52 protein-coding genes, 1 tRNA gene and 1 pseudogene (1 of these 54 only partly in view) are annotated in these 56,565 nt (G+C 58.6%); 19 read left to right on the top strand and 35 right to left on the bottom strand.

Going from position 1 to position 56,565, the window contains the following annotated elements:
• The first annotated feature begins 114 nt into the window (after positions 1–114).
• Positions 115–522, top strand: a complete 408-nt coding sequence (locus tag CRN80_RS07075; RefSeq protein ID WP_056782615.1) for an RNA-binding S4 domain-containing protein — start codon at positions 115–117, stop codon at positions 520–522.
• A gap of 74 nt (positions 523–596) precedes the next feature.
• Here CRN80_RS07075 and CRN80_RS07070 read toward each other — a convergent pair whose 3' ends face one another.
• Positions 597–1,400 (bottom strand): phosphatase PAP2 family protein, encoded by an 804-nt coding sequence (locus CRN80_RS07070; protein WP_098949829.1) that lies wholly within the window; start codon positions 1,398–1,400, stop codon positions 597–599.
• 124 nt (positions 1,401–1,524) lie between these two features.
• Here CRN80_RS07070 and hslO point away from each other — a divergent pair, with 124 nt between their 5' ends.
• Positions 1,525–2,427 carry an Hsp33 family molecular chaperone HslO gene (hslO, locus tag CRN80_RS07065; protein ID WP_003187686.1) on the top strand — a complete coding sequence of 301 codons (903 nt, stop codon included), beginning with the start codon at positions 1,525–1,527 and terminating at the stop codon, positions 2,425–2,427.
• Between the two features lie 179 nt (positions 2,428–2,606).
• The gene (locus CRN80_RS07060) at positions 2,607–4,148 is read left to right on the top strand and encodes a phosphoenolpyruvate carboxykinase (RefSeq protein ID WP_005783824.1); all 1,542 of its coding nucleotides are present in this window, start codon (positions 2,607–2,609) and stop codon (positions 4,146–4,148) included.
• Positions 4,149–4,207: 59 nt separating this feature from the next.
• On the opposite strand, the gene CRN80_RS07055 is transcribed toward CRN80_RS07060, so the two are convergent.
• From CRN80_RS07055 to CRN80_RS07035, 5 genes are all read right to left on the bottom strand, one after another.
• Complete coding sequence (locus CRN80_RS07055; protein WP_256588713.1) at positions 4,208–5,071, bottom strand: DMT family transporter; 864 nt, start codon at positions 5,069–5,071, stop codon at positions 4,208–4,210.
• A gap of 190 nt (positions 5,072–5,261) precedes the next feature.
• Positions 5,262–5,618 carry a DUF1493 family protein gene (locus tag CRN80_RS32085; protein WP_098949828.1) on the bottom strand — a complete coding sequence of 119 codons (357 nt, stop codon included), beginning with the start codon at positions 5,616–5,618 and terminating at the stop codon, positions 5,262–5,264.
• Positions 5,619–6,368: 750 nt separating this feature from the next.
• The gene (locus tag CRN80_RS07045) at positions 6,369–6,692 is read right to left on the bottom strand and encodes a hypothetical protein (protein ID WP_098949827.1); all 324 of its coding nucleotides are present in this window, start codon (positions 6,690–6,692) and stop codon (positions 6,369–6,371) included.
• A 170-nt stretch (positions 6,693–6,862) separates the two neighbouring features.
• Complete coding sequence (locus tag CRN80_RS07040; protein ID WP_098949826.1) at positions 6,863–7,462, bottom strand: putative adenosine monophosphate-protein transferase Fic; 600 nt, start codon at positions 7,460–7,462, stop codon at positions 6,863–6,865.
• The gene (locus CRN80_RS07035; protein ID WP_003187692.1) at positions 7,462–7,632 is read right to left on the bottom strand and encodes a YhfG family protein; all 171 of its coding nucleotides are present in this window, start codon (positions 7,630–7,632) and stop codon (positions 7,462–7,464) included. The genes CRN80_RS07040 and CRN80_RS07035 overlap by 1 nt, the downstream gene beginning before the upstream one ends.
• A 175-nt stretch (positions 7,633–7,807) precedes the next feature.
• On the opposite strand from CRN80_RS07035, the gene CRN80_RS07030 reads away from it, so the two are divergent.
• The 3 genes from CRN80_RS07030 (at position 7,808) to CRN80_RS07020 (ending at position 11,590) form a co-directional block, all read left to right on the top strand.
• Positions 7,808–8,983 carry a tetratricopeptide repeat protein gene (locus CRN80_RS07030; protein WP_032894112.1) on the top strand — a complete coding sequence of 392 codons (1,176 nt, stop codon included), beginning with the start codon at positions 7,808–7,810 and terminating at the stop codon, positions 8,981–8,983.
• A gap of 225 nt (positions 8,984–9,208) precedes the next feature.
• Positions 9,209–11,146 (top strand): ATP-dependent DNA helicase RecQ, encoded by a 1,938-nt coding sequence (locus tag CRN80_RS07025; RefSeq protein WP_098949825.1) that lies wholly within the window; start codon positions 9,209–9,211, stop codon positions 11,144–11,146.
• A gap of 12 nt (positions 11,147–11,158) precedes the next feature.
• Positions 11,159–11,590, top strand: a complete 432-nt coding sequence (locus CRN80_RS07020) for a thioesterase family protein (RefSeq protein WP_032894109.1) — start codon at positions 11,159–11,161, stop codon at positions 11,588–11,590.
• Positions 11,591–11,737: 147 nt separating this feature from the next.
• Here the strand turns inward: CRN80_RS07020 and CRN80_RS07015 are convergent.
• The 3 genes and pseudogenes from CRN80_RS07015 to fdhD all read right to left on the bottom strand — a co-directional run bounded on the left by CRN80_RS07015 (position 11,738) and on the right by fdhD (position 15,695).
• Positions 11,738–12,230, bottom strand: a pseudogene (locus CRN80_RS07015) (glycine zipper domain-containing protein).
• Positions 12,231–12,510: 280 nt separating this feature from the next.
• Entirely contained in the window at positions 12,511–14,859 is a 2,349-nt protein-coding gene (locus tag CRN80_RS07010) for an FdhF/YdeP family oxidoreductase (RefSeq protein ID WP_098949824.1), read from the bottom strand.
• On the bottom strand, positions 14,856–15,695 hold the full coding sequence (gene fdhD, locus CRN80_RS07005; RefSeq protein ID WP_098949823.1) for a formate dehydrogenase accessory sulfurtransferase FdhD: 840 nt from the start codon (positions 15,693–15,695) through the stop codon (positions 14,856–14,858). Before fdhD ends, CRN80_RS07010 begins: the two co-directional genes overlap by 4 nt.
• Before the next feature lie 242 nt (positions 15,696–15,937).
• Between fdhD and lysM the strand changes: the two genes are divergently transcribed.
• Entirely contained in the window at positions 15,938–16,378 is a 441-nt protein-coding gene (gene lysM / locus CRN80_RS07000; protein WP_032894105.1) for a peptidoglycan-binding protein LysM, read from the top strand.
• Positions 16,379–16,505: 127 nt separating this feature from the next.
• Here the strand turns inward: lysM and yrfG are convergent, their stop codons facing one another.
• Positions 16,506–17,171, bottom strand: coding sequence for a GMP/IMP nucleotidase (gene yrfG, locus CRN80_RS06995; protein WP_032894102.1), 666 nt, complete (start codon positions 17,169–17,171; stop codon positions 16,506–16,508).
• An 87-nt stretch (positions 17,172–17,258) separates the two neighbouring features.
• Between yrfG and nudE the strand changes: the two genes are divergently transcribed.
• Both nudE and cysQ read left to right on the top strand, forming a co-directional pair.
• Positions 17,259–17,825, top strand: coding sequence for an ADP compounds hydrolase NudE (gene nudE / locus CRN80_RS06990; protein WP_032894100.1), 567 nt, complete (start codon positions 17,259–17,261; stop codon positions 17,823–17,825).
• On the top strand, positions 17,822–18,658 hold the full coding sequence (cysQ, locus tag CRN80_RS06985; RefSeq protein WP_098949822.1) for a 3'(2'),5'-bisphosphate nucleotidase CysQ: 837 nt from the start codon (positions 17,822–17,824) through the stop codon (positions 18,656–18,658). Before nudE ends, cysQ begins: the two co-directional genes overlap by 4 nt.
• Positions 18,659–18,763: 105 nt before the next feature.
• On the opposite strand, the gene CRN80_RS06980 is transcribed toward cysQ, so the two are convergent.
• Genes CRN80_RS06980 through rfbB form a run of 7 tightly spaced genes read right to left on the bottom strand, consistent with a single transcriptional unit; the run spans position 18,764 to position 25,845 of the window.
• Positions 18,764–19,219, bottom strand: coding sequence for a thioesterase domain-containing protein (locus tag CRN80_RS06980; protein ID WP_003187710.1), 456 nt, complete (start codon positions 19,217–19,219; stop codon positions 18,764–18,766).
• Between the two features lie 26 nt (positions 19,220–19,245).
• Positions 19,246–20,631 (bottom strand): sigma-54 dependent transcriptional regulator, encoded by a 1,386-nt coding sequence (locus CRN80_RS06975; protein ID WP_032894092.1) that lies wholly within the window; start codon positions 20,629–20,631, stop codon positions 19,246–19,248.
• Complete coding sequence (locus tag CRN80_RS06970) at positions 20,628–22,436, bottom strand: ATP-binding protein (RefSeq protein WP_098949821.1); 1,809 nt, start codon at positions 22,434–22,436, stop codon at positions 20,628–20,630. The genes CRN80_RS06975 and CRN80_RS06970 overlap by 4 nt, the downstream gene beginning before the upstream one ends.
• A gap of 34 nt (positions 22,437–22,470) precedes the next feature.
• Positions 22,471–23,340, bottom strand: a complete 870-nt coding sequence (gene rfbD / locus CRN80_RS06965; protein ID WP_169918275.1) for a dTDP-4-dehydrorhamnose reductase — start codon at positions 23,338–23,340, stop codon at positions 22,471–22,473.
• 8 nt (positions 23,341–23,348) lie between these two features.
• Entirely contained in the window at positions 23,349–23,894 is a 546-nt protein-coding gene (rfbC, locus tag CRN80_RS06960) for a dTDP-4-dehydrorhamnose 3,5-epimerase (protein WP_044270559.1), read from the bottom strand.
• Entirely contained in the window at positions 23,891–24,766 is an 876-nt protein-coding gene (gene rfbA / locus CRN80_RS06955; RefSeq protein WP_098949819.1) for a glucose-1-phosphate thymidylyltransferase RfbA, read from the bottom strand. The genes rfbC and rfbA overlap by 4 nt, the downstream gene beginning before the upstream one ends.
• Positions 24,763–25,845, bottom strand: coding sequence for a dTDP-glucose 4,6-dehydratase (gene rfbB, locus CRN80_RS06950; protein ID WP_069556673.1), 1,083 nt, complete (start codon positions 25,843–25,845; stop codon positions 24,763–24,765). The genes rfbA and rfbB overlap by 4 nt, the downstream gene beginning before the upstream one ends.
• A gap of 151 nt (positions 25,846–25,996) precedes the next feature.
• Here rfbB and CRN80_RS06945 point away from each other — a divergent pair, with 151 nt between their 5' ends.
• From CRN80_RS06945 to CRN80_RS06935, 3 genes are all read left to right on the top strand, one after another.
• Positions 25,997–28,906 (top strand): aminotransferase, encoded by a 2,910-nt coding sequence (locus tag CRN80_RS06945; RefSeq protein ID WP_098949818.1) that lies wholly within the window; start codon positions 25,997–25,999, stop codon positions 28,904–28,906.
• 121 nt (positions 28,907–29,027) lie between these two features.
• Positions 29,028–30,134, top strand: coding sequence for an agmatine deiminase (gene aguA, locus CRN80_RS06940; RefSeq protein ID WP_098949817.1), 1,107 nt, complete (start codon positions 29,028–29,030; stop codon positions 30,132–30,134).
• Positions 30,135–30,369: 235 nt separating this feature from the next.
• On the top strand, positions 30,370–30,585 hold the full coding sequence (locus CRN80_RS06935; RefSeq protein WP_044270565.1) for a hypothetical protein: 216 nt from the start codon (positions 30,370–30,372) through the stop codon (positions 30,583–30,585).
• Between the two features lie 130 nt (positions 30,586–30,715).
• Here CRN80_RS06935 and CRN80_RS06930 read toward each other — a convergent pair whose 3' ends face one another.
• Complete coding sequence (locus tag CRN80_RS06930; protein ID WP_098949816.1) at positions 30,716–32,791, bottom strand: TonB-dependent siderophore receptor; 2,076 nt, start codon at positions 32,789–32,791, stop codon at positions 30,716–30,718.
• A 409-nt stretch (positions 32,792–33,200) separates the two neighbouring features.
• On the opposite strand from CRN80_RS06930, the gene CRN80_RS06925 reads away from it, so the two are divergent.
• Complete coding sequence (locus tag CRN80_RS06925; protein WP_098949815.1) at positions 33,201–34,517, top strand: OprD family porin; 1,317 nt, start codon at positions 33,201–33,203, stop codon at positions 34,515–34,517.
• Positions 34,518–34,631: 114 nt separating this feature from the next.
• On the opposite strand, the gene CRN80_RS06920 is transcribed toward CRN80_RS06925, so the two are convergent.
• Positions 34,632–35,531, bottom strand: coding sequence for a LysR substrate-binding domain-containing protein (locus CRN80_RS06920; protein ID WP_003187729.1), 900 nt, complete (start codon positions 35,529–35,531; stop codon positions 34,632–34,634).
• Between the two features lie 159 nt (positions 35,532–35,690).
• Between CRN80_RS06920 and CRN80_RS06915 the strand changes: the two genes are divergently transcribed.
• Genes CRN80_RS06915 through CRN80_RS06900 form a run of 4 tightly spaced genes read left to right on the top strand, consistent with a single transcriptional unit; the run spans position 35,691 to position 40,672 of the window.
• On the top strand, positions 35,691–37,250 hold the full coding sequence (locus CRN80_RS06915; RefSeq protein ID WP_098949814.1) for an MFS transporter: 1,560 nt from the start codon (positions 35,691–35,693) through the stop codon (positions 37,248–37,250).
• On the top strand, positions 37,247–38,233 hold the full coding sequence (locus CRN80_RS06910; protein ID WP_098949813.1) for an LLM class oxidoreductase: 987 nt from the start codon (positions 37,247–37,249) through the stop codon (positions 38,231–38,233). The genes CRN80_RS06915 and CRN80_RS06910 overlap by 4 nt, the downstream gene beginning before the upstream one ends.
• Positions 38,226–39,464: an MFS transporter gene (locus CRN80_RS06905; protein WP_256588708.1), complete on the top strand. Its 1,239-nt coding sequence runs from the start codon at positions 38,226–38,228 to the stop codon at positions 39,462–39,464. Before CRN80_RS06910 ends, CRN80_RS06905 begins: the two co-directional genes overlap by 8 nt.
• A gap of 17 nt (positions 39,465–39,481) precedes the next feature.
• Positions 39,482–40,672 carry an LLM class flavin-dependent oxidoreductase gene (locus CRN80_RS06900; RefSeq protein WP_098949812.1) on the top strand — a complete coding sequence of 397 codons (1,191 nt, stop codon included), beginning with the start codon at positions 39,482–39,484 and terminating at the stop codon, positions 40,670–40,672.
• Positions 40,673–40,715: 43 nt separating this feature from the next.
• Here the strand turns inward: CRN80_RS06900 and CRN80_RS31185 are convergent, their stop codons facing one another.
• From CRN80_RS31185 to CRN80_RS06825, 15 genes are all read right to left on the bottom strand, one after another.
• Positions 40,716–41,585: a DUF6282 family protein gene (locus CRN80_RS31185; protein WP_032894069.1), complete on the bottom strand. Its 870-nt coding sequence runs from the start codon at positions 41,583–41,585 to the stop codon at positions 40,716–40,718.
• On the bottom strand, positions 41,582–42,355 hold the full coding sequence (locus tag CRN80_RS06890; RefSeq protein ID WP_032894067.1) for a hypothetical protein: 774 nt from the start codon (positions 42,353–42,355) through the stop codon (positions 41,582–41,584). The genes CRN80_RS31185 and CRN80_RS06890 overlap by 4 nt, the downstream gene beginning before the upstream one ends.
• A gap of 68 nt (positions 42,356–42,423) precedes the next feature.
• A complete protein-coding gene (locus tag CRN80_RS06885; protein ID WP_003187738.1) occupies positions 42,424–43,395 on the bottom strand; it encodes a nitronate monooxygenase family protein in 972 nt (323 codons plus the stop codon).
• A 73-nt stretch (positions 43,396–43,468) separates the two neighbouring features.
• A complete protein-coding gene (locus CRN80_RS06880) occupies positions 43,469–43,831 on the bottom strand; it encodes a hypothetical protein (RefSeq protein ID WP_003187739.1) in 363 nt (120 codons plus the stop codon).
• A 30-nt stretch (positions 43,832–43,861) separates the two neighbouring features.
• Entirely contained in the window at positions 43,862–44,425 is a 564-nt protein-coding gene (locus tag CRN80_RS06875) for a flavin reductase family protein (RefSeq protein WP_032894061.1), read from the bottom strand.
• On the bottom strand, positions 44,422–45,135 hold the full coding sequence (locus CRN80_RS06870) for an RraA family protein (RefSeq protein WP_003187741.1): 714 nt from the start codon (positions 45,133–45,135) through the stop codon (positions 44,422–44,424). Before CRN80_RS06870 ends, CRN80_RS06875 begins: the two co-directional genes overlap by 4 nt.
• Positions 45,119–46,309, bottom strand: a complete 1,191-nt coding sequence (locus CRN80_RS06865) for an isocitrate/isopropylmalate dehydrogenase family protein (RefSeq protein ID WP_098949811.1) — start codon at positions 46,307–46,309, stop codon at positions 45,119–45,121. The genes CRN80_RS06870 and CRN80_RS06865 overlap by 17 nt, the downstream gene beginning before the upstream one ends.
• Positions 46,306–47,331, bottom strand: a complete 1,026-nt coding sequence (locus tag CRN80_RS06860; protein ID WP_098949810.1) for a nucleoid-structuring protein H-NS — start codon at positions 47,329–47,331, stop codon at positions 46,306–46,308. The genes CRN80_RS06865 and CRN80_RS06860 overlap by 4 nt, the downstream gene beginning before the upstream one ends.
• A gap of 285 nt (positions 47,332–47,616) precedes the next feature.
• Positions 47,617–48,537, bottom strand: a complete 921-nt coding sequence (locus CRN80_RS06855) for a LysR family transcriptional regulator (protein ID WP_098949809.1) — start codon at positions 48,535–48,537, stop codon at positions 47,617–47,619.
• A gap of 364 nt (positions 48,538–48,901) precedes the next feature.
• Positions 48,902–48,977: transfer RNA gene (locus tag CRN80_RS06850), tRNA-Thr, on the bottom strand.
• 489 nt (positions 48,978–49,466) lie between these two features.
• A complete protein-coding gene (locus CRN80_RS06845) occupies positions 49,467–50,654 on the bottom strand; it encodes a methyltransferase (protein ID WP_098949808.1) in 1,188 nt (395 codons plus the stop codon).
• The gene (locus CRN80_RS06840; RefSeq protein WP_032897644.1) at positions 50,635–51,324 is read right to left on the bottom strand and encodes an ABC transporter permease; all 690 of its coding nucleotides are present in this window, start codon (positions 51,322–51,324) and stop codon (positions 50,635–50,637) included. The genes CRN80_RS06845 and CRN80_RS06840 overlap by 20 nt, the downstream gene beginning before the upstream one ends.
• 38 nt (positions 51,325–51,362) lie before the next feature.
• Positions 51,363–52,058 (bottom strand): ABC transporter permease, encoded by a 696-nt coding sequence (locus CRN80_RS06835; RefSeq protein WP_032894047.1) that lies wholly within the window; start codon positions 52,056–52,058, stop codon positions 51,363–51,365.
• Between the two features lie 75 nt (positions 52,059–52,133).
• The gene (locus CRN80_RS06830) at positions 52,134–52,886 is read right to left on the bottom strand and encodes an ABC transporter substrate-binding protein (protein WP_032894046.1); all 753 of its coding nucleotides are present in this window, start codon (positions 52,884–52,886) and stop codon (positions 52,134–52,136) included.
• Positions 52,887–52,899: 13 nt separating this feature from the next.
• Positions 52,900–53,673, bottom strand: coding sequence for an ABC transporter ATP-binding protein (locus tag CRN80_RS06825; protein WP_003187760.1), 774 nt, complete (start codon positions 53,671–53,673; stop codon positions 52,900–52,902).
• 555 nt (positions 53,674–54,228) lie between these two features.
• Here CRN80_RS06825 and gabP point away from each other — a divergent pair.
• Positions 54,229–55,620, top strand: a complete 1,392-nt coding sequence (gabP, locus tag CRN80_RS06820) for a GABA permease (RefSeq protein ID WP_032894045.1) — start codon at positions 54,229–54,231, stop codon at positions 55,618–55,620.
• A gap of 173 nt (positions 55,621–55,793) precedes the next feature.
• Here the strand turns inward: gabP and CRN80_RS06815 are convergent, their stop codons facing one another.
• Entirely contained in the window at positions 55,794–56,207 is a 414-nt protein-coding gene (locus CRN80_RS06815) for a hypothetical protein (protein ID WP_032894044.1), read from the bottom strand.
• 158 nt (positions 56,208–56,365) lie between these two features.
• On the opposite strand from CRN80_RS06815, the gene CRN80_RS06810 reads away from it, so the two are divergent.
• Positions 56,366–56,565 carry the beginning of an arsenic resistance protein gene (locus tag CRN80_RS06810; RefSeq protein ID WP_098949807.1) on the top strand. It continues 766 nt past the right edge of the window, so 200 of the gene's 966 nt are visible here — the first part of the coding sequence; the start codon lies at positions 56,366–56,368; the stop codon falls past the right edge of the window.

The following is a 56,565-nucleotide window of genomic DNA, read 5'->3' as shown; positions in this document are numbered from 1 at the left end:
CGTATCCTCGCGAAAACAGGGTGCTACCTGGCGTATCTTAGGTGAGCCTGGGGGTTTATGCGTCGAAGGGTTTCAACGGTAAAGTTGCGACATTTTTCAGAGCGAGGAATTCAAGTGGCTCAAAAGCAGGAAGAGCAAGAGAAGGTCCGGTTGGACAAGTGGTTGTGGGCAGCCCGGTTCTACAAGACCCGCGCCCTGGCCAAGGCGGCTATAGAGAGCGGCAAGGTGCATCATCGCGGCGAGCGCTGCAAGCCGGGCAAGGAACCGCGCGTCGGTGACGAGTTTCAGATTCGTACAGGGTTTGATGAAAAAACCATCGTGGTACAGGCGCTTTCCATTGTGCGCCGCGGCGCGCCCGAAGCGCAGGCGCTGTATGCGGAAACCGAAGCCAGCATTGCCAAGCGTGAGAACGCTGCGGCCATGCGCAAGGCGGGCGCTTCAGGCTTGACCACCGATGGCAAGCCAAGCAAGAAGCAGCGCCGCGATCTGTTCAAGTTTCGCGGCAGCGGCAATGACGACTGATTACACGAGTCGCCCATGCAAACTCGATCAAATGTGGGAGCAAGCAAGCCCGCTCCCACTTTTAGCCCTTGGGGTTACGCAGTTGTGCGCATGACACTCAACCGCCCAATAACGGGCAACTTGCTCAGTAGCCCGAAAAGCGGCGCCGTCATGCGCAACAAAGTGCCCGATACCTTCGCCGCAAACGGCGTGTAATACCCCCACCCCAACGCCAACAGCGCCAGCAGCACGCCGCCGATGTAATCATCCTGGCCCCAGTGCGCGCCGGCCACCAGCCTCGGCATCATGAACAGCAGCGCCAGGCCCCAGATCACCAGCACCTGGCCGATGCGCCGGGCGAACACGCTCATGAACATCGCCCAGATCAACAGCACCGAAGCATGGTCGCCGGGGAAGCTCTGGCTCGAGCGGTCCTTCAGCTCCCAGGTTTTCTCCAGCCCTGGGAAAAAGTCGCTCATTTGAATCGCGCCGCTGATGACCATCGACGGGCTACTGTGCTGCCAGCCCATGTGCGCCGCGAGTTTGGAGAACAGCATGCGGATAAACAGCAACAGCAGCAGGATGCCGAGGAAGCCAAAAAACGCCTGGCGCACCTGCACGGCCTTGAACACCCAGTCGCCGCGAATCAGCAGCGCCAGCAAAATCACGCCGACCACTGCATCAAACGGTCGCAGGCTCGCCACGGCCCATACATGCAACCAGGTCGAGTTCGTGGCCAATGGGCCATTGAGCAGGTGAAACAGCCACTCGTCGAAAATCACACAGAGCATCTGGCCCGTGGGCCACAGCCAAAAACACAGCAGCCCGATAGCGAGTAGATTGCAAAGAGCCCATCGCCGGAGGTTCCAGTTGGCTTGGAACAAACCCGGATTGTTCATAAACTGTCCCTCATCGCTCTATTGCGCTCCTTGAATTCAGGAGCAGGCGCACCAAGATGGTGCTAAAGCGTTTAATTTTATAAACCTTGTAATCATTTTGTCATCACTTCAGATACCCAGACCTATGACTGATCTACCGGATACCGACTTCACCCAACGCTTCATCTTCGATGAGAGCGATGCCCGCGGCGAGATGGTTTCGTTGGAGCTCAGCTATGCCGAAGTCCTTGCTAAACACGCCTATCCGGAGCCGGTCGCGCAATTGCTCGGCGAGTTGATGGCCGCCGCGGCGCTGCTGGTGGGCACCATGAAGTTCGACGGTTTGCTGATCTTGCAGGCTCGTTCCGAAGGGCCGGTGCCCATGTTGATGATCGAGTGCTCCAGCGAGCGCGAGATCCGTGGCCTGGCTCGCTATGACGCTGAGCAGATTGCTGCAGACGCTACCCTGGCCGACCTGATGCCCAACGGCGTCCTGGCACTGACTGTCGACCCGACCGAAGGCCAGCGCTACCAGGGTATTGTCGACCTCGATGGCCAAACCCTGTCGGAATGCTTCACCAACTACTTCGTCATGTCCCAGCAAGTGGGCACCAAGTTCTGGCTTAACGCCGACGGCAAGCGCGCTCGCGGTTTGCTGGTGCAACAACTGCCGGCCGATCGCATCAAGGATGAGGATGACCGTGCCGAAAGCTGGCGGCATATCATCGCCCTGGCCGACACCTTGAAGGCCGAAGAACTGCTGGGCCTGGACAACGAAACCATCCTGCACCGCCTCTACCATGAAGAAGCCGTGCGCCTGTTCGACGCACAAGGCCTGCGCTTCAATTGCAGCTGCTCGCGCGAGCGTTCCGGCAACGCGCTGGTCAGTCTGGGCCTGGAAGATGCGCAAAACCTGGTGGTGGAACATGGCGGCCATATCGAGATCGACTGCCAGTTCTGCAACCAGCGCTACCTGTTCGATGCGGCTGATGTAGCGCAATTGTTCGCTGGCGCAGGCAGCGACACCCCTTCCGACACCCGCCACTAAAACGTTTAAGCACAGGTAAATCACCTGACAAACGCCGGATTAGAGGTGTTCTGACGGGAGGGCCCTACTCTTTTTGGGCTTTTCTGGCATAATCCGGCCCACTTTTTTCGCGGTAGTAGTGCGCAACTTTCTACTACAAAACGTTTGGAGCACTCGGCCATAGGCCGACGGGGAACCTCATGACGCAAGCCAATAACGCCGTATACACCGATCTGAGTGTTGACGATCTGGTCAAAGAAGCCCTGCAGCGCGGTGAAGGCGTGCTTGCCGATACTGGCGCGCTGGTCGTAGAAACCGGTCACCGCACCGGTCGTTCGCCGGTTGACCGTTTCATCGTTGAAGAGCCTTCCACCCAGGACGCCATTGCCTGGGGCCCGATCAACCGCAAGTTCCCGGCCGACAAGTTCGATGCCCTGTGGGCTCGCGTCGAGGCCTTCAACAACGCGCAAGAGCATTTCGTTTCCCATGTTCACGTAGGGGCTGCAGAAGACCACTACCTGGCCGTGAAAATGACCACCCAGACTGCCTGGCAGAACCTGTTCGGTCGTTGCCTGTTCATCAACCCGGCCCAGTACAACCCGGCCGGTCGTGAAGAGTGGCAAGTGCTCAACGTGGCCAACTTCGAGTGCGTGCCAGAGCGTGACGGCACCAACTCCGACGGTTGCGTGATCCTCAACTTCGCCCAGAAAAAAGTACTGATTGCCGGCATGCGTTACGCCGGTGAAATGAAAAAAGCCATGTTCTCGGTGCAGAACTTCCTGCTGCCGGCTGCCGACGTGCTGCCAATGCACTGCGCCGCCAACATCGGCGAAGCAGGCGACGTGACCCTGTTCTTCGGCCTGTCCGGCACTGGCAAGACCACCCTGTCGGCCGACGAAAGCCGTTACCTGATCGGTGACGACGAGCACGGCTGGGGCGAAGGCGTGGTGTTCAACATCGAAGGCGGTTGCTACGCCAAGTGCATCGACCTGTCCGAGAAGAACGAGCCGGTTATCTGGAAAGCCATCAAGCATGGCGCAGTGCTGGAAAACGTCGTGATCGACGAGGCCAAGCACGCCGACTACGCCGACGTCAGCCTGACCCAGAACAGCCGTGCCGCCTACCCGCTGGAGCACGTTGCCAAGCGTTCCGAGAAGAACCTGGGCGGCGAGCCAAACGCGGTGATCTTCCTGACCTGCGACCTGACCGGCGTACTGCCGCCTGTGTCGATCCTCAGCGAAGAACAAGCGGCCTACCACTTCCTGTCCGGCTACACCGCTCTGGTGGGTTCGACCGAAATGGGTTCGGGCAGCGGCATCAAGTCGACGTTCTCCACCTGCTTCGGCGCGCCGTTCTTCCCACGCCCGGCCGGTGAGTACGCAGAGCTTCTGATCAAGCGCATCCGTGGTTTCGGCTCCAAGGTCTACCTGGTCAACACTGGCTGGACCGGCGGCGGCTACGGCGTTGGTAAACGCTTCAACATCCCGACCACTCGCGGCGTGATTGCAGCGATCCAGAGCGGCGCGTTGATCGGTGCGCAAACCGAACACCTGGACACCATCAACCTCGACGTGCCATTGGCCGTACCGGGCGTTGAAACCGGCCTGTTGAACCCACGCAACACCTGGGCTGACAAGGCTGCCTACGACGAAGCCGCGAAGGCGCTGGCTGGCCTGTTCATCGAAAACTTCAAGAAGTTTGAAGTCAGCGATGCGATCAAGGCGGCGGGTCCTAAGTTGTAAGATTCGCTGGTTGTAAAAAAGCCGCCTCTTAAGTAGGCGGCTTTTTTATGCGCGAACGATTAGTCGGCGATGTGCAGTACCACTGCACCGACCAGCACCAGCACGACGCCTGCCACCTGCACCGCTGACAATCGTTCCTTGAAAAACACGAACCCCAGAATCGCCGCAATGCCTCCCGACAGCGTACTGATCACGGTCACCACCGACACCGAGCCGGCCATCGCGCCCCACGAAAATGCCGAGAACCCGCCGAGATTCATCAAGCTCGCCCCGGTCAACGTCGCGCAGTTTTTCAGCGGCGGGATCTTCAGGCCATCCTTGATCTTCAGCACCATCACCACCAGCACGCACAGGCCCACCAGGTAGCCGAGCCACAACATGCTGATCGGCCCCAACGCCGGCAGTGTGTAGCGGCCTTGCAGCCAGAAACTGGTGCCATACAAGGCTGCGGCGAACATGGCGTAGGCAATCGACAGGCGCGGGTTGTTGTGGGGCGTACCGTTGTCCTTGTGAATGCTGGACAGCACAACGCCGATCACGCACAAAGCGATGCAACCCAGTTGTACCAGGCTGATGTGCTCACCGCTGGCCCAGGAGAGCAGGGTGGTCACCACTCCATAGGACGTCACCAGCGGCGCGACGATGGCCGCTTTGCCCAAGGCAAAGGCTTTGGACAGCGCAAGGGCGCCGGACACCGTCAGCAGGGCGGCGGCGATACCCAAAAGCCAGACGCTGAAAGGCGCATCAAGGGATTTGAAAAGGAAGGCCGGGAAAATGACCAGCAGGAGGGTCATGATCAAAAAGCCGAGGGCTTGGCCGAAATACACCGCGCGTTTAACGCCAACGGCGCGGGCGTTGAGGCCCACCAGAAAGTCCGTGCCACCCCATAGCAGGGCGGCCAGCAGGCCCATTGTTACGTCCATTGACAGTCCTTGTTATTTACACGGCTCGCCAGATTAGCGCAGATCCAATGTGGGAGGGGCTTGCCCTAATACTGTAGGAGCGAGCTTGCTCGCGAAAAACGTCAACGATAACGCGTGCTTCCTGAATAAACGCGGCGCCTGTGAGTTTTTCGCGAGCAAGCTCGCTCCTACAGAAAAATCTTCATTGGAGTCAGCTCAGGTTTTCCAGCGTTTGCGTGTCCCAGCTATGGTTCTTGATCGCCAGGTAGAGCATGCCGATGGTCAACGGAATCTTGTCGCCACGGCCCTTGGCGCGACGCTTCAGGAACACGTCGAACACCGGCGGCTGGAAGTAACGATAGGCATCGTAGTCACCCAGGTCGACCCCGAAATCCTGTTCCAGCGCCTCCATAAATTGCTTGGCCTCAACGCCATCGCACCCGAGGTCGAAGTTCAGTGAGGTATGCAGGCCAATGGTCTTGTGTTTTGGCAAGTCGATTTCTTCATGTAGCAATTGCATAAGTTGCTGCATGACAGGGTCTTCGGGGAAGTTGGGAGAAAGGTTCATGGTGGTTGCAATCATCAAAGGGTGAGTGTTTTTTACCCTGCGATAGATATTCGAGGTGCTCAGCAACCCGATGCCTGTCACAAAGGCGACTATCGGCAGACTTTCAAGCTGTGCCCCTATGATCCAGGACGTGGCATACAACAGAAGTGTTGGACCGGTTATCAATAGGCAGAGCCCGAGCCATTTTCTGAGTAGGGGCAACCTTATTGTTCTATCAATGACAGCGGCCAGTATTAAGAAGAGCAGCAAATTGATCCACTGAATGTATTCATTCATAGCACCAGCCACCCTGGCAATCCCGGTTTGCCAGTACCAAGGCGAATCATCGTGAAGGTGATGCCATAGCGGCCGATGTGTTGAGTCCTTTCTATGTTCACAAATTATGCCGAGAGCGTTGGGAGAGGGGGCTAGTGTCGTCCAGGCAAAGGGCTTTTCTGTAGAGGGGCGAGACACTGTTTGAAGCAGTTTGGGAAACGGACGACGCGCCGTTTTTTGGTTTCTTACAATGCCTTCCTGCATTTTATGACTTGATACCGATTCTGCCGGCTGAACCGAGCAAATGTGGAAACCGGCTTTTTGTAGGAGCGAGCTTGCTCGCGAAAAACGTCAACGGTAACGCGTGCTTCCTGGATAAACGCGGTGCTTGGTAGTTTTTCGCGAGCAAGCTCGCTCCTACGGGTATTAGGGTTTGCCCGCGATGGCGGTATAGCCTGATACGCCGCCATCGCAGGCAAGCCAGCTCCCACAGGTTTAGCTGTGTAGCGGATTGCTGTGTGGTGGCTGGTCGGTCGCTGGTTGCAGTTGTACGTGTTGCGTAGCTTCCAGCAAATCACAGCCGTCCTGAACGAGCAGGTACAGCGCATTGATGATGTGGGATATGTCTTTGAGGTCGGCGTGTTCGAAGGTCAGGCAGGAGAAGGTTTCCAGTAAGTCGCTGGCGGCGCGGATGCGCTGGTGGGCGGCGGATTGGATGTCTTCGGCTTTGGCTTCGGTGTCTATGAGAAGAGGGTGGGTGTCGGTGAAGTTAGTGCGTAACTGACGATAGCGATTGGTGGGAAGGTTCGGCTTTGTCATCACAGTGTTCCAATACAGATTCAAAGAAATACGCCAGAAGAGCTGGCACGTTGTCTCTGCTGTTTTTCGGGTGACCAAGCCCGGTCGCTGAATTGGCAGCGACGAGCCCAACCTTAGAAGTGAGTTTGTTCTCGGGCAATAAACAGATGGTTTAATCGTTCGCGGTTCGATCAGACACTGAGAGGCTTGCTGATACAACGCTCAAAAATCGCTTCCAATCCCCGATAGTCACACGCCACTGCATCAATATTCGCGGGTATCCAGGCCGCATGTTTTACCAGCCACCAATTCACCGAAAACCCCGCATTCACGATGATCTGTTCAAACAGGATCCGCTGCGCCCGGCCATTTCCCTCGCGGAAGGGATGAATGACATTCAGGTCGCCATAAGCTTCAGCGATTTGACGCACAAGGTCAGCCTGAGTCGCACCAACATACCAATTGGCGTCTTGCATATGCCGGACGATTTTCGCCGCCTCTGGTGGAATACGCTCTGGGGTGCAAAACAGCGTGTCGCCTTTCTGGATGTTGACGCTGCGCAGTTCGCCGGCCCAGTCATAAATGTCACCGAACAGGATGCGGTGAATGTGTTGCAGACGATCAAGGTCGTAGGGCGGCGGAAAGAGTGGAAGGTTGCCTACGGCGATTTCGGATAATTCCCGCTCGGCCTGGTGCAGGCGTGCTTCATCGAGCAAATCGAGGCGGTTGCGCAGGATGCTGCTACCGGGATAGCAGTACGGGTCCTGGCCCACCCCGTATTTGTCGAGCATCAGCGTGAGGTGTTGCGGTACTTGGCAAGAACGGCTTCGCGTGTCGGCAGGGGTTTGTCGACGTCGGTCGGTTGGGTATCGAACCCTTCCAGGCGCAGGCTGGCCAGGTAATTGGAACGGCGGATCTTGTGATAGTGATCCTGTTTTTGCTCAAACGTCAGTTCGCTCATCGCTGCGTCCTCTTGGAAAGCAAGGCTTGATTGTAGCGCAATGCGTAGCTCGGTAGGCGGGATAAAAACCCCGTCACAATCTGTATAAAAAATCTGCCAGCGAGCTCATTTCAGCGTATGTTTCACCGCAAAATCTTGTAGGGCGATTCCGCCCACTACTTAAAGGGAGTTAAGCATGGGTTTGCTTCGTGTCGCCTCGGCGATGTCTTTGTGTGCGGTGGCGTTTTCTGTCCAGGCCGAGCAGTTGCCGATTGAGGTGCTGAGCGCGGTGGTCAAGGACCAGAAAATTGGCGATGCCGAGGTGCTGTTGCAACGTAACGGCGCACAGAACGTGGTGGGCCGTACCAACGCGCAAGGCCAGGTCACGCTGACCAGTGAGGCGGCTGACGATGCCAGCAACCTGCTGATCATCAAGAAGCCTGGCTATTCCAACCTGGTGGTGAAGTGCCCGTGCAAAGGCATGACTTATGCCATCAGCCCGGTGATGGAAAACCTCGACGGCCTGCGTGTGGTGTTGACCTGGGGCAAGGCTCCGCGTGACCTCGATTCCCATATGATCTTCCCCGGCAATAACATCTTCTTTAACAATAAAAAGGGCACCGACGCCGAACTGGACGTGGATGACACCGACAGCTATGGCCCGGAAACCATCACCCTGCAGAAAAAGCACTACGGCGAAAGCTACGTCTATGCCGTGCACGACTATTCCAACAGCGGCTCTCCCACCTCCAGCGAGTTGTCCAACAGTGAGGCCAAGGTGTTCGTGTACATGGGGCAATCCCTGGTACGCACCTACTATGTGCCGCAGAACCGCACCGGCAACCTGTGGACCGTGTTCCGCATGACCGGCAGTGGCGACTTCCAGGACATCAACGCCTTCACCGGCGTGAGAGTGGGCGCCGAAGATGTGCTCAACGAGGTCAAGCCGTTGCTCGATGACAGCGTGGCCGTCACCGCCGTGACGGTGAGCTCGTCGGTACAGGCCGATGCGAAAAAGCTGAACCTCAAGGGCGAAGCGGCCTACCAGGCCGGTAACCTGGACCAGGCCATCGACTTCTTCCGTCAAGCCATCGAGCTGGATAACGGCTTCGGCAAGGCTTACGGCAACCTGGGCCTGGCGTATCAGAAAGCCGGCAATACTGCGGAGTCGATCTGGGCCAACCGCAAGGCTATCGCCCTGGCCACCGGTACCAATGCCGCGACCGTGCGTGCCGGTGCTTACTACAACATTGCACGCATCTATGAAGCCGCCGGCCAGTTCCCGGATGCGTTGCGTCATTACCAGTTGGCCAAAGAGCAAAAGGCCAACCCGGTGTATGACACGGCGATTGAGCGGGTGCAGAACCGCTGATTCAGCTGTAGCTCGGTTGTGAAATGTGGGGGAGGGCTCGCCAGCCCCACATTTTTAATCTGCTGCTTCCTGTTACGTTCTCAGAAAACTCCCACTTCGGCCCTGAGCCATCCCTCCCCCTGTGTATCATCCTGTCTCTTTTTTCCTTGCGACCTTTCTCGATTCGCTGAACTTACTGGGCTACGTTTTTAAGCCACGTTCAGCGGTCAATGGAGTGACAGCCTTATGCACGACACCCTCCAGCAGGTCTTTGGTTACCCACACTTTCGCTTGGGCCAGGAAGAGACGGTCAGCGCCGTGCTGGCTGGGCGTTCTGCCGCCGCCATTTTCCCTACGGGGTCGGGCAAATCATTGTGTTACCAGCTGTCGGCCGTGTTGCTGCCGCACCTGACGCTGGTGGTGTCGCCGTTGCTGGCATTGATGCAGGACCAGTTGGGTTTCCTGCAGCGCCATGGCATTTCGGCGGGCAGTATCGATTCGGCCCAGAGCCGTGATGAGGCCAATGATGTCATGGCCCGTGCGCGATCGGGCGAGCTCAAGATCCTGATGATTTCCGTGGAGCGTTTGAAGAACGAGCGTTTCCGTAATTTCCTGAACAGCGTGCAGATCTCGTTGCTGGTGGTGGACGAGGCGCACTGTATTTCCGAATGGGGCCACAACTTCCGTCCGGATTATTTGAAGCTGCCGGACTACCAGCGCCAGTTCAACATCCCGCAGGCGCTGTTGCTGACGGCCACGGCTACACCCAAGGTGATCGCCGACATGCAGGCCAAGTTCGCCATTGCTGCCGAGGATGTGGTGACCACGGGCTTCTATCGCTCCAACCTCAACCTGCTGGTGGAACCGGTCAGCGGCCACGACAAACGCCGCAGGCTGGTGGAGTGGATGAAAGCGCGGGCCAACCAGCCGAGTATCGTCTACGTCACCTTGCAGAAAACCGCCGAGCAGATTGCCGAGCATCTGAACCGCCACGGTATTCAGGCCGAGGCTTATCACGCGGGGCTGCCCCACGAAAAGCGCGAAGGCATCCAGCAGCGTTTCATGGGCGGGCGCTCCAATTGCATTGTCGCAACCATCGCGTTTGGCATGGGCATCGACAAGAGTGACATCCGCAATGTCGTGCACTTCGACTTGCCCAAGTCCATCGAGAACTACAGCCAGGAGATCGGCCGCGCCGGGCGTGACGGGCAGCCGTCGGATTGCCTGGTGTTGGCCAACCGCGACAGCCTCAATGTGCTGGAAAACTTCGTGTACGGTGACACGCCGGAGCAGGAAGGCATTCGTCGTGTACTCGAGGAGTTGCAGGCGGCGCGTAGCGAAGGCCAGTGGGAGTTCCTGCTCAGGTCGCTGTCGGACCACAGCAATATTCGCGAGCTGCCGCTCAAGACGCTCCTGGTGCAGTTGGAGCTCAAGGGCGTGATCGCGCCGCGCTATGCGTTTTATGCGGAATACCGTTTCAAATACCTGATCGAGCCCGAGGCCTTGCTGGCGCGCTTTTCTGGCGAACGGCAGCAGTTTGTCGCGGCGATCATCCAGGTATGCAAGCGCGCTAAAACTTGGGCGACGGTGGATTTCGATGCGCTTTATCAACAGCACAATGCCGAACGTAGCCGGGTGGTGAAGGCGCTGGATTATTTTCAGGAGCAGGGCCTGATCGAACTCGAAAGCAAGCAGATGACTGAGGTCTACAGTTTGTTCGACACCGATTTCGACCCGCAGCTGTTGAGCGCCGAGTTATACACAGGCTTCAAGCAGCATGAGGTGACGGAGGTCGCGCGGATACACGCCATGCTCGACCTGTTCGCCACCGAGCACTGCCTGGGGCAACGCCTGGCGCGCTACTTTGGTGATGAAAATGCGCCCCAGCGTTGCGGGCATTGTTCGGTGTGCCACGGCCAGGTTGCTCATCTGCCGGCGCCGCCGAGCCTGCCGCCGCTTGTGGATAAAAACTTCATGGGGCTGTGCGGTGATTTTATCCACAGGCATCATGAGCACACGGGGGACTTGCCGAATGCGGAGCGTCTGACGCGTTTTCTTGGCGGTATCAGCGTACCGTTGTTTACCAAGTTGAAGGCGCGAGGCATTCCGGGTTTTGCTGCGCTGGAAGATTACCCCTACGCCGAGGTGCGCGACTGGGCCCATGCTCAATTGGATCAACTTTGACGAGACTTGCCGATGCCTGACTCAACGCCTGTGCGCGACGATTACCGCCACTTCCAGCCGATCACCACGCGTTGGCACGACAACGATGCCTACGGCCATGTGAATAACGTCACCTACTACAGCTTCTTCGACACAGCCGTTAATACCTACCTGATCGAACAGGGCGGGCTGGATATTCATGACGGTGAGGTGGTGGGGTTTGTGGTGAGTTCGGCCTGCGATTACTTCGCCTCGATTGCTTTCCCTGAGCGCATTGAAATCGGCCTGCGGGTAGGCAAGCTGGGCAATAGCTCGGTGCAGTATGAGCTGGCGGTATTCAAGGCGGGCGAGCAGGAGGCGTGTGCCGCGGGGCGCTTTGTCCATGTGTTTGTGGACCGAGCGTCGAACCAGCCAGTGCCGATTCCGGGGATGTTGCGCGAGGCGATGCAGCGCTTGGTGGTTTGAGGGCACCTGCAAGCAACCCATGCCAAATGTGGGAGCCGGGCTTGCCCGCGATGGCGCAGTATCAGGCAATACCTCTAAACCTGATTCACTGCGATCGCGGGCAAGCCCGGCTCCCACACTGGATGTGTTCGTCAGAGCACGTATTGATCAGTCGCGATAACGATGCTTGTTCTTGCGATGCCCATAGGCATGGCCGCGGCCTGGGTGGCCATCGCGGTAGTAGCGACGATCGTCACGGTCGCGATCGCGGTAATGGCGGCTGTCGCGATCACTTTCGTTACCCATGTAGTTGCCCAGCGCGCCGCCGGCGCCACCGCCGGCTGCTGAGCCGACCAATGCACCGGTACTGCCGCCGACGCTGCGACCCAAGACGTTGCCGCCGGCTGCGCCCAGTGCGCCACCAATGGCTGCTTCGCCACGGCTACGCTTGTCTGCGCCGACCGCGCTACCGCCAGCGCCGCCCAGGGCCGCCCAGGGCCGCGCCGATGGTCGAACCGGTGTTGCCGCCCAGCTGCTGGCCGACAACGGAACCTAGAACCCCACCCAATGCGCCGCCTACACCGGCTTCGGTGGTGCCGCCTGCCATGGCTGCGCCACTGACTAGGCCAAGGGACAACAAGAGAATCGAGGAGAACTTCATTCAGGGAAACCTCAAGGGATGACGGCGCGATCCTGAGGTTGTATCGAGCCGCTGACAATCGAAATCCGACCGGCGGCAGAGGTTGTATACAATTTGCTAAGTTACTGTTTTGTATAGGGAACTTAAGTCGTTTTTGCAGGTCTTTAGTTACTTCGGAAGGGCCGCTTTTATGCAAAAGCGGCCTTTTTTTGTGGCTGCAGAATGTGCGGTGCTTGTGCTGGCCTCTTCGCGGGCTTGCTCGCGAAAGCGGTAGTTCAAGCAACACATATCTCGGATCAAGTCAGGCCGAGCGCGCCATGATCAACCCACTGTCACTCGCCGCTTCCAAGCGAATCGCAACAAACTTAGACGTTGGCGTATGGCTCCCGTCGCCAGTGCTTTCCAGCGGCACCAGTGGGTTCACCTCCGGATAGTAAGCCGCCGCCTGCCCCGCCGGAATATCAAATGCCAGCAGCGTAAAGCCCTTCACGCGGCGCTCACGACCGTCCTCCCACAGCGACACGATATCTGCCTTCTGCCCCGGCTTGAAGCCCAGGCGGATGATGTCGGCTTCGTTGACGAACAGCACATCCCGCTGGCCTTTGACCCCGCGATAACGGTCGTCCAGGCCATAGATGGTGGTGTTGTACTGATCATGGGAGCGCATCGACTGCATGATCAGGTCCGGCACCCGGCCCGTGGCGTGGGTGCGTTCGTGGATCAGGTCTTTGGGCAAGATGTTCGGACGGAAGTTTGCGCGGCCCGACGGTGTGTTCCAGCGGCGTGCACCGGCGGAGTTGCCCAGGTAAAAGCCACCTGGATGTTTGATCTTCTCGTTGAAGTCCTTGAAGCCTGGGATGGTGTCGGCGATCAGGTCGCGGATGCGCCCGTAGTCAGCCACCAGCCAGTTCCAATCCACGGGCGTGCTGCCCAGGGTGGCGGCAGCAATGCCTGCCAGGATCGCCGGCTCGGACTTCATCAGTTTCGACAGCGGTTGCAGTTGGCCGTTGGAGCCGTGGACCATGCTGAACGAGTCTTCCACCGTCACCGCTTGCGGGCCGTCGGCCTGGATGTCGATGTCGGTGCGGCCCAGGCACGGCAGGATCAACGCATCTTTACCGTGCATCAGGTGGCTGCGGTTGAGCTTGGTGCTGATCTGCACGGTCAGGTCGCAATTGCGCAGCGCTTCAAAGGTGCGCGTGCTGTCTGGCGTGGCTTGGGCAAAGTTGCCGCCCAGGCCGATAAAGACTTTGGAGCGGCCTTCAAGCATGGCATGAATCGCTTCCACCACGTTATGGCCATTGTCGCGCGGCACCTGGAACTGGAAACGACGCTCCAGTGCGTCGAGAAACGCCACCGGTGGGCGTTCGTTGATGCCCATGGTGCGGTCGCCCTGCACGTTACTGTGGCCACGCACCGGGCACAGCCCGGCGCCTGGGCGGCCAATATTGCCGCGTAGCAGCATCAGGTTGGCGATTTCCTGGATGGTCGGCACCGAGTGGCGGTGCTGGGTAATCCCCATTGCCCAGCACATGATCACATTCTTGCCTTTGGCGTACATGCGCGCCGCTTGCTCGATCTCCACCAGGGTCAGGCCGGACTGTTCGACGATCTCCTCCCACGAGGTGTCGTCGATCTGGCCCAGGTATTCCAGGACGTTGGCAGTGTGTTCATTGAGGAAGTCGTGGTCGAACACTGCTTCCTTGCCTTCGGCCAGGGCTTGGCGTTCCCACAGCAGCAGGAATTTGGCCATGCCGCGCAAGATAGCCATATCGCCACCCAGCGCCGGGCGGAAGTAGGCGGTGTTGGTAGGCTTGTCACCGTTGGTGAGCATTTCCAGCGGATGCTGCGGGTGCTGGAAGCGCTCCAGGCCACGCTCTTTGAGTGGGTTGATACACACCACCTGGGCGCCGCGCTTCACTGCTTCGCGCAGCGGTTCAAGCATGCGCGGGTGGTTGGTGCCGGGGTTCTGGCCCCAGACGAAAATGGCATCGGCATGCTCGAAGTCATCAAAGGTCACGGTGCCTTTGCCCACGCCCACGCTCTGCGCCAGGGCTACGCCGCTGGCTTCGTGGCACATGTTCGAGCAGTCCGGGAAGTTGTTGGTGCCATAGGCGCGTACAAACAGCTGGTACAGGTAGGCGGCTTCGTTGCTGGCACGGCCCGAGGTGTAGAACTCGGCCATATTCGGGCTGGGCAATGCGTTGAGGTGCTTGCCGACCAGGTCGAAGGCGGCTTCCCAACTGATGGGCGCGTAGCGATCGGTCTGGGCGTCATAGCGCATCGGCTCGGTCAGGCGGCCCTGGTATTCCAGCCAATAGTCGCTTTGCTCCAGCAACGCTGTGACGCTGTGCTTGGCGAAGAAGGCCGCATCGACGCGGCGCTTGGTGGCTTCCCAGTTGACTGCCTTGGCGCCGTTTTCGCAGAACTTGACCATGCCGCTTTCCGGCGAGTCGCCCCAGGCGCAGCCCGGGCAGTCGAAGCCGCCGTTCTGGTTGGTCTTGAGCATCATGCGCAGGTTTTTCAGGGCGTTGTCGCTGGTCAGCCAGGCTTGCGCCACGCTGATCAGGGCGCCCCAGCCACCGGCTGGGCCTTTGTAGGGCTTATAGCGTGGGGTTGGGGTCTGGTCGGCTTGGTGGTGAAGGCTCATGGCTGGTGCTCCATCGCAGGGCTATAGACCCGTGGCGCGCTTTTTTGCGGCAGGTGGATGAGGTTGAGGTTGTGCCGGCGCGCCCATTGCAGGGCCAGGCCGGTGGGCGACGACAGGCTGACCAGGGTCTGGATGCCGGCGCGCAAAACTTTCTGAATCAATTCGAGGCTGCAGCGGCTGGTAACAATCGCCAGGCCGCCGTCGGTCGGAATCTTTTGGCGGATCAATGCGCCAATCAATTTATCCAGAGCGTTATGCCGACCGATGTCTTCACGACCCATCAGCAATTCGCCCTGGCTGTTCATAAATACCGCGGCATGCACGGCGCCGCTGTGTTGGCCCAAGGGTTGGAAAGCGCTGATACGTTGGCGCAAGCCATCGAGCCACTGCGCCGGCGGCAAGGGCGCGCCGGGCAGTACCTGGAGGTCGGGCAATGCTTGCTCTACCGCTTCCACGCCACACAGGCCACAGCCGCTGGTGCCCGCCAATTGGCGGCGTTGCTGCTTGAGGTTCCAGAACGCACGGCTGGAAACCTGTACCTGGGCGTATTGGGCTGCGGCTGAACCGCTGATTTTCAGGTCATAAATGTCGTTAACGTCGGTGATAATGCCGCTGCCGAGGCTGAAGCCTACAATGAAGTCTTCCAAATCTGTAGGCGTCACCAGCATCACCGCCTGGCTGATATCGTTATAGGCAATCGCCAACGCCACTTCTTCGGCCAGCGCAGTGCTGGCCACTTCTGTGTGTTCAAGATTGCAATAGTGATAGCTCTGGCTGGCGACGGGCGCGGTCGATTCGAGAGCGGGCGCCGCGCAGTGAGGGCGCTTGGCGTTCATGGGGCAGTACCACCGGCGGATTGATCAGTGTTTAGACTAGGCGCGACAAAGGGTCACGTCTAATCGCCAGTATTGATCTATTGATAGAGGGCGTCGATCAAGGTTCACCGGCGTTTTCGTCGGGCTTATTCCAGGCAGGGGCGATTGAGATACTTTTGAGTCTTTAGCCAGTCTGGAACCCAAGTCGGCAGGACTGGTCTAGTCTTGGGCATCTGGAAATTAAATCCCAAGGAGAGCGCACCATGAGTATTTTTAGCTTTATCAAAGAAGCCGGCGAAAAGATTGTCGACCTGTTGACGCCGGGTAATGCGAACGCCAGTGAGCAGTTGAAGGAGCATGTGAGCAAGGTGGGCCTGGGTAATCCAAACGTGCAAACCACGGTGGATGGCGACAAGGTCACAGTGACCGGTGAAGTGGCCACGCAGGAAGAGAAAGAAAAGATCCTTTTGGCGCTGGGCAACATTGCTGGCGTGGCCAGTGTGGATGACCAGATCACAGTATCCGGTCCAGTGGTTGTGGCTTCGCGCTTTGTTGTAGTGAAAAGCGGCGACACCCTGAGCGCAATCTCTAAAACGGTTTATGGCGACGCGAATAAGTACAACAAGATCTTCGAGGCTAACAAGCCACTGTTGTCGCACCCGGACAAGATCTACCCAGGCCAGACACTGCGCATTCCTGAGTAATACGCAGGATAAAATGAGCAAGCTCGCCCTTTTGTAGGAGCGAGCTTGCTCGCGAAAAACTCACAGGCACCGCGTTTATCCAGGAAGCACGCGTTATCGTTGACGTTTTTCGCGAGCAAGCTCGCTTCTACATAAGCCCGGCAATGAGTTCTCGATAATCCCCGACGGCTGCAAATTCTGCAGTGTCCTTTGGTCCTTTCTTGCTATCAGGCTCTTTCACGGCCAGTAAATGCCCTACACCGAAATCCCGGGCGCTGCGCAGGATCGGCAAGGTGTCATCTATAAACAGGCTACGGGCCGGGTCAAACTGGATATCCGCTTGCAAGGCTTGCCAGAATTGCGGGTTTTCCTTGGGAAAACCGTAGTCGTGAGAGCTGATCAAGCGCTCGAAATACGGCGCCAGTTCAATGCGTTCCAACTTCAATGACAGCGAATCACGATGAGCGTTGGTGATCATGATCACGCGCTTGCCGGCCTGTTTGATCGCCGCCAGGAACGTATCGGCATCCGGGCGCAGGGCAATCAGGTGGGCGGTTTCCAGCTTGAGTTCGCGCACCGGGATCTTGAGTTCAGTGCTCCAGAAATCCAGGCAATACCATTGCAACTGTCCCGCGTTACGCTCAAACAGCGGTTGCAGCTCCATCTCGGCCATGGCCTGGCTCACACCGTGCAGTTCGGCGTAGCGCTGGGGCAGATGTTCCATCCAGAAGTGGTTGTCGTAATGCAGGTCGAGCAGGGTGCCGTCCATGTCCAGCAGGACGGTGTCGATGGCGTGCCAGGGCAGAGAGGGCATGGTGGGGTCTCATGTAAGTAAAGATATCCGACACAGACAATCGGAAAAGCCACGGTATAGTAACCCGATCACGCCAAGGAGCCGTTTATGCGCCAGAAACCCACTGTCCTCGCCCGCGAAATAGTCGCCAGTAGCCGTTTGTTCCGCGTGGAGGAAGTGCAATTGCGCTTTTCCAATGGCGTTGAGCGCACCTACGAGCGTCTTGTCGGGCGTGGCACGGGCTACGGCGCCGTGATGATTGTAGCGATGATCGATGAAGATCATGCATTGCTGGTGGAAGAGTACTGCGGCGGCACTGACGAATATGAATTGTCATTACCCAAAGGCTTGATCGAGCCCGGCGAAGACGTACTGGCGGCGGCAGACCGCGAACTCAAGGAAGAGGCCGGCTATGGCGCACGGCAGTTGGAGCACATCACCGAGCTGTCATTGTCGCCTGGTTATATGAGCCAGAAAATCCAGGTGGTGCTGGCTACCGATCTCTATGAAGAGCGCCTTGAAGGTGATGAGCCCGAGCCGATGCGGGTAGACCGGGTCAACCTGCGTGAGCTGTCGGCGTTGGCGCAAAACGAGCAATTCAGCGAAGGTCGCGCCCTGGCGGCGCTGTATCTGGTCAGAGACCTGTTGACCCAGCGTGGAGCGTTCAACGCATGAGCGAACTGTTTTTAGGCCACCCGTTTATCGCCCCGGTCATTGAGCTGGCTCGGCAGGCGGGTGAAGCCATCCTGCCGTACTGGCGTGCCGACGTAGCTGTGACCTCCAAATCGGATGATTCGCCCGTGACAGCGGCCGACTTGGCTGCCCACCATCTGATTCTCGCAGGCCTGACCGCGCTGGACCCGAGCATTCCAGTGCTGTCTGAAGAGGATGCCGATATCGATCAGAGTGTGCGTGCCGGTTGGCAGCGCTGGTGGTTGGTGGACCCTTTGGATGGCACCAAGGAATTCATTTCTGGCAGTGAAGAATTCACCGTCAATATTGCCTTGATCGAACAGGGCCGCGTGGTGTTCGGCGTGGTGTCGATACCGACCACTGGCCGTTGCTACTTCGGCGGCGCGGGCCTGGGGGCTTGGCGGTCGGACGTCAATGCAGCGCCCAAGCAGATTCAAGTACGCCAGGCCCCGGCCTCGGGTGAGGCCTTTACGGTGGTGGCCAGCCGTCGTCATACCAGCCCTGAGCAGGAGCGCCTGCTCAATGGCCTCAGTGAAGGCTTGGGCGAGTTGAAACTGGCGAATATCGGCAGCTCGTTGAAGTTTTGCTTATTAGCCGAGGGCAGTGCCGATTGTTATCCGCGCCTGGCACCGACCTCGCAGTGGGATACTGCAGCGGCCCAGGGTGTATTGGAAGGGGCGGGGGGGGAAGTGCTGGAGTTGAATGGTAAGCCGTTCAGCTACCCGGCGCGGGAATCGCTGTTAAATCCGTTCTTCCTGGCGTTGCCGGCCAAAGCCGCCTGGCGTGAGCGGCTGCTGACCCTGGCCAGATCATGACCCCTTTGTAGGAGCGAGCTTGCTCGCGAAAAACCTGAGAGCGCTGCGTTATCGTTGGCGTTTTTCGCGAGCAAGCTCGCTCCTACAGTGCGTTGACAGCGGTCGTTAGCGATGCAGCACGTACTGGCCGGTAAAGACGACAGCGTGCTCTTCGCTGCCCTCATTTACTATCCACGTCTCCAGCGCCAATCGCGCCCGCCCATAGCGCTGGTAGGTCGCCACAAAGCGTTTCCACACCTTCTCCTGCGGCGCCGCGCAAATGGCTGTCGCGTCTTGCGTCACCGGCAGTGGGTAGCTGATCTGCCCTTCCTGAATCACGATATGCCCGTCTTCAATCCCGGCTTCACGCAGCTTCAGGTGCAGCCAACCCCAACCCGCCAGCACCGCGCCGCAGTAGAGGCTGCCGCCAAACATGGTGCTCTTGTGGTTGATATTGGCCTGCAAGGGCAGGTGCAGTTGCAGTTGGTCGTGTTGCCAGTCGAGCACCCTGAGGCCCATTTCCCGGGTGAGTGGGATGTCATGGTGAAGGATGGATTCCAGGTAACGGCTGTCGCGGCTCATGGCGGCCTCTTTGTGGGTTGACGATGTCATTCGTCGTCTGAGCTCTGGCTGGCACTGTCGGCGAAGTTCAGGCCGTGTTTTCGCAGTTTGTCATGCAAGGTTTTGCGCGGCACGCCCAAGGCTTCGGCGAGGCTGCGCACGGAGCTGTGGGGGCGGGTCAGTTCGGCGGCGATCAGGCTTTTTTCGAACTGTTCGACTTGCTCGCTCAGGCCTCCTGGCGTGGAGGTCAGCACGCCGGCGGCGGGATGGTCCTGGGTGTTGTCCAGGGCCAGCTCCAGGCCGAGGGCGAAACGCTCCGCGGCGTTTTGCAGTTCCCGCACATTGCCCGGCCAACTGTGGCGCAGCAACAGCGCGCGCTGGCCCGGTTGCAGTTCGTGCAAGGGCAGGCCGTGGCGGCTGCTGGCCTCGTCGGCGAAGTGCTGGAACAGCATCAGCGCATCTTCACCCCGTTCTCGTAGCGGGGGGATGCGCAGCGGCGCCACATTGAGGCGGTAATACAAGTCGGCACGGAAGCGGCCCTGGTCGGCGGCCTGGCGCAGGTCTTCCTTGGTGGCGGCGATAATGCGGATATCCAGCGGGATCAGCTGATTGCCACCCAGGCGTTCCACTACGCGCTCCTGTAAAAGGCGCAGCAACTTGACCTGTACATCCAGGCTCATGCTTTCAATTTCATCCAGAAACAGCGTGCCGCCATTGGCAAACTCGAACTTGCCGATGCGGCGCTTTTGCGCGCCGGTAAACGCGCCGGGTTCATGGCCGAACAGTTCGCTTTCCACCACCGACTCCGCCAGGGCCCCGGCGTTGATCGCGACAAACGGGCCGCTGCGTCGGCTTGAAAGGTCGTGCAGGGCGCGGGCGACGACTTCCTTGCCCGCCCCGGTTTCGCCGAGGATCAACACATCGGCCTTGGTCGCGGCCAGCGCACCGATTTGTTCGCGCAGGCGCAACATCTGTGGCGAGTGCCCTACCAGGCGCGTACTCAGTTGCTGGCGGTCGCTGAGGGCCAGGCGCAGGCTGCGGTTGTCCAGTACCAGCCGACGCAGGGCCAGGGCACGGCGCACGCTGTCGAGCAGCGCGTCACTGGCAAAGGGTTTTTCCAGAAAGTCATAGGCGCCGGCACGCATGGCCTGCACCGCCAGCGGTACATCGCCGTGGCCGGTGATCAGCAGCACCGGCAGGTCGGGGTCCTGGCCGTGCAATTCGGCCAACAGTTCCAGGCCGTCCATGCCGGGCATGCGGATGTCGCTGACCACCACGCCTGGCCAGTCGCGGGACAGGCGTGCGGTGAGCCCGGTGGCTTCGCCCAGGGGCAGGACTTTCAGGCCGGCCAGGTCCAGGGTCTGGCACAGGGCCTGACGCAGGTGTGGATCGTCGTCGATCAATACCACCTGAATCGAGTTGTCGATACTCATACACTGCGGTCCTCGGACGGTTGCAGACTGACGCCCGGCGAGCCGGCACGCAATTTCAAGGTTAACAGCGCGCCGCCCTCCTTGTGGTTGGCGAACAACAGTTCGCCGCCAAAGGCGCGCATCAGGGTGTCGCAGATCGCCAGCCCTAGCCCCAGGCCTTGGGTGCGCGTCTTGGTGGTGTAGAACGGCTCACTGGCGCGGCCCAGGGCTTCCATGCAAAAGCCCGGGCCGTTGTCGCGAATATACAAGTTGACGCCTTGGGGCGTGGTTTCGGCACTCAGCCAGAGTCTGCGTGGCGGGCCTTTTTCGGTGAGGGCGTCCAGCGCATTGGCCAGTAAGTTACCCAGCACCTGGCGTAGGCGGGTTTCACCGGCCTGCACCCACAGCGTCGCCTCTGGCAGGTCGCGGATCAACTCCACCTCCATCGAACGCCGACGCTTGGCCAGCAATGCCAGGGCGTCGTCGAGCGCCGGTTGCAAAGCCACGCTCTCCGGCGCGTGCCGGTCACGGCGGGCGAATGCGCGCAGGTGGGCGATGATCGAGGCCATGCGCCCGGTCAATTCGCTGATCAGCTTGAGGTTGCCACGGGCATCGTTGGTGCGCTCATGGTCGAGCAGGATCTCAGCGTTTTCGGCATAGCTGCGAATCGCCGCCAGTGGCTGATTGAGTTCATGGCTGATACTCGCCGACATGGTGCCCAGCGCCGAGAGTTTACCGGCCTGGACCAAGTCGTCCTGGGCGCGCACCAGTTCTTGCTGGGCGTGCTCGCGCTCCAGTACTTCCTGTTTCAGGCGCCGGTTCAGGCCCTCCAGGTCGCTGGTACGCTCGGCCACGCGCATCTCCAACTCGCGGCGGGCCTTGGCTTCGAAGGCGATGCGTTCCAGGTAATGCCGGCGGCGCTGCATCAGCAACCCCAGCAACAGCATCAGCACCAACAATGTGGCGCCGCCTACCGCGACGACCGTGCGCACCGGACGGTTGATCAGCGAGCGCGGCGCGAGGATTTCCACGTTCCAGCCGGTCTCGGCGATGGCCGTGGATTGGCGCAGCCAGGCGCTGCTACTGAGGCTCAGCGGCTGCGGGTCGCGGGTGGGGTAGGGCTGGATGGCAACGATGGCCTCGCGCTCTTTGGCGGTTAGTGGCCGAGTGGCGCGGAATCGCCATTGCGGGCGTGAGGTGAGGATCACCACGCCGTTATGGTCGGTGACCAACAGTTGTTCCGGGGTATTGCCCCACAGGCTTTCGGTGTGGTCCAGATCGACCTTCACCACCAGCACGCCGATGATGGTGTCGCCGTCACGTACCGCGGCAGCGAAGAAGTAGCCGCGCTTGGCCGAGGTGGTACCCAGGCCGAAGAAACGCCCTAGGCGCCCGGCCATGGCCTCGCTGAAATACGGACGGAAGGAGAAGTTGCGCCCGACAAAGCTGTCTTGTTTGTCCCAGTTGGACGCGGCGAGGGTCTTGCCGGTGGTGTCCATCAAATACATCACCTCTACCCCGGCCTGGGCGGCGACGTCCTTGAGCAACTGGTTGGCACTGACCAGGTGGGTGCTGACGTGGGGCGCGTCCAATGCGGTGCGCAGGGCCGGCAAGTCACCGAGGATTTGCGGCAGTATTTCGTAGCGATGCAGGGTGCCCAACAAGTTGGCGACGTAGAGGTCGAGGGTCTGGCGGTTTTGCCCGGCCAGCTCGCTGCGGTAATAGCGCTCGGCCAAATGCTCCAGCGGCCACAACAGCGGCGCCAGGCACAAAGCCAGCAGGGCGAGGCTGCGCCAGCGGGGTCTTCGCGGAAGGGGTGGGGTCATGGACGTCGCGCCTGTGGGTACAGGCGCATTATGCCTAGTGCTGCTGTGCAAGACACTCGTGCAATGCGTCTTGCCACTGTGGCTGGCTGACGTGCCATTGTTGTTGCAGGCGCGTGCAGTCCAGGCGCGAGTTCAGCGGGCGCTTGGCGGGGGTCGGGTAAGCGCTGGAAGGGATCGGCTCCAGCTCGGCACAGGCCTTGCCCTCGGCGCGCAGTTGCTCGCCAATGGCTTCGGCAAAACCGAACCAGGAGGTTTCACCCTGGGCAGTGAGGTGGTAAACACCCCAATCCCCAGCCTTACCGGCCTGCCACTGCTCGATCAGCACGCGAGTGCTGTTGGCGATGGTACCGGCCCAGGTCGGCGCACCGATCTGGTCGGCCACGATGCGCATCTGTGGTTTTTCCTGCAGCAGGCGTTGCATGGTCAGCAGGAAATTCTTGCCATGGCTCGAATAGACCCAGCTGGTGCGCAAGATCAGGTACTGGCCACCTACAGCCGCAATCGCCTGCTCACCCGCCAGCTTGCTCTGACCGTAGACTCCCAATGGGTTGGGCGTGTCGTCTTCGGTGTAGGCAGCAGGTTTGCTGCCGTCGAACACGTAGTCGGTCGAGTAATGGATCAGCGGGATACCCAGCGCCTTGGCTTCCTCGGCGAGGATGCCGGGAGCGATGGCATTGATGGCAAACGCAGCGTCCGGTTCGCTCTCGGCCATATCGACGGCGGTGTGGGCCGCCGCGTTGATGATCAGGCCAGGGCGATGGGCGCGCACTTGCTGGCGGATGAGGTCTGCGTCTGCCAGGTCAAGTTGCTTGCTGCCCAGGACGATAAGTTCGCCCAGGCCCTGGAGCCGCTGCTGCAGCTCCTGGGAGACTTGGCCGTGTTGGCCGGTGATGAGGATTTTCAGAGGCGCCATCACAGGAATAGATCCGCGTCTTTCAGGGTTTTACCGCTCTGGTCCTTGGCGGACAGCGTCGGGGTGCCATTGAGCTGCCAGTCGATGTTGAGATCCGGGTCATCCCAACGGATACAACGCTCCGCAGACGGCGTGTAGTAATCCGTGGTCTTGTAAAGGAATTCGGCGTAGTCGCTCAGCACGACGAATCCATGGGCAAAGCCTGGTGGAATCCATAACTGGCGGTTATTTTCTGCCGATAGGCGTACGCTGGCCCACTTGCCAAAATGCGGCGAGCTGCGGCGGATATCCACCGCCACGTCCAATACTTCGCCGGCAGTCACACGCACGAGTTTTCCCTGAGCGTGTTCTACCTGGTAGTGAAGACCTCTCAGCACGCCTTTTTGCGAGCGCGAGTGATTATCCTGCACAAACTGCAGTTGTAACCCGCTGGCTTTTTCAAACGCGCGGGCATTGAAGCTCTCATAAAAAAAACCGCGCTCATCGCCAAAAACCTTCGGCTCGATGATCAATACACCGGGCAGCTCAGTGGCAATCACGTTCATTTAGTGTTTCCAGCGAGCATATACAGGTACTGACCATAGCCGGTCTTGCCAAAGTACTTGGCACGCTCCAGCAGATAATCACGATTGATCCAGCCATTTTCGTAGGCTATCTCTTCCAGGCAGGCCACTTTCAAGCCCTGGCGGTGCTCGATGGTCTGAACGTAAGTCGAGGCTTCCAACAGGCTGTCGTGGGTGCCAGTGTCGAGCCAGGCGAAACCACGGCCGAAGCGTTCAACGTGAAGATCGCCACGCTGAAGGTAGGCATTGTTGATGTCGGTGATCTCCAGCTCGCCGCGTGGCGAAGGCTTGACCGCTTTGGCGATCTTGATCACGTCGTTGTCGTAGAAGTACAGGCCGGTCACCGCGTAGTGGGACTTGGGTTTAGCCGGTTTTTCTTCGATGGACAGGGCGCGGCCTTCGCTATCGAAGTCAATCACACCGAAACGCTCAGGGTCTTTGACCCAGTAGCCGAACACCGTGGCGCCCGAAGGACGTTCGGCGGCGGTGCGCAGTTGATCGCCAAAATGCTGGCCGTGGAAGATGTTGTCCCCCAGGATCAAGCACACAGGGTCATCGCCAATGAACTCTTCGCCGATGATAAATGCCTGGGCCAGGCCGTCCGGCGAAGGCTGCTCCGCGTAGGTGAAGCGCACGCCGAACTGGCTGCCATCGCCCAGCAGGTTCTGGTATTGCGGCAAGTCCACTGGCGTGGAGATCACCAGAATGTCCTTGATCCCCGCCAGCATCAGTACCGAGATCGGGTAGTAGATCATCGGCTTGTCATACACCGGCAACAACTGTTTGGACACGCCCAGGGTAATGGGGTGCAAACGCGTGCCGGAACCGCCGGCCAATACAATTCCCTTCATCATGCGATCAAATCCTTCACGTCAGTATTGCCCAGTCGTTCACCTTGATAACTGCCGTCCTGGACCCTGCGGCACCATTCCAGGTTATCGAGGTACCACTGCACGGTTTTGCGCAGGCCGGTCTCGAAGGTTTCTTCCGGGACCCAGCCCAGTTCGCGTTCGATTTTGCTGGCGTCGATGGCGTAGCGTTGGTCATGGCCTGGGCGATCCTTGACGAAGGTGATCAGGTCAGTGAATTTCTCCACGCCGGCTGGGCGTTGTGGCGCCAATTCTTCCAACAGGGCGCAGATGCCACGTACCACGTCGATGTTCTTCTGCTCGTTGTGGCCGCCGATGTTGTAGGTTTCGCCCACAACCCCAGTCGTGACCACTGTGAGCAGCGCACGGGCGTGATCCTCAACGAACAGCCAGTCACGCACCTGCAGACCATCGCCATATACCGGCAGTGGCTTGCCCGCCAGGGCGTTGAGAATCACCAGCGGGATCAATTTTTCGGGGAAGTGGAACGGCCCGTAGTTGTTCGAGCAGTTGGTCAGCAGCACAGGCAGGCCATAGGTGCGCTGCCAGGCGCGTACCAGATGGTCGGACGCGGCCTTGCTCGCGGAATACGGCGAGCTCGGTGCGTAAGGCGTGGTCTCGGTGAAGAGGTCGTCCACGCCGTGCAGGTCGCCATACACCTCGTCAGTGGAGATGTGGTGGAAACGGAATGCGCTTTTTGCCGGCTCTGCCAGCTTCTGCCAATAGGCGCGCGTGGCTTCCAGCAGGCTGTAGGTGCCCACGATGTTGGTCTGGATAAAATCCGACGGACCGTCAATGGAACGGTCCACATGGGACTCGGCCGCCAAATGCATGATCGCATCGGGTTCGAAGCGTGCGAGCACGGCGCTGACGGTGGCCTGGTCGATGATATCGGCCTGGACAAACTCATAGCGGCTGTTGGACGCGATGCTGGCCAGCGACTCGAGGTTGCCGGCGTAAGTCAGCTTGTCCAGGTTGAGCACTTCATGCTCAGTGTGTTGAATCAAGTGCCGGATCAGGGCCGAGCCAATAAATCCGGCACCGCCGGTGATGAGAATACGCATGTCGAGGGCCTTTTCCTTAGACGGACACTGGGCGAAAGTAGCATAGCTTGAGTTGTGAATCGGGCCGGCGCAAGTGCCGTGAGCAGAAGGGGTTGATTAACGCCACAGAACAATGGCGATATAGACGCCTGAAAAATCAAAGGTCGTCACAATGTCGTTAGCCACGTTGACCCACCGTGCCAGCTTGCCTTGCCCACAAGTCACCCCCGAGCAGGCAGCACACCTGCTCGATCGACACTATGGATTGGCGGGCAAATTACGCTCATTGGGCAGTCAACAAGACCTCAACTACAGAATTGACAGCACGCGGGGCCGTTTCGTTCTGAAGATCTGCCGGGGTGACTACGCCGCGGTTGAACTCCAGGCCCAGCATACGGCCCTCAACAACCTGGGTACGCATGCCGGCTTGCGCGTGCCCAAGGTCATCCAGACCGTGAAAGGCGAGGAGTTGCTGACGGTCAACGTCGACGGCCAAACCCTGCACCTGCGGCTATTGGACTACATCGACGGCCAGCCCCTGACGCATTTGCCCCACCTGAGCCGCACCGTGATCGAAGGCTTTGGTGAGCTGTGCGGGCAAATGAGTCACGCGCTGGCAGGTTTCGAGCACCCTGGCCTGGAGCGCACCCTGCAATGGGACCCGCGCCACGCACAGGCGTTGATCACCCACCTGCTGGCAACCTTGCCCGACCTGCCGCAGCGTGCCGCATTGGAGCAGGTGGCCAGGCAGGTCGATGCGCATGTCCAGCCGTTGGCGGCACGCCTGCCGTGGCAAGCGGTGCACATGGACATCACCGATGACAACGTGGTGTGGCAGCGTGATACCCAGCGGCACTGGCGTATTCAAGGCGTGATCGATTTTGGTGATCTGGCGCGCACCTGGCGAATTACCGACCTGTCGGTGACCTGCGCGTCGCTGTTGCACCATGCCGACGGTGATCCGTTTGCCCTGTTGCCGGCGATCCAGGCCTGTCACGCGGTCACGCCGTTGCAGCGCGAAGAGTTAGAAGTGCTGTGGCCGTTGATCGTCGGCCGCGCGGCGGTGTTGGTGCTCAGCAGTGAGCAGCAGCAACGCCTGGACCCGGATAACGCTTATCTGAAGAAAAACGCCGAACACGAGTGGGAAATTTTCGATATCGCCACGTCGGTGTCCTTTGAACTCATGCAAGCGGCGATTCTCAGCAGCGTCGGCGAGACACTACCGCCCGTCGCCACCCAAGACTTCGCGCCTTTATTGCCAGGCCTGGTGGGGCGCGAGTTCGCCCTGATCGACCTGGGCGTACTCAGCCCGCATTTCGAGGCTGGCAATTGGGAGACTCCCGGCATAGATCGGCGCTTGCTGGATGACGCGGCGACGGTGCATGGGCTGGCGGCCAGCCGTTACGGGCAATACCGCTTGTCGCGCACCCGCCCCGACAGTGCGGTAGAGCCCGAGACCTTCCCCCTGCATGTCGAACTGCATCTGCCCCACGGCACCGTGCTAGAAGCACCCTTTGCGGGAACCCTGCACGAAGGCACCGACGGCTTACTGTGTTTGCATAGCAGTGGGCTGAGCCTGCGCCTGTGGGGCGTGCGCACATCACTCAAGCCCGGCGCAACGCTGGTCAAAGGGCAGGTGCTGGGCGAGGTTCATGCGCCGTTGACCGTGCAGTTGTGCCGCGCCGACCTTGAGCCACCGCTGTTCTGCACACCTTCCCGGGCGTTGGCGTGGCAGGCGTTGTGCCCGTCGCCCGCGGCGCTGTTGGGCCTGGCCTGTGATGCGGAGCCGGAACTGGACCCAGAGGCCCTGCTGGCCCGGAGGGATGCCAGCTTTGCCCGCTCCCAGAAGCACTACTACGCCGACCCGCCGCGTATCGAGCGTGGCTGGCGTAACCATCTGATCGATATGCAGGGCCGATCCTACCTGGACATGCTCAATAACGTGGCGGTGTTGGGCCATGGCCACCCGCGCATGGCAGAAGTGGCAGCGCGGCAGTGGTCGCTGCTCAACACCAACTCGCGGTTTCACTATGCGGCAATTGCCGAGTTCTCCGAGCGCTTGCTGGCGTTGGCGCCGGAGGGCATGGACCGGGTGTTCCTGGTCAACAGCGGCACCGAGGCCAATGACCTGGCGATTCGCCTGGCCTGGGCCTACAGCGGCGGGCGCGACATGCTCAGCGTGCTGGAGGCCTATCACGGCTGGTCGGTGGCGGCGGATGCCGTGTCCACGTCGATTGCCGATAACCCCCAGGCCTTGAGCAGCCGCCCGGATTGGGTGCACCCGGTGACCGCGCCCAATACTTACCGTGGTGAGTTCCGTGGGCCGGACAGCGCGCCGGACTATGTACGAAGCGTGGAGCATAACCTGGCGAAAATCGCCGCGAGCCGGCGTCAATTGGCCGGGTTCATCTGCGAGCCGGTGTACGGCAATGCCGGCGGCATCTCCCTGCCAGCGGGTTACCTAAAACAGGTGTATGGCTTGGTCCGTGCCCAGGGTGGCGTGTGCATCGCCGACGAGGTGCAGGTGGGTTACGGCCGCATGGGGCATTTCTTCTGGGGGTTTGAACAGCAGGGAGTGGTGCCCGACATCATCACGATGGCCAAAGGCATGGGCAACGGCCAGCCGTTGGGCGCAGTGATCACCCGCCGAGAAATTGCCGAGGCGCTGGAGGCCGAGGGTTACTTCTTCTCGTCATCGGGAGGCAGCCCGGTCAGCTGCCGGATCGGGATGGCAGTGCTGGACGTGATGGCGGAGGAAAAGCTCTGGGAAAACGCCCAAGTGGTAGGCGGGCATTTCAAGGCACGACTGGAGGAATTGATCGACCGCCATCCACTCGTCGGTGCTGTACACGGTTCGGGATTCTATCTGGGCCTTGAACTGGTGCGTGATCGCCATACCCTCGAACCTGCGACGGCGGAAACCGCCTTGTTGTGTGATCGCCTGCGTGAGTTGGGGATTTTCATGCAGCCTACCGGGGATTACCTGAATATCCTCAAGATCAAGCCGCCGATGGTCACTTCCCGGCGCAGCGTGGATTTCTTTGTGGACATGCTGTCGAAAGTACTGGATGAGCAACTGTGATTTATCGATGGTTATCGGCTATTTTTTGCAATAGAAAGAATCTATCCTTTTTTTAGGCTGTTAAAGCCGATTTTTATCCATTATAAAGTTGCCCTTCACCCCATTCGGAGCCCTGATCGCCATGACCACCTTGCACAGTACACCTCGCGCCGATGGCTTTCACATGCCTGCCGAATGGGCGCCCCAGACCCAGACCTGGATGATCTGGCCCGAGCGCCCAGACAACTGGCGCCTGGGCGGCAAGCCTGCGCAGGCGGCCCATGTGGCGGTGGCCAAGGCCATCGCGCGTTTTGAGCCGGTGACTGTCGCGGTTTCCGCCGGCCAGTATGAAAACGCCCGTGCCCGCCTGGATGTACCCAATATCCGCCTGGTGGAAATGTCCAATGACGACGCCTGGGTTCGCGACACCGGCCCCACTTTCGTGATCAACGGCAGTGGTGAAGTACGGGGTGTGAACTGGGACTTCAACGCCTGGGGTGGTTTTGACGGCGGCTTGTATTCGCCGTGGAACCGCGATTCCCAGGTGGGAGGCAAGATCCTCGAGATGGAGCGCGCACCGCGTTACCGCACTGAAGGCTTTGTGCTTGAAGGCGGTTCGATTCATGTCGACGGCGAAGGCACCCTGATCACCACCGAAGAGTGCCTGTTGAACCGCAACCGCAACCCGCACCTTGATCGTGCGGCCATTGAGGCGGTGCTCAGCGATAACCTGGCGGTGGATAAGATCATCTGGTTGCCGGACGGCCTGTTCAACGACGAAACCGACGGCCATGTGGATAACTTCTGCTGCTACGTGCGCCCGGGCGAAGTGCTGTTGGCCTGGACCGATGACCCGCAAGACCCGAACTACCCACGCTGCCACGCAGCCATGGACGTGCTGCAAAGCAGCACCGATGCCCAGGGCCGCTCGTTCATCGTGCATAAAATGCCGATCCCGGGTCCGCTGTATGCCACCGAAGAGGAATGCGCCGGCGTAGACCTGGTTGACGGCAGCCAGGAGCGTAATCCGACCGTGCGGTTGGCCGGTTCCTACGTCAACTTCCTGATCGTCAACGGCGGCATCATCGCGCCGAGCTTCGATGACCCGTTGGACGACCAGGCCAAGCAAATCCTGCAGAACCTCTTCCCACAACATGAAGTGGTGATGGTGCCGGGCCGCGAACTGTTACTGGGTGGGGGCAATATCCATTGCCTGACCCAACAGCAGCCAGCCCCGCAGCGAAAGTGAGTGCAGTTGTAACAGCGCCTTGATGGCGTACGAGCACTGCGCCATTGCAGTGCTCCCCGCAAGCCCGCGACCCAGCCCGGTCGCGGGCTTTTTCATGCCTGTATGCCAATGAACACGGCACATTGGCATAGCTCTTGTATCGCTGTGGTTACAGTGGCCCAAGGGGGATGACCGCGCAGTTCTGTCACAAACCTTGAGTAAGTTAGCCGCTCACGCAGTAGGAGAGAGCGCTGAAATGAATGCCGATGTCCACCTGATGAACACGCGTACGTTCCACCCTTTGCGGGTCGACGGTGATGCGATCCATGCGTTGGCCCTCTGGTTGAAGGCAAACGGCTCGCGACAGGTCAGGCAAGCGCCTGACTTGCGTAGCGTGATGAGTGAGCGCTACCCGGTGGGGTTGTTCACGGAGGATGAGGTGCAGGCGTTGTGCGAGTTGATGAGCAACTGACAGAACGCCGAAATCTAAAGGTGGCAGGCTTGCCTACGATAGCGGCGTATCAGCCGACAGAGGGGATGCTGGCCCACCGCAATCGCAGGCAAGCCAGCTCCCACACAAACCGTATTTCACATGAGCTATGTCAGAAGCTGTAGGTACCGGTGACCACCAGACTTCGCGGCTCACCCGGTTGAATCTGCGCCGCACTGGTCGCTGAGGCGTAGTAGTTTTTGTCGGCGATATTGTTCAGTGCTGCCCGCACGTCCCATTCTTTCTGACGGAACCCGGCCAGCGCGTCCCAGCGGCCATAACCCGGCAGCACCACGGTGTTGAGGTTGTCGGCATAACGATCACCCACCAGGGTCAAACCGGTTTCCGCGTACCAGCCCATCTCTGGTTTCCAGGTGATGAACAGGCTGGCGTTGCGCTTGGCCACGTCGCTGATTCGTTTGCCTTCAAAGCCATTGTTGTCTTTCTCGACCTTGGCGTCCTGCACGCCCACGCCGCCGCGCACATACCAGTTATCGACGATCTTGCCGGTGGCGGTCAGCTCCACGCCGCGTGAGCGTTGTTCGCCGGTGAGCAAGGTAATGGTGCGGTCCAGCGGGTCGCTGGTGCGGCGGTTGTAGAGTTCCAGCTCGTACACGGCCAGGGTGGTGCTCAGGCGCTCGTCGAACCAGTCACTCTTCACGCCGATTTCCTTTTGCTTGGTCAGCTCCGGGCTCAGGTCGTTGGCGTTGCCGGTGGCGTTCGGCGTGATGCCGATCAGGCCGCCGCCGGCTGGCGAGAAGGTCTTGCTCCACGAGGCATAGAACGAGTGGTGCTCCAAGGGCGTCCACACCAGGCCGACGCGTGGGCTGGTGCTGTGGCTTTTCACGTTCTGTTGGATGTCGAGCAGCTTGTTGGTGGTGTCCACTTCGAAACGGTCGTAGCGCAGCCCGCCCAGCAGTTGCCACTGGTCGTTCAGGCGCAGTTGGTCCTGCACGTACAGGGCGCGGCTTTCGACTTCGGTGTGGTTGTTACTCGACAGTCGCATGCTCCCGGTGTGGCTCAGGCGGCGATTGGGCTGGTTGAGGTCCAGGCTCGGCACTGTCCTGCCATCCCGAGCGGAGTACAGCTTCGGATCGCGGCGCTGGCTGCCCAGCTCAATGCCGGTGAGCAGGCGATGTTCCAGGCCAAAGGTGTCGAAACCGCCTTCCAGCTCGAGGTTGTTGAACACGTTGCGGGTGGTCAGGTCCTGCTGCCAGTGTTGGCGGGTGACGGTGTTGGTTTTCGGGTCATAGCCGGTCTGGTAGGTATTGTCGAAATCACTGTCGAGCTTGAACACGCCGAGGGTGTGGCGCAGTTGCCAGTCGGCGTTGAGCTCGTAGGCGAGTTTGGAACGCAGGGACTGGGATTTATCGTCGATGTAATCGCCGTGCTCAAAGTAAGTGGTGCTGCGGCTCACATCCGCCGGGCGCCCGTTGACGCCCGGAATGCCACGGTCTGGGGTGCGGTTGTAGCGGCTGTATTCGTATTGCACCAGCCAGTTCAGCTCTGGAGTGAGCTGCCAGCTCATCGATGGCGCGAACAACTGGCGGTTGCCGCTGACGCCATCGCGAAAGCTGTTGTTGTCCTGGTTGCCCATGTTCAGGCGCAGGCTGATGTTGTCGGTGGGGTCGGTGCTCAGGTCGGCATACAGGCTGCGCAAATCGTTGCTGCCGCCTTGGGCTTCGATACTGGACTTTTGCCCTGGGGTGGGCATTTTGCTCACCCGGTTGACGATCCCGCCCTGGCCGCCTCGCCCATAAAGCACGGCGGCCGGCCCCTTGAGCACTTCGATACGCTCGATGTTATGCAGGTCGCGCACGTACTGGCTGTCGTCGCGAATACCGTCCAGATAGAAGTCATTGCTGGCGTCGAAGCCGCGTATGCGCAGGCTGTCAAAGCGTGTATCCGCGCCGCTGCTGACGTTGGGGATACCGCTCAAGGCCTGGCCCAGGTCGTTGGTGCCATAGGAACGCAGGCTTTCGGTTTTGACTGAGTCGATCGCCTGGGGCACATAGCGAACAGCCGTCGCGGTGCGTGTGGCGGTGCTGGTCTCCTTGACCCGTGGGTCGTCTTCGTCTGCTTCCACACTGATCGAGGTTTCGGGCAAGACCGTGGCCGCACTGGCAAAACCGGCAGACAGCAGAACAGAGAGCCCAAGGGAGAGGGGCGTCAGGCGAGGGGCAGGCATGGGAGTGTATCCAAATGATGTGGCAGGAAAATTGTGCGCGAATGGTAATGCTTTGCATTTGCGCGTGTTATCTATTCCCTAACGCACGCCCTGTCGGATTTGTTACTTAATGTGTTTCGAGGGGGATTCAAGGCGCTTTTCAGGCTTTCATTCCCGCGCTTCACCTAGCCGCTTAGACGAATATCGCCTAAATACAGACGATTCACGAAATTGACACATAGTTCAACGCCCGCATAGGATTGCGCCCAACGCCTGTGGCTAACCACCATGACTAATCCAATAAAAAAAGGCCCGCGGCAATTCAGTCGTCCGCGGGCCTTCTTTTTTGCCGGCAAAGTCGACACCAGAAAAAGCAATAGGAGCCTGGTGTCACAGCGCGTACTCAACCCGTAATAAGGAATATAAGAAAATGTTGAAGCAACGGATGAGTCTGATCGCTCTGGGGATTTTGAGCGCATCGACAGCAATGGCAAACGACCAGGAGCAATCCAAGGGTTTCGTTGAAGACAGCCACCTGAACATCGCAGCACGTAACGCCTACATCAGCCGTGACTACAAAAACGGCAAGCAGGACAAAGCTGAATGGGGCCAAGGCTTCATCGGCAAGTTCGAGTCCGGCTTCACCCAAGGCACTGTAGGTGTGGGTGTGGATGTGATTGGCCAATACGCTATCCGCCTGGACGGTGGTAAAGGTCGCGCTGGCGCCGGCGGTATCGACTTCTTCAAGCAGGGCAACGGCACTCTTGATGACAACGGCAAGCCAAACCCAGGCTCGGCACCACACGACCTGGCCAAAGGCGGCGCTGCCGTGAAGTTCCGCGTTTCCAACACTGTACTCAAGTACGGTGATCAGTTCCCGGCTGTGCCTGTGCTGCAGTACGACAACTCTCGCCTGTTGTCGGAAACCTACACCGGTACTTCGATCGTTTCTAAAGAGATCGCCGGTCTGCAACTGGACGCGGGTCATTTCACCAAAGAAGCGCGCAAGAGCATGGAAGGTACCGACAGCGGCCGCCTGAAAAGCATCGACTATATCGGTGGTAGCTACAAATTCACCGAAAGCCTGTCGGCTGCCCTGTACGCCTCCGACATGCAGGACGTGTTGAAGAAGCAATACGTCAACGTCAACTACGTGCTGGCCTTGCCGCAGCAGCAGTCGCTGACATTTGACTTCAATGGCTACAAGACCAAGCTGGATCGCAGCTTCGCCTTGGAAAGCCAAAAAGACGCTGACGCGCGCGACAACAAAATCTGGAGCCTGGGCGCCACGTGGGCTGTTGGCCCGCACAGCTTCACCATCGCTCACCAGCGCAGCACCGGTGACACTGGCTACCTGTACGGCGGCTACCGCAACGCCGGCGGTATCGGCGACGGCGGCAATACCATCTTGCTGGCCAACTCCTACTGGTCCGACTTCAACGGCAAGGACGAGCGCTCCTGGCAAGCAGGTTATGGCATCGACTTCGCCACCTTCGGCGTACCGGGCCTGACCTACAACATTGCCTACGTGCGCGGCACCAACATCGACGACGGTACCAACCGTGGCGATGGTACCGAGCGTGAAATCTGGAACCAGTTCAAGTACGTGGTACAGAGCGGCCCAGCCAAAGACCTGAGCCTGCGTGCTCGTGCCTCGTGGTTGCGCGTTTCCAACAACGCCAGCGAGTACAACGTAGGCGGTAACGAAATCCGTCTGTTCGCCGACTACCCGATCAACGTTTTCTAATTGATCGAATGTCGTGCCTGATGCCAGGCAATAAAAAACCCCGACTGGTTCGGGGTTTTTTATTGCGCGCCGGCTAAGCGGGTGACTTGGAGGTGCACATACGCCACCCGCTTATTATTCGTTCAAGGCGCTGTTAAATAGCTGACTGTGCATAAAGTCTATGAAGACTCGCAGCCTCAGTGAAAGGTGTTTGCTGGAAGGCCATACAAGCCGAAAGACTCCGGTATGAACCGTATAGTCCGTCAGCACTTGCACCAATTCGCCGTTCTTGATGGATTGGGTCGTCATGAAATCAGGCAGGCAGGCAACGCCCAAACCTGAACGAGCCACATCGACAATCACTTCAGTCGTGTTGCACACCATTGTTTGAGGCAGCTCGAAATCCGGCTCTCCAGCCGCAACGCGTAAAGGCCAAGGTTCCACTTTTCCCGTCGAAGGAAACTTGTGCAGCAGACATGAATGCATGGCCAGATCCGCTGGGCGTTTGGGTACTCCATACGCTGCGAGATAGGCAGCAGACGCCACAATCTGCAACTGGAAGCCTCCCAGCCGTTTAGAGATCAGCCGCGAGTCAGTGGGCTCGCCTGTGCGTAACACGGCGTCAAAACCTTCCTCGATAACGTCGACCATGCGATCAGAAAAGTCGATGTCGAGTTCTATTTCCGGGTAGGTGCGCATGAACTGAATGATTGCTGGCATGACGAGGCCGCTGACGAGCGGCAGGCTGATTCGCAATTTGCCCCTCGGTTTTTCACGTGCGTTGCTCAGCTCCATTTCTGCAGCTTCAAGCTCTGAAAGTATTCGTCGACAGCGTTCAAGAAACAGTGAGCCTTCCAGCGTCAGGGCGATGCTTCGCGTGTTGCGCTGGAAAAGACGTACCCCGAGCCTGTCCTCCAGCCGACCAATACTTTTACCGACGCCCGACGAAGAGATGCCCAATCGTTTCCCTGCCTGGGTAAAGCTTCGAGTCTCAGCCACCAATACAAATAATGAAATGCTGCCAAGCGACTCCAACGGATGGCCCTCACTGCGGACACCAGAGTCCGATATGTTCGGATTATAGGCCTGTTTTTGTTTGGAGACGCAAGCCCTAACCTTTGGATGGGCCGATCACCGCAGACAACTGTGCGCGAAGGACCGACACCTGCGCATATCAATGAAGGAACCATTCAGATGAACTCAACACACAGCGCTCAGACGGCTCCCCCGTTATTGAAGTGGCTGCAGCTTTTCGCAGCTTGCCTCACAGGCGTACTCATTCCGCTTTGCTTTACCGGGCCAGCCGTAGTGCTCTCTTCCATCAGTGCTGCCATGGGTGGATCTGCTGTAGAGCTCAGTTGGGTGGTCAACGCTTATATCCTTACTTATGGCAGCGCCATGATGGCGGCGGGGAGCCTGACGGATATCTATGGACGCAAGCGGGTATGGCTGATTGGCCTGGTCATCTTCGTGTTGTCTACCATCGCTATTCCCTTTTCTTCGACTGTTTTGCAGATCGACATCCTGCGCCTTGTGCAGGGGTTGGGCGGAGCAGCGGCGTTCGCTGGCGCCATGTCGTCATTGGCCCAGGTGTTCCACGGCGCGGAGCGCACCAAAGTATTCAGTCTGCTCGGTACGACGTTCGGCATTGGGCTAGCCTTCGGCCCGCTGGCCGCGGGAGTATTAGTCGACTCGGCTGGTTGGAAGTGGACGTTCCATGCTACTGCATTGATAGGCATCGCGGGCTTCGTGCTCGTGTGCGTGAGTGCGACGGACTCTAAAGATCCGGCTAACAACGGTATGGATTGGCCGGGAGCTCTGAGCTTTACGGCCGCATTGACGTTGTTTACCTATGGCGTCCTTCTCGCGCCAGAGGATGGTTGGGCCAGTCCCATCGTGTTGGGCTGTGTCGCTGGCGCGATCGTTCTGTTCATGATCTTCGTGGCCATTGAGCGTCGTGTCAGTAGCCCGATGCTCGACCTTTCATTGTTCAAACAAGCCAAATTCGTAGGCGTGCAGATTCTTGCAGCCAGCCCGGCGTTCTTTTTTGTCGTGCTTATTATCATGCTGCCGGCGCGATTTATCGGGGTCGATGGACTCAGTGCCCTGCAAACCGGAAAAATGATGATTGCGTTGGCTGCACCGTTGTTGTTTGTACCGTTTCTAGCGGCCCAGCTCGCGCGTCACTACACCTCAGGGATGCTCTCGGCAGTCGGGCTGGTGTTGGTGGCTGCCGGGCTATTCTGGCTGGGTGTTGTGCTCGATAGTGGTGCCAGCAATGCAGTGATGCCCATGGCGCTGATCGGTATCGGCATTGGCCTGCCTTGGGGGTTGATGGATGGGATGGCCGTCAGCGTGGTGGAGAAAGAACGTGCGGGAATGGCGACTGGCATTTTCAACGCTGTTCGTGTGTCCGCCGACGGAATAGCGATCGCCATCGCCGGTGCGTTGCTGGCGACGTTCATTCAATGGGGGCTGTTCGACGCCGCTACCCATTTTGCTGTGGATCAGATTATGGGAGCCTCCAGCCGGGCAGCGCTCGGCGATCTGCACAGCGCAGGTAATCAGCTGCCAGGGCAGTCGGAGCTGTTGCGCCTCGAGTATGCGAAAGGGTTTCGGCACCTGCTGTTCATCCTTGGGGCTGGTAGCGTACTGACGGCCATTGCTGTGTACGCAACACTGGGTCGAGTCAGCGCGCATGATCATCAACCGGCGGAAGCAGTCCGCCCGGTGATCGTGGGTGACGGCGAATGATTGGCCAGATGCAAACGAGCGACGATTCCAATCGAACTCACCCTGCGTTTTCACGTGTGTTTGCGCCTGGCCATCTTACGTTTGGGCTGATCGCGCCGCTGGAAGGGTATCCCGATCGCATGGCACCGACCATGCGAGATCATGTCGATCTGGCGCGCCAAGCCGACATCGCGGGTTTCTCCGCGATATGGCTGCGCGACGTGCCCTTGCTGGACCCTGAGTTCGGGGACGCGGGGCAGATGTTCGATCCGCTGGTGTACGCCGCTCACTTAGGCGTGGTTACTCAACGTATCTGCATCGGCACTGCCGGCGTGGTGTTGACGTTGCGCGATCCCTTGATGGTTGCCAAGCAAGCCGCGACCCTTGATGTGTTACTGCAGGGACGCTTTCTCCTTGGGCTCTCAACGGGTGATCGGCCCAGCGAATACCCAGCGTTCAGCCGGGCGTTCGACAATCGTGCGGAGCGTTTCAGGGAGGGTTGCGAAGTCCTGCGTATAGCGACCCAACAGGCGTTTCCCACGTACGAGTTTTGCCACTATGGCAGGCTCGACGGCACCCTGGATTTGCTTCCAAAACCCTGGTCTACGGCAATGCCGATGCTTGCCGTTGGCCGTTGCGGTCAAGACATGAAGTGGTTGGCGTCGAATATGGATGGATGGCTCTGGCACCAGAGTGACTTTGGCAGCCTGCCCAATTTGATTGAGCAGTGGCGGTCTTGTTCTGCGCCAGGAACGTTCAAGCCATATGGTTATGCGACATTCTTCAATCTGGAAGAAAATCCCGACGCTCCGTTGAAGGTGGGGCGAGGCATAAGCACCGGACGCAATGCGCTTATTGATTTGTGGGAGCGACAACAAGCGCAAGGTGTTTCACATGTCGCCTTGAACCTGAAGCCGTTACGTCGCCCTGCCAAAGATGTCTTACAGGAGCTAGCAGAATATGTGCTGCCGCATTTTCCAGCCCAGGGAGCAAACCTTGTCTGAACAAAACGCGCCGTCAGCTCAGGACTTGTTGAATCAAGGCATGGTTGTCCCACGCAGTCCGCTACGTATGTGGCTGGCGGGTTGGATGGTGGTGTCGGTGTTTATTCTGTCCAATACCGCGACCCCGCTCTATGTCGTGTGGCAGGGGCAACTCGGGTTTGCATCTTCGACCCTCACGTTAATATTCGCGGCCTATATCCTGGGGCTATTGCTCAGTTTGCTGGTTGCCGGGCAAGTCTCTGACCGCTACGGTCGCAGGGTGGTACTCCTGCCAGGCCTGGTCTGCGCGATGTCGGCTGCATGGTTATTCAAGTCCGCCGAATCGGTGGAGAGTTTGCTGTTCGCAAGGCTGCTTACAGGTATTGCCGTAGGGATCATTGTCTCGGCGGGGATGGCAAGTGTGGTGGATCAAGGAGGTCTACCGCGGCGAAGGTTATCTTCGTTAGTGGCCTCGATGTCAATGGTGCTGGGAGCAGGTCTCGGGCCCTTGCTGGCTGGCAGCTTTGCCACGTTTGCAAGTCAGCCGATCGAAAAGGTGTTTACCTTGGAGCTTGGGATACTTGCACTCGCTTTCCTGATCGCCTGGACGATGCCAGACGAAGCCAATAAGGCCCGGCCAAGAGGCCATGCAAAATGGAGGTTCCCTTCGGTCGAGCGACATCATCGCCTTCACATACTGTTAGGGATCGCGCTGTTCGGTCCTGGTATTACAGCGACCTCATTTGTCTTGTCGTTAGGGCCATCGCTATTGGCAAGTCTGCTTAACATCAAGACGCCGCTGATGGCAGGAGCCACTGCGTTTCTAATGTTCATCTCGGCTTTCGTCGTCCAGATGGCGCTGCGCCGACGCACTGTGGAACATATCTTCTATTTCAGCGCCACTGCGACCTTCTTCTCGATGCTGGGTATCTGCACTGCGATAGCGATTTCCTCTCCCGTCGTCCTGATTATCGCCGCCTTGCTAGCGGGTGCGGGTCAGGGGCTGGGGCAGTTGGGAGGATTGACGTTAATCGCGTTAAGGATATCGGACAACAAGCGAGCGCAGGCTAACGCATTGCTCAATATGGGGGGCTATGTCCCTGCAGGTCTGCTGCCTGTAGCAACAGGTTTCCTGATCGATCGAACTGACTTGGCCTTCGGCGCTTATACGCTGGCGGGTCTGCTCGCTAGTTGTGCCCTGCTCGCCGCCTGGTTTGTTGCGAGAAATAAGCAAGAAGTTCACCACTACTGACGACCTGGGAGGTCATCATGCGCACGACAAAGTCCACCCCTGTAAAACCTAATCCAATGCGTGTCAGTCGTAACAAGATGCAACTAGGGGTATTTTCTACGAACACCGAGGGCGGCTGTACGGTGACTAATGCGCCCGAGCGGATTCGCGGGGATGACTGGGCGGGCAATCTGGAAATTGCAAAAGACGCGGACCGGGCAGGGTTTGAAGCGTTCATTCCGGTAGGCCGTTGGAAAGGCTTTGGTGGTGCCAACAACACCGGTGGCGTGTGTTACGAGACTTACACTTGGGCGGCGGGCATCGCTGCATTGACCGATCAGATCGCAGTGTTCACCACCTCGCACTTACCCACTGTGCACCCTCTGTTTGCCGCCAAACAGGCGGTTACGATTGACCACATCAGCGGCGGACGATTTGGCCTGAATATTTTGTGTGGCTGGTACGGCGCTGAGATGAGGATGTTCAGCGGTCACATGATGGAACACGACAAGCGATATGACTACGCTGAGGAGTGGTTGCACATCGCGCAGAACGCCTGGCAGCAGCAGACGCCTTTTGATTTCAAAGGTGAGTACTTCACGATCTGCGACGCGATCTCCCAGCCACAGCCACTCAACAAGCCCTACCTTATCAACGCTGGCGGCTCCCCACGTGGAAAAAGGTTTTGTGCAGAACATTGTGATGCGGCGTTCTTGATCATCAAGCACTTGGATGGCGAAGCGGCGGTGCGTGAACAGATCGCGTCCTACAAGGATCTGGCCAAAAATGAGTTCGGCAGAGACCTCAAGATCTGGTGCTATGGCTACGTTGTTCAAAAAGACACTCAGGAAGAAGCCGAGGCGTACCTGGATTATTACGCCAACCAAATGGGCGACGATGAAGGGTGCGACATCATCACGACCGAGTTGGGCATTCAGACCGGGATTTTCACTCCCGAGGATGCAGTTCGGTTCCGTTTCCACTTCAAGGCCGGTTTTGCCGGCGTACCGTTAGTGGGCACGCCTGAACAGATTGTAGAGCTCTTCAAGAAATATTCAGACTGGGGCATTGATGGCATTGCGCTCACCTGGCTGGACTACCACCAAGGCATCAAGGACTTCGTAGCGGGCGTTCAACCGCTCATGGAAGCGGCAGGTTTGCGCGAGCCGTTCCTCAGTGATGCATCGCCCGCGCTCAACGAGGCGCGCGAAGCTGTGGAAATGGTGTGATCGCTGGCCCCCAGGCGAATGCACCTGGGGGCCCAACTCCCATTCAGAGCTCCAACATTTTCTGCGGATTGGCAAGAGTCACTTGCACGCGGCGAGCGTTATCCAGCTCAAACGTATCAAACCACCGCTGGCTTTGTTCGAGCCAGTCGTTGACGTCCATCTGGCTCGTTTGGCCCAAATCCGAGCTGTAGACAACATTGGGGACGGTCGATAGCACCTCGCGAAAGTCGTCTTCTTGTTGATAGCCTAAAAGATAGGTGAGTGCGGTCTGCTCAATGAATACGTTAGGAGCCGTGGCGATCTCCAAAAGCTCGGCAGCCTTCAAATCAGTCAATGGATTGGCCGGCTGGTTGAGCATCAGGCGCGGCACGCCCAATCGAACCGATTCATCTACCAGAGCACGTACCTCGCGAGCGTCAGCGTGGCCGGTAGATATGACCAGGGGGTAATCACACGCCATCTTGAGTATGTCCAGGGCCTGGGGCGTCAAGCGCCCGGCGTCTGTTGTGACGCGCAGAGGCTTGATGGGTTTACTTACCAACAATGGATGGCTGACATTTCGCGCGAGGGTACTGGTGTGCTTTCGTCCTGTCACCGTCGGGAAGTGCACAATGAAGCGTCCCGGTTCGTCGCCGCGCATACACAGGCTTCGCTCCACTACCCTGAAGTCCACACCGCCTGCAATCTCATTCAAAACCAAGGAACCACTGACAGGGAAACCCTGTGAGCGCGCTTCCCAGGCCTGTGCGGCAGTGCAGCCCAAGTGGTTTTTCAATACCACCCGGCCGTTGGCCGCTGCGTACAGTTTTCCGGCATCTATTGCGCCGTGGCGGCGAACGAACGCGTCCGGGTTCGCGTGGTAGTGCAGGTCGATAAAGTTCGGGGAATGGCTGGTGTCTGTGAGCGCGTTCATGCCGCGTGTTCCGAGCGAGGTATAAGAAAAGTGTCGATAGCGTTCACAACCGAATCGAGATCGTCAGCCAACGGCCGCATGCCTCCCGCTCTTATGCACAGTGTGTGTTGGTGGGTTCCAGAGGTGCGTACCACGTGCGGTTGGTTGACAAGTTGGGAGCGCTCGCCAAAAACGCTCAGAACCCTTCCTTGGTATGCCAGCAGACTGTGACTGAGATCGATACCGGCTAACAACCCAAAACCACCTGAGAGGCGCTGCCCCTGTATTTCAAGATGAACACTGTTTTGGGTTTCTGGATTTTGCTGGGGGTGTTTGCCTTCGGGTAGGACGAGTGCATCCAGCAGACGCTTGGCCTCTTCAACCTGGCCAAGCCGGGCAAGTTCCGCCATTCTTCCAAGCCTGGCATCCAATATAGCGTCGGCTTTGGCTGGGGAAGAGAGCAGCAACAGAGCCGCCGTTGACGCAAGCGAGGAGGTACGGACCAGTTCCAGCGCCAGCGCGCCGCCCAAGGCGACACCGACAAGCACGTCGGGTATGCCCCAGGGTTGCAGCAACTCAGCCCAGCGCTCACTGAAAGTGTTCAGCGTCTCACCGCAGGCAACGGGTATCGAGAGCGAATCAAACACCACTACCCGATAGCCTGCGCTGAGAAAATGGCCTGTCAGCGGCGCGATAAAGGCGCCCTCGTCCCATGTGGGCATGACGGGTGAAAGTACAAAAACGCACTGTTTTCCTTGCCCATACACTTTGAATTGCACGTCCTGGTTCATTGTTTCGCTCCTGCAGAAATAACAAAGCCTACTTTTACAAGCAGGCCGGTTGTGCCCCGTGAGTCCGTTTAGAGGGTGCGTCCAAGCTTGGCGACAGTATCGGCATAGCCCTTGAGGGTGGCCTCGACTATCGAGCGTGCCGGCTGTACGTCCTTGATCAGATCGGCCACCTCGCCTGCCCAGATCGCTTTAGTCCCTACGTCGTCTGTTGCCAGTGCCCGTTCGTACTGGGGCCGCAACTCATCAAGGGCCAGCGAGAACGCCTGCTCGTTACCAACCCACGACTCGGAAAACTGGTTCGCGATCGCCCGACCGCTGTACTCTGCGGGCCAAGATATTCCGCGCACATCATCAAAGATGCGAGTTCTGACGGTGTCGCTTGCAACGGCGTGGAGCAGCCTGTTTTTCACACGCTCAGAGGGAAGCGCTTCGTCGCAGGCCAGGAATCGCGTTCCCATCATTACCCCGTCCATTCCGAGTGCCATGGCGGCGGCCATTCCTCGGCCATCAGCTATCCCACCTGTTCCGATCAGGATTACGCTCTCGCCCACGGCATCGCGAACTGCCGGGAACAAAGGCATGGAGGATCTGCGCAAGCTGTGCCCCCCAGCTTCTGCACCCTGCACGATCAATGCATCGGCGCCGGCGTCGAGAGCGTATAACGCCTGGTCAACGTCATGTACTTGCACGATGACTTTGGCGTTCGCTTGATGAATGGGCTCGATAAATGGACGAGCGTCACCAAAGGACAGCGCTACAACCTGCGGGCCGAACTCCAGTGCCAAATGCAGTAGCTCGAAACGTTTCGCCACCGTGAACATGACCAGCCCGACGCCCCAGGGCTTGTTCAAATCCTGCATGAGCGACAACTGTTGAACCATCCAGTCAGGATCTCCGTAGCTTGCTCCCACCAGGCCTAGCCCCCCTGCGTTTGAAACGGCGGCTGCCAGGTGTCCTCCTGATGCACCTCCCATCGGTGCGAGGACCAGTGGGTGCTGGATGCCCAAGAAGGTTGTCAATGCTGAACGGATTGCGGCCATAACTTCTTCCTTGATCGAATATTGAATAGGCTTGGGTATTGCGCAGCGCCAAGCGCTGCGCATGCGATTGCAGTTAGCCGACAGTTTCGCGGGCGGTGGCAGGGGTGATGTAGGTGGCGACGGTGTACAAGTGATATTCCCAGGTACCGGTTTCTTTCAAGCGCGAATACCGTGATAAAAACTCTTCGTCGATGAAAAGCGATTCGAACTGCCCACGATCGCTCCACTGAGCCTGGTTGATGACCGTCTTGCCGTCTGTGCTCTTCATCAAACGGCTCCACTGAAAGGCGCTGTACGTTCGCGCAACATAGTTGACCGTGTCCTCCAGTATTTCCACTGCGAGGTCCTGCGCGCCTTCTTCAACATGCACCACATTCACGAGATAAATCGCGGTGTCATCCGAAACAGATTGAGGATCAAACAATTCCATTTTCATGATTATCTTCCAGTAGTGAAAAACGAGTGTTCAAGGCATTACGGGTATGGAGCCTGTGGGTTTCCCGTCTTGCCAGAGCAGTGGAGTGATGTCTTGCGCCACGACAAGGTCGTCGACATGGCCGATGATTATTTCGTGGGTTCCATGGCTCATGCGTTGGGCAACGGTGCAGAAAAGAGAAGCCTGGGCACTGGGCAGATACGGTAGGCCGTTGGCGTGTTGCCAGTCGGCTGTCTCGAACCGGGCAGGGCCGGTGACTGCGCCACCAAAAACCTTCACCAAGTCCTCTTGGCCAACCCGAAGCAAGTTCACCGAAAACCTTCCATGACCAATCAGAGGCCTGTACATGCTTGCCCCGTGATTAATGCAGACAAGGATGGAGGAAGGGTCTGTACACACCGACGTTACGGCGGTTGCAGCCATCCCAAAAGGTGCGCCCTCATGTTCAGTCGCAATAAGAGTGACCGTGGAGGTCAGGCGACGCATCGCTTTCTTGAACTCTTGAGTGACTGAACCCTTGTCTGTGAAGCAGTGCGGTTTCAACGGCGCGCTCAAGACCCTGGCGCTGGCGGATAGCTCATGCGAAAGGCTCATTGGGCTAACTCCGCTTCTACCTTCTGAGCAGCACCCAACCAAGGTTGGTCGTAGCGGTAGGTCTTGCGAGCCTCCTCTAATGAGGCCCCCGCGGTTATCGCTCCGATAATCTGGCGTTCGGTGTGTTCTACGGCACGCGCACGGCGAATAACTTCGGCCGCTATATGCTGCGCAATGACAAGGCAGCCGCTGCCATCGCAGACCAGCAGGTCTCCAGGATTGACGGTGACGCCACCGATCTCAAGCGAGACCTGCACCGCTTTGAGCTGAGTTCGGTTTTTTGCGGACTGCATGAACCGTCCGCGGCTGAACAGGGGATACCCTAGCTTAACGACGGTATCGATATCCCTGGCCACTCCATCAATTACAGTGCCTTTTATGCCTCTGGCCACGGCGAAGTGCGTCATGATATCGCCCCAGACCGTGCAGTCTTGGCGCCCCGCATTGGAGCTGACGATCACGGCTCCAGGCGGGACCTGATCAATATAATTGGCCGCATTTTTGAACCCATGAGAATCTCCGACCGGCTCATACTGCACGGTAAAAGCAATGCCCACGCAGCGACTACCAGGAACTTGGGTGGTGATGCCCAGAAGGCCGCCAGAAACGCCAAGGCTGTCCAGGGCATCGGACAGTGACGCGGTATCCAATTGTTCGCATTCGTCCAGCAATGCTTGAGAGAGTTGGACCGATTCAAAGAGCTTGGGCATGTGTTGCTCCCTGGGGTGAGGTTGAAACGCAAGGTTGCGCCCAGTTCAGCGCGGCCATGGAAACGCATTCTCTAATAATGGCTTCGCCAACCTGCCCGGTGGAGTGCGAACCGCCCATGTCATAGGTGCGCACGCTTGAACGCGCCACCCGGCTGACCGCCGTCGTCACGTAGTGTGCTTCCTGCGGATAACCCAGATGCTCGAGCATCAGAGCGATGGTCATGAACATCGCGCTGGGATTGGCTTTGTTGAGTCCTGCATGGGCCGGAGCGCTGCCGTGAACCGGCTCGAAATATGCGCCCAGCTTTCCGAAGTTCCCACTCGGGGCGAAACCCAGGCCACCCATGACGCCTGCGCCGAGATCAGAAAGGATATCGCCGAACATATTCTCAGCCACTACAACGGAGAAACGCTCCGGGCGTTGCACCATCCAAAGCGCTACGGCGTCCACGTTCTCGATTACGCCCTCAATGCCGGGGTATCCCTGGGCGACACTTTCAAATACACCTCGAGTGAAAGCGCTGCTGTGACGAAGTACCATGGGTTTGTCTACGAAGGTGACCCGGTCGAATCCATGCCGGGACGCATAGTCAAATGCGTATTCGAAGATGCGCTCAAGCCCGCTGCGCGTTTGCAGGCGCACGGAAATGGTCGCGTCCTCCTGCCCTTCACGACGCCATGGCGCGCCCAATGCTTCCCGCTCTTGCAGCAAGGGCAGGAATTGATCAGGTATCCGTCCATAATCCAGACCGGCGTACAGCCCTTCAGTGTTTTCCCGGATGACGACAAAACGGAATCGATTTTCGCCCGTGATGTCAGTGACCGGCCGCACGTTTGCGTAAAGATCCAGGTTTTGCCTTAGCTGGATCACCGGGCTTACATAGCGGCGGTTCTGCCCCTGAAGATGAGGGGGCAGCTCTGCTTCTGTTTCGGCAAGGGGTTTGCTAGTGATGGCGCCTAACAAGGTGGCGTCGCACTGATTGATCTTTTCCCAGGTTTCATCCGGAACGGTATTGCCCTCCCGCTTCCAGCATTCCCAACCGATGTCCCCGAACTCGAGATCGAACGGCAGGTTCAAGGCCTTAAGGACTGGCAGTGCGGCCTCCATGACTTCGATGCCAATACCGTCACCGGGAAGCACACAAATACGCTTGCGTGTGAGGTAGTCGCTCATCCAGCTATCTCCTGTGCGGTCATGGTGTCGCGACCGTAAACATTCGCGATGGCTCTGGGTGCAAGGCGTGCGACCTGATCCTGTTGATGCATGATTTCAAGAGCACGATACTCGGACGTCAGTTGAAATCGCTCGACGGTTTCTCGCATGCGTTTTGTACTGTCGAACGGGAAGTTGTACGCCCCCATAATGATGTCCAGCAGAGGGCTTGGGATGTTGTTGAATGGGATAGACGCCGCAGTCAGGTTCGAAAGTTCAAGAACCTTGACGAGGTCAAATCCATGATTAGTGCCAATGCGCTCGAGATAGGCGACGAGCATGCTCAAGTGCAAGTTGCCGGCCCCTTTCCCCATCCCACAGATGGACGTGTCGATGTACTCGGCGCCCGATTCGATGGCAGCGGCTGCGTTAGCCAGAGCCATTGAAAGATTGTTATGGGCGTGGAAACCCAATGGCACTGCCAGTCGGTTGGAGAGGCGACTGATCAGTCGATCGACATCGCTTGGGAGCATGTGCCCATTAGAGTCTGCGAAACAGATGATGTCTGCACCAGCGCCCTCAGCGCGCACCGAGGTGTCAATGACGGCACTGAGCGTTTGTGCCGTCACATGGGTGACATTTGCACTAACGCTGAAACCGTAATCGCGAGCGAGTGAAAGCGTGGCAAGCCCTTCGGTCAACTGCTCTCGGCGTAAGCAGACTCGGATCATCGAGACGCCCTGCTCCTTGAGCATGGCGAAATCCTCGTTACACACGTTTTTAGGGTGGACCATCACCGCAAGCTCGATTCGGCCACCGCCAGCCCGGCGAACGCGCTCGATAAATTCAGCATTTATATTGCTTGTCAGTCCATGCTCAACTTTGGGCGCGAACGACCCCCTGCAATAACCAACTTCACATACATTAATCCCGGCCTCTGCCAAGCTTGATGTTATTACCAGGGCCTGTTCGTCCGTGAAGTTGAAATTATTGCGATATCCTCCGTCACGCAGGGTGACGTCCACAACTTTTACTTTCCCCATGATAATTTCTCCTGCGGTTGATGGCAGTTAAGAGGTGGGCACACATTTGACCGAAGGTAGTTAATCCCCCTTTATTTTTTTTGTAGGGGTGACCTTCGTTGGGTATATAGAGCCAGCCGAAACTCATTGCAGTTCGGTCTTGAAAACACCTGTTGAGGTGTTCGGTATTGATCCTCGTCAATACGTGTAGTTTTGTAAACGTGCGTTAATCACCGGTGCCTGTGAATTTTTTCCCATACTGGATCAATGCCGACTGACACCGGGCGCTTGATCAGCTTGTTGCCTTTAATCATTGTCGTAGAAGCAGGCCTCAACGTAATTCATGGCGGCCTGGATTGAGGGGATCGCACGGAAGTCTTCGTGCACCCCTAGCCAGACGTCCACCATCAACGGGTCTGCAAGCTCAAGCCGGCAAAGTTGTGAGCTATGTTGCACTGCGAAGCTGGGCAGCAGCGCAATGCCCACGCCGGCCTCGGCTGCTCGGACCTGCAGCTCGACCGTTTTCGCTTTGAGGACGCATGGACGATCCCCGACAATTTTTTTTAGCCAGTCATTTTGAGGAAGTGTCATGGCTTCGGCTTCGTAGCCGATGAACTCATATTGCTCGGGAGAACGGTCTTGGAGATAGGTCTTGGCGCCATAGAATGAAAAGGAGGCCGAACCTATCCGGCGCGCGACAATTCCAATTTGGCGAGGCTTGGCGAAGCGAATGCACAGATGTGTCTGGCACTTGGACAGAGACGAATATTGGCTATCGCCTAGAAGACGCAAAACTATGTTCGGATGCGTTGACCGGAAACGTCCCAGGCTGGGTATCAGTTTCTCGGAGGTAACGGAAGGCGGGGCGCTGACCGTCACCTCGACAACTTGCTGGGTTTGCGCGGCCGCGACAGCCAGGCGTTCAATCGCCTCCGTTTGAGTCTCGATCTGTTTTCCCAGGTCTGCGAGTTTGCGCCCGACTGTTGTAAGTTCGTACAGGCGCTTTCTACGATCAACTAATTTTACGCTGAGTGATTTTTCTAGCGCCGCGATACGTCGAGACACGGTAGCATGCTCGACGCCCAAGACACGCGCCGCTCCACTCAAGGAGTTCACTTGGGAGAACGCCACAAAGTAACGAAGGTCTTCCCAGTTTAAATGTGCTGTTTGACAGGATATAGCTGGCTCTGTATTCGACGCGATTCTATTCCTGGATGCTATATTCATTTAATATTTCCTTATATCAATAGCAACGGTAAAAAAATGTCGGGCACAACCGACGGCGTAGTAATTATCCAGTCAGGCTCAATGCTGGATAAGTCCTATTTGGATCCAATGTGGAAACTGAATCGCATCGATGTTATGTGTTTGCGCAGGGTCTATGTGCGTCGCAAATGTCAGATCACAAAGGACAAAACTGTCCGATATTTTGGTGACTCGCGTTGTGTTTTTTTGGTAGGGAGGGGCGATGCAATTGGCAGATGTGGAGCGGCGATAGGAGGTTATCGCGTCATCGGGGTGCGCTGAAGTGTAGTGCTTAATTTCCAAACCGCAGAAACCACAAAGCCCCGCATTGCGGGGCTTCGAGATATGGTGCCGGCACCAGGAGTCGAACCCGGGACCTACTGATTACAAGTCAGTTGCTCTACCAACTGAGCTATACCGGCGTGTTAGGGCGACGATTATAGCGATTGGAAAGGTTCTGTAAACCCCTGAATTCTGACTATTTTTGCAAAATCGGAAGTTTCTCGCGATTAGGGCGTTTTCCCCGTGTCTTCACAGGTTGAAAAGGACTTGCATAGTTCGGGCCCAGCTCCAGGCAGCAGACGAACGCCGATAGGTTCAAGCATCGCTTGGGCAGACCTCCCTCGTAACCTGATACCCGCTGCCGAACACGCCAAAACAACCCGCATAAGGCGCCCGTTATGCGCCTAGCGCCAGATGCTTATGCACAATCGGTTGGTGACAGCTGTCACGAAACAGCCATTTTGTGCAGCAGTTCTCAACACGCTGCAACTGCCTGTTTTGTGTGCACTTTATTTTGTGAACAAAAAATGACCAGATTGGCTTTTGGTGTGAAGGGCCGGTATCTACGGCCTCTGTAAAGAATTCATCAACAGAGTTATCCACAGGTCGCGTGTAGGGATTTTTGCCCTTTATTGGCGCTCGGCCAGCACCATCAAGTTGCGAGGAGTCAACGACGGTTCGCAGAAGCTGCCTACCTCGACGTTGTAGCCCTGGTCCACCATAAACAGGGCCCGATCCAGCACCAACCACAGTTCCAATGGACGTCGAAACAAGCCTCTCACGAGTTCCAGGTTGCGCACCTCGGCCAGGCGCTGCCAGCCGCGGGCCTCAAGTGCCGGCCAATTCTGTTTGCCTGTGGATAAGCCTTTGAGGCTTGCCAGTTCCTGGCAATAGTCGGCAAAGGGTTTATCTAGCCAACTGGCGGGCAGGGAGGGTGTTGGCAGGTAGTCGTCGCAGCCACGCAGTTGACGTTGCAGTTGGTCAAAGCCCAGGCGCCGGGCCATGGAGGTGTCTCGTCGTTGGCGTACGCGGTTGCCGGCGGTGACGGTTTCGCTCAGGGGCAGGCCGAGGTCGTCAATCGACAGCTGTAGCAATGAGGCGCGCCCAGCGGCGGAGAGGGCCTGATAACTGTCGGCGGTGATGCGGTTGTAGCAGCAGGGCGCCAGGGCCAGTTGTTTGCAACCGACGGCGCTGGCCAGTTGCAGCAGGCGCACGTGCAGGTCGCCGCAGGCATGCAGGGCGACGGGGGTGTGTTCAGGCTGGATCGCTACATCCGCCATCACGTCTTGGAGGTGATGGGTTGCGGGCAGGCCGTGGCGATCACTCAAGGCTTGGCCGGAGGCGATCAGGGCGGGGTCGTATTCCAGGCAGGTCAGATGTTGGCCGGGTTGCAGCAGGCGGCGGCCTAGGTGGCCTTTGCCGGCGCACCAGTCCAGCCAGTGGGCAGGCGTTTGGGTAAAGGTCAGCGCGGCGCCGAAGGCTTCGATCTGTTGCCATTTGCGCCCGGGCACGTCGACATTCAGGCGATGGCGAGCGGGTTCAAGGGTGTGTGTGGGTAACTTATCCACAGTGCCGAGGCGCAGCGCGTGAGCGGCCAGCTGTGGAAAAGGGGCGGGCGCGGGCAGGTGGTGAGGTTGGTTGTGACTGGCTTCGGCCTCGGCCAGTGAACGCTGGCGCAGCCATTGGGATAACGCAGGGAGCTCGGTTTCCCAGGGCAACTGTAACTGGGTAAAGGGCCGTGGTCGCCACAGCCCTTGGTGTTCAGTCAGGAATGCATCCAGCTCCTGGAAGCGTGCCTCAACGTCCTTGGCACGCATCGACGCGCAGCCATTTTTCCAGCAGTTTGAAGCCGCGTACCAGTACGTAGGCCATCAGCAGGTAGAACAGCCCGGCGGCGAAGAAGATCTCGACCGGCAGGTAGGTGCGGGCAATGATGGTGCGTGCCATGCCGGTCAGTTCAAGCAGGGTTACGGTGCTGGCCAGGGCGCTGGCCTTGAGCATCAGGATCACTTCGTTGCTGTAGGCCGGCAGGCCAATGCGCGAGGCGCGTGGCAGGATGATGTAGAACAGCGTTTTCGGCTTGGACATGCCCAATGCCCGCGCCGCTTCGATCTCGCCCGGCGGAATGGCCTGGATCGCACCGCGCAGGATCTCGGCAATATAGGCGGCGGTGTGCAGGGTCATGGTGGCGGTGGCGCACCAGAACGGGTCGCGCAGGTATGGCCACATGAAGCTGTTGCGCACGGCATCGAACTGCGCCAGGCCGTAGTACACCAAAAACAACTGCACCAGCAGCGGTGTGCCACGGAAGAAGAAAATGTAGGCATAGGGCAGGGCGCTCACGTACCAGCGGCGCGAAGAGCGGGCGATGCCCAGAGGGATCGCCAGCAGCAGGCCGGCGATCACGGCGATTGCCACCAGCTCCAGGGTCAGGGTCGCACCCTGGGCCAACTTCGGCAGCCACTTGATGATCACGGCCCAGTTCAAGCCCAGGTCAAAGTGCGATAGCCAGCTGTAGTCGCCGCTCATTGGGTGCTCCTTGCAAAGCCGCGGGCGGCGCGTTTTTCCAGGAAGTGCATGCTGGTCATCGCCAGTACGGTCAGGCCCAGGTACATGAATGCGGCGACCATGAAGAAGGTGAAGGGTTGCTTGGTCACGGTCACGCCGATCTGCGCGTGGCGCATGATTTCTTCCAGGCCGATCACCGACACCAGCGCGGTGTCTTTCATCAGGATCATGAACAGGTTGCCCAGGCCCGGCAGGGCGATGCGCCACATCTGCGGCATGATCAACCGGGTGAAAATCCGAAACTTCGACAGCCCCAACGCCACACCCGCTTCGCGGTGGCCCTTGGGGATGGCGAGGATCGCGCCGCGGAACACTTCGGTGGCGTAGGCCCCGAAGCACAGGCCCAGGGCGATGACGCCGGCGGCAAAGGCACTCAGCGACAGGTCGGGGTTGCCGAAGACCTCACCGAGGGCACGCATCAGGTTGACGGTGCCGAAGTAAATCAGCAGCACCCACAGCAGCTCGGGAATACCGCGCACGATGGTCGAATAAGCGCCGCCCAGCCATTGCAGCGGCTTGTACGGCGAAGTTTTGGCCAAGGCGCCGGCAAGGCCCAGCACCAGCCCCAGGCACAGGGCCGTGAGCGCCAGTTTGACGGTCATCAGCGCGCCGGCGGCGAGGGCCGGGCCGAATCCGTAGAGATCGAAATTCATGGTGTTTTCATATTGCGGCAGGCATTGCTAAAAGCCAGCGCGCTCACCAGGAGCGCGCCGGGCAGGCCGTTCAGATCATTCGATGCTGAACGGGAAGTACTTGTCGTTGATCTTCTTGTAGGTGCCGTCTTCCTTGATCTCTGCCAGGGCTTTGTTCAGGCGCTCGCGCAGTGGGTCGCCTTTGCGTACGGCGATACCGATCTTGTCGCTATCTACCACCGGCTCGCCTTTGAATTCATAGGCCGAACCGTCTTTGCTCTTGAGCCATTCGTACTGCACGTACTTGTCGGCCAGGATGCCGTCGAGGCGACCGGAGGTCAGGTCGAGGTAAGCGTTTTCCTGGGTGTCGTAGAGCTTGGCTTCGGTGTCCGGCAGCTTGTCTTCCAGGTAGGTACCGGCCAGCGTTGCGCGCTGCGCACCGATCACCTTGCCTTTGAGGTAAGCGGCGTCGGTCTTGAAGTCGGCCGTGGCTTTGGGCGCAATGAACTGCAGCTTATTGGAGTAGTACGGGTCGGTGAAATCCACCGCCTGCTTGCGCTCGTCGGTGATCGACAGCGAAGACACCAGGAAGTCGAACTTCTTGGCGTTCAGGGCCGGGATAATGCCGTCCCAGTCGGACACATACACTTCGCACTTCTCGACTTTCATCTTGGCGCACAGGGCGTCGCCGATGTCTTTGTCGAAGCCGACAACGTTGCCGCTGGCGTCTTTATTGTTGAACGGCGGGTAGGCCGCTTCGATCCCCATTTTCAAGGTTTCTGCCATGGCCGTGGCGCTGAACGCCATCGAGACGGCCGCGGCCAGAAGGAATTTTTTATAGTTCTGCATGCATGTTGCTCCGTTAGCGGTTGCTGGACATGAATTGTTTGCAGCGCGCCGAAAGCGGGTTTTCAAACACCTGCTGTGGCGATCCTTGCTCCTCGACCAGGCCCTGGTGCAAAAACACCACTTCGCTGGATACCTGACGGGCGAAGCCCATTTCGTGGGTGACCAGCAGCATCGTGCGGCCTTCTTCGGCCAGTGCGCGGATCACATTTAGTACTTCCTGGACCATTTCCGGGTCAAGCGCCGATGTCGGCTCGTCGAACAGAATGACTTTAGGCTGCATCGCCAAGGTACGCGCAATCGCCGCACGTTGTTGTTGGCCGCCAGAGAGCTGGGCAGGGTAGGCGTGGCGCTTGTCGGCGATACCGACCTTGGCCAGCAGGGCCTCGGCCACTTCTATGGCTTCGGCCTTGCTCTGGCCGAGCACGCGCCGAGGAGCCTCGATGATGTTGTCGAGGATGCTCATGTGCGGCCACAGGTTAAAGTTTTGAAACACAAACCCGATTTCGCTGCGCAGGCGGTTGATCTGCTTACCGTCGGCGGCCATCAGTTCGCCGTTTTTCGCGGCCTTGAGCTTGAGTTCTTCACCGGCCACCAGGATCTGGCCCTGGTGCGGGTTTTCCAGCAGGTTGATGCAGCGCAGGAAAGTGGACTTGCCGGAACCGGAGGAACCCAGGATCGAGATCACATCGCCGTCGCGAGCGGTCAGCGAGATACCTTTAAGTACCTCAAGCTCACCATAGCGTTTATGCAAGTTGCGGATTTCAAGCGCGGGCGTGGCCTGGGCCATGTGCGGTCCTCATTGTGTTCGTTGCGATCTTCGCTGTTGGGCCGCCTTCCTGGCGAGGCGCCAAGCTAGCATAGCGTTTGGACGACAGCCAACAGCGCTGCGGACGGTTAACCGATGGTCTGCGGCAGGGTGTCGCATCGGCGCAGCAGCGTGTCGCGCCATCAACAACCTACAGACGTTTGACCCGGAAAAATCCACAGGCTTCGCGTAAAAAAGGGCGCGATGGTGCCAGCTTTGGCCGGGTGTTGGAAGGGTTAACCGGGCAAACGGTCCATATCAGCCCGCTTATGGGGCGTCACGTACTTTTTGTGTGTGTTTTTGGTGCGTCGGTGCGCCGTGAATGTGAGTCGCACGGTAACGCTATAGCGGAATGCCATTGTTCTCAATGACTTGCGATGGGTGGCGAATTGTCCTACAGCCCCCGCCCACTGTGGTTCTGAAATATTTTGGCGCAAATCTTGCGTAAAAAATAAAGAACGCCCTGTTGGATTCTTTTCACGAGAAAGGCTGCAAGCCGGGCGAACCGTTTTCGCAATTCCTCGCAAAGGTGTGTCAATGAGTAGTACGCAAAGCTCCAATGACCTCGAACAGGGGCTCAAACCGCGTCACGTCACCATGCTGTCGATTGCCGGTGTCATCGGCGCCGGTTTGTTTGTCGGCTCCGGCCATGCGATCGCTGCTGCCGGCCCGGCTGTACTGTTGGCCTATGCAGCTGCCGGCACGCTGGTGGTCTTGGTGATGCGCATGCTGGCCGAGATGGCCGTTGCGTCACCGGATACCGGTTCGTTCTCTACCTATGCCGACCGGGCCATCGGCCACTGGGCCGGGTTCACCATTGGCTGGCTCTACTGGTGGTTCTGGGTGCTGGTGATTCCGCTGGAAGCCAACGCGGCGGCGACCATCCTGCACGCCTGGTTCCCCGACGTGGCGATCTGGGTGTTCACCCTGGTGATTACCTTGTTGCTCACCGCAACCAACCTGTTCAGCGTGAAAAACTACGGTGAATTCGAGTTCTGGTTTGCATTGATCAAGGTCGTTGCGATCGTCGGCTTTGTGATCCTCGGCCTGGCCGCGATCTTCGGCTTCTTGCCCACCAGCCAGGTCAGCGGTGTTTCGCACCTGTTCGATACCCAAGGGTTCATGCCCAACGGCATGGGCGCGGTATTGGCGGCGATCCTGACCACCATGTTCTCGTTCATGGGCACCGAGATTGTCACCATCGCCGCCGCCGAATCGAAGAACCCTGGCCAGCAAATCACCAAGGCCACCAACTCGGTGATCTGGCGGATTGGTTTGTTCTACCTGTTGTCGATCTTCATCGTGGTGTCCCTGGTGCCTTGGAACGATCCGACCCTGGCGGCCGTAGGTTCCTACCAGACTGTGCTGGAACGCATGGGCATTCCGAACGCCAAGCTGATTGTCGACCTGGTGGTGCTGGTTGCCGTAACCAGCTGCCTCAACTCGGCGCTGTACACCGCGTCGCGCATGCTATTTTCCCTGGGCCGTCGCGGTGACGCACCGGCCGTGGCCAAGCGTACCAACAAGAGCGGCACGCCTTATTGGGCGGTGTTGCTGTCTACCGGTGCTGCGTTCCTGGCGGTATTCGCCAACTACGTCGCCCCGGCGGCGGTGTTCGAATTCCTGCTGGCCAGCTCTGGCGCCATCGCGTTGCTGGTGTACCTGGTGATTGCCGTGTCGCAACTGCGCATGCGCCAGAAGCGTGCTGCGGCGGGCGAGAAGATCGTGTTCAAGATGTGGTTGTTTCCTGGCCTGACGTACGCGGTGATGGTGTTTATCGTCGGTACGTTGACCATCATGCTGTTCCAGGAAGCGCACCGGGTCGAGATCATCGCGACGGGGGTGTTGAGCTTGCTGGTGGTGTTGGCGGGGTTGGTGGTGGCCAGCCGGCGCAAGGCTCAACGATTGGGCGCTGCGGCCCTTAACTGACGCAATACTGAGTAAATGTGGAAGGGGGGCTTACCCTAATGCCTGTAGGAGCGAGCTTGCTCGCGAAAAACCAATAGGCGCCGCGTTTACTCAGGAACCACGCGTTATCGTTGGCGTTTTTCGCGAGCAAGCTCGCTCCTACAGGGGGCAATGGCGCCAGATGTTGTTGTGTGTCAGTCAGCTGAGTTTGTCAGCGCCTGGGAGGCAGCCACGTAATCGGCCTGGAACTGCGGCGATTCGATCCACGCTAACGCCGCGGCTTCGTCATCGCTGTCTGTCGCCCACTGCCGATACTCGATCAGCGCCGCCAGGATAAAGTCGGTCGCTTCCTCTTCGCCTTCCTGCTCCAGCACCAACGCCAGCAACGGGTGCGCCAGGAACACCGCACACAGCGCCTGCTGGCTGATCTCGCCGGCGGCACGCATCGCGACGAACAGTTCAGTCAAATCCACCGACTCAAGGTCGATGCGGCTGTCGTCGCCCGCAAAGGCATCCGGCTTGTGTGCCACGGCGCGCTGGGTGCGGTTTTGCTTGGCCTTGGCTTTTGCCCGGTGGGCGCGTTTTTGCTGCTTGTTTGGCGAGGCCATGGGCTCGACGTCCTTGGGGTCTGGGTCTAGAGGGTGTATTGAAGCGCAGGTTGGGGGAAATCCCAAGGGTTTCTGGGGCGGCAGTGATTGCTGTAATGCTCGACCTTCTCTGCGCGGGTACTTAGGCTGACAGTCTATTGACCCACCCGAGCTCGCCCATGACCCGTGACACCCTGGAACACCATCAGGTCCCTATCTACTTCGTTGCCGTCTTTGTGGCCGTCACGTTCGGCCTGCTCTGGCCCTTATCAGCGCATGGCCTCAGCCTTTGGGTGACACCTGCCATCGCCGTGCTGATGTACGCGATGTTTCTGCAAATCCCCTTCCTGGAACTGCGCCAAGGCGTGGGCAACAAGCG

The sequence above is a fragment of the Pseudomonas sp. FDAARGOS_380 genome (assembly GCF_002591235.1).
GTDB lineage: Bacteria > Pseudomonadota > Gammaproteobacteria > Pseudomonadales > Pseudomonadaceae > Aquipseudomonas > Aquipseudomonas salmasensis.
The sequence above is the reverse complement of the archived record's forward strand: the minus strand, read 5'-3'. Positions and strand labels throughout refer to the sequence as shown.

Excerpts from the sequence above, each read along its gene's own strand:
- CRN80_RS07070 (WP_098949829.1), bottom strand. The coding sequence starts at position 1,400 with ATGAACAATCCGGGTTTGTTCCAAGCCAACTGGAACCTCCGGCGATGG.
- hslO (WP_003187686.1), top strand. The coding sequence starts at position 1,525 with ATGACTGATCTACCGGATACCGACTTCACCCAACGCTTCATCTTCGAT.
- CRN80_RS07060 (WP_005783824.1), top strand. The coding sequence starts at position 2,607 with ATGACGCAAGCCAATAACGCCGTATACACCGATCTGAGTGTTGACGAT.
- CRN80_RS07055 (WP_256588713.1), bottom strand. The coding sequence starts at position 5,071 with ATGGACGTAACAATGGGCCTGCTGGCCGCCCTGCTATGGGGTGGCACG.
- CRN80_RS32085 (WP_098949828.1), bottom strand. The coding sequence starts at position 5,618 with ATGAACCTTTCTCCCAACTTCCCCGAAGACCCTGTCATGCAGCAACTT.
- CRN80_RS07045 (WP_098949827.1), bottom strand. The coding sequence starts at position 6,692 with ATGACAAAGCCGAACCTTCCCACCAATCGCTATCGTCAGTTACGCACT.
- CRN80_RS07040 (WP_098949826.1), bottom strand. The coding sequence starts at position 7,462 with ATGCTCGACAAATACGGGGTGGGCCAGGACCCGTACTGCTATCCCGGT.
- CRN80_RS07035 (WP_003187692.1), bottom strand. The coding sequence starts at position 7,632 with ATGAGCGAACTGACGTTTGAGCAAAAACAGGATCACTATCACAAGATC.
- CRN80_RS07030 (WP_032894112.1), top strand. The coding sequence starts at position 7,808 with ATGGGTTTGCTTCGTGTCGCCTCGGCGATGTCTTTGTGTGCGGTGGCG.
- CRN80_RS07025 (WP_098949825.1), top strand. The coding sequence starts at position 9,209 with ATGCACGACACCCTCCAGCAGGTCTTTGGTTACCCACACTTTCGCTTG.
- CRN80_RS07020 (WP_032894109.1), top strand. The coding sequence starts at position 11,159 with ATGCCTGACTCAACGCCTGTGCGCGACGATTACCGCCACTTCCAGCCG.
- CRN80_RS07010 (WP_098949824.1), bottom strand. The coding sequence starts at position 14,859 with ATGAGCCTTCACCACCAAGCCGACCAGACCCCAACCCCACGCTATAAG.
- fdhD (WP_098949823.1), bottom strand. The coding sequence starts at position 15,695 with ATGAACGCCAAGCGCCCTCACTGCGCGGCGCCCGCTCTCGAATCGACC.
- lysM (WP_032894105.1), top strand. The coding sequence starts at position 15,938 with ATGAGTATTTTTAGCTTTATCAAAGAAGCCGGCGAAAAGATTGTCGAC.
- yrfG (WP_032894102.1), bottom strand. The coding sequence starts at position 17,171 with ATGCCCTCTCTGCCCTGGCACGCCATCGACACCGTCCTGCTGGACATG.
- nudE (WP_032894100.1), top strand. The coding sequence starts at position 17,259 with ATGCGCCAGAAACCCACTGTCCTCGCCCGCGAAATAGTCGCCAGTAGC.
- cysQ (WP_098949822.1), top strand. The coding sequence starts at position 17,822 with ATGAGCGAACTGTTTTTAGGCCACCCGTTTATCGCCCCGGTCATTGAG.
- CRN80_RS06980 (WP_003187710.1), bottom strand. The coding sequence starts at position 19,219 with ATGAGCCGCGACAGCCGTTACCTGGAATCCATCCTTCACCATGACATC.
- CRN80_RS06975 (WP_032894092.1), bottom strand. The coding sequence starts at position 20,631 with ATGAGTATCGACAACTCGATTCAGGTGGTATTGATCGACGACGATCCA.
- CRN80_RS06970 (WP_098949821.1), bottom strand. The coding sequence starts at position 22,436 with ATGACCCCACCCCTTCCGCGAAGACCCCGCTGGCGCAGCCTCGCCCTG.
- rfbC (WP_044270559.1), bottom strand. The coding sequence starts at position 23,894 with ATGAACGTGATTGCCACTGAGCTGCCCGGTGTATTGATCATCGAGCCG.
- rfbA (WP_098949819.1), bottom strand. The coding sequence starts at position 24,766 with ATGATGAAGGGAATTGTATTGGCCGGCGGTTCCGGCACGCGTTTGCAC.
- rfbB (WP_069556673.1), bottom strand. The coding sequence starts at position 25,845 with ATGCGTATTCTCATCACCGGCGGTGCCGGATTTATTGGCTCGGCCCTG.
- CRN80_RS06945 (WP_098949818.1), top strand. The coding sequence starts at position 25,997 with ATGTCGTTAGCCACGTTGACCCACCGTGCCAGCTTGCCTTGCCCACAA.
- aguA (WP_098949817.1), top strand. The coding sequence starts at position 29,028 with ATGACCACCTTGCACAGTACACCTCGCGCCGATGGCTTTCACATGCCT.
- CRN80_RS06935 (WP_044270565.1), top strand. The coding sequence starts at position 30,370 with ATGAATGCCGATGTCCACCTGATGAACACGCGTACGTTCCACCCTTTG.
- CRN80_RS06930 (WP_098949816.1), bottom strand. The coding sequence starts at position 32,791 with ATGCCTGCCCCTCGCCTGACGCCCCTCTCCCTTGGGCTCTCTGTTCTG.
- CRN80_RS06925 (WP_098949815.1), top strand. The coding sequence starts at position 33,201 with ATGTTGAAGCAACGGATGAGTCTGATCGCTCTGGGGATTTTGAGCGCA.
- CRN80_RS06915 (WP_098949814.1), top strand. The coding sequence starts at position 35,691 with ATGAACTCAACACACAGCGCTCAGACGGCTCCCCCGTTATTGAAGTGG.
- CRN80_RS06910 (WP_098949813.1), top strand. The coding sequence starts at position 37,247 with ATGATTGGCCAGATGCAAACGAGCGACGATTCCAATCGAACTCACCCT.
- CRN80_RS06900 (WP_098949812.1), top strand. The coding sequence starts at position 39,482 with ATGCGCACGACAAAGTCCACCCCTGTAAAACCTAATCCAATGCGTGTC.
- CRN80_RS31185 (WP_032894069.1), bottom strand. The coding sequence starts at position 41,585 with ATGAACGCGCTCACAGACACCAGCCATTCCCCGAACTTTATCGACCTG.
- CRN80_RS06890 (WP_032894067.1), bottom strand. The coding sequence starts at position 42,355 with ATGAACCAGGACGTGCAATTCAAAGTGTATGGGCAAGGAAAACAGTGC.
- CRN80_RS06885 (WP_003187738.1), bottom strand. The coding sequence starts at position 43,395 with ATGGCCGCAATCCGTTCAGCATTGACAACCTTCTTGGGCATCCAGCAC.
- CRN80_RS06880 (WP_003187739.1), bottom strand. The coding sequence starts at position 43,831 with ATGAAAATGGAATTGTTTGATCCTCAATCTGTTTCGGATGACACCGCG.
- CRN80_RS06875 (WP_032894061.1), bottom strand. The coding sequence starts at position 44,425 with ATGAGCCTTTCGCATGAGCTATCCGCCAGCGCCAGGGTCTTGAGCGCG.
- CRN80_RS06870 (WP_003187741.1), bottom strand. The coding sequence starts at position 45,135 with ATGCCCAAGCTCTTTGAATCGGTCCAACTCTCTCAAGCATTGCTGGAC.
- CRN80_RS06865 (WP_098949811.1), bottom strand. The coding sequence starts at position 46,309 with ATGAGCGACTACCTCACACGCAAGCGTATTTGTGTGCTTCCCGGTGAC.
- CRN80_RS06860 (WP_098949810.1), bottom strand. The coding sequence starts at position 47,331 with ATGGGGAAAGTAAAAGTTGTGGACGTCACCCTGCGTGACGGAGGATAT.
- CRN80_RS06855 (WP_098949809.1), bottom strand. The coding sequence starts at position 48,537 with ATGAATATAGCATCCAGGAATAGAATCGCGTCGAATACAGAGCCAGCT.
- CRN80_RS06845 (WP_098949808.1), bottom strand. The coding sequence starts at position 50,654 with ATGCGTGCCAAGGACGTTGAGGCACGCTTCCAGGAGCTGGATGCATTC.
- CRN80_RS06835 (WP_032894047.1), bottom strand. The coding sequence starts at position 52,058 with ATGAATTTCGATCTCTACGGATTCGGCCCGGCCCTCGCCGCCGGCGCG.
- CRN80_RS06830 (WP_032894046.1), bottom strand. The coding sequence starts at position 52,886 with ATGCAGAACTATAAAAAATTCCTTCTGGCCGCGGCCGTCTCGATGGCG.
- CRN80_RS06825 (WP_003187760.1), bottom strand. The coding sequence starts at position 53,673 with ATGGCCCAGGCCACGCCCGCGCTTGAAATCCGCAACTTGCATAAACGC.
- gabP (WP_032894045.1), top strand. The coding sequence starts at position 54,229 with ATGAGTAGTACGCAAAGCTCCAATGACCTCGAACAGGGGCTCAAACCG.
- CRN80_RS06815 (WP_032894044.1), bottom strand. The coding sequence starts at position 56,207 with ATGGCCTCGCCAAACAAGCAGCAAAAACGCGCCCACCGGGCAAAAGCC.